This is a genomic window from Pseudarthrobacter sp. NPDC058119 (assembly GCF_042884655.1).
In the GTDB taxonomy this organism is placed as follows: domain Bacteria; phylum Actinomycetota; class Actinomycetes; order Actinomycetales; family Micrococcaceae; genus Arthrobacter.
In genome coordinates this window covers 1-47,100 of sequence record NZ_JBHVTN010000013.1, presented here as the reverse complement: position 1 = coordinate 47,100, position 47,100 = coordinate 1, and the positions used below count along the sequence as shown (strand labels likewise).

Below are 47,100 nucleotides of genomic sequence, written 5' to 3'. Positions count from 1 at the left end.
ACACTATTGAGTTCTCAAACAACAGACACACCCGGCACCACCCAAACCAACATTCAGGATCGCTCCGGAGCAACTTTTCAAACTTACCCGATCCCGCCCGGCTTTGCAAACCACGTTTCCGTGATTCAAAACCCTTCAGGATCAGCCCCCGCCCTCCAACAGCACGCACTAAAAGCGAACCATTTTCCAGGCCGTTCAAAAGGGGGTTTGGCCGCTATTTTTCCGCTTCAGCGGCGGCGACTCAGAAAACAATACACGCACACAACCCCCACCACAAATCGACCCAAACCCCACCCCCACCACGCCAAAAACCCCGGGAAACCGCGGCTGGATGGGCGCACGAGGCACAAATGCCGCCCTTCGCCGTCGTAATTCCCGAATGTGGGGTGCGGCACATCCTTAGCGCACCCTGTCGAAGTACGCGGCAATCCCCCGGAAGCAGCCCCGGGCCAGCCGCACACACCCCAACGCGTCGCTGTTCATCCTGAGTTTGAGGTGCGGTTGCTTGGGCCCCCTACCGTCACAGCGGACAGCGGCCTGACGTGCCGCCGCGCATTTTGGGGAAGGGCAACAATGACGAGCAACATCGACCTATCCGGCATTAGCAGGCGCACGGCCCTTGCGACCGCCGGAGCTCTCGGTGCTCTGGGAGCGGCAATGGCCGCAGGCACCGGAGCCACCGCGGCGCCGGGAGTAAAAGCACCCAAACCCGCCCTGAACTTCGGCCAGGACGGCAAGTTCAAGGTGGTTCAGTTCAACGACACCCAGGATGACGAGCAGACGGACCGCCGCACCATCGAGCTCATGAACGGCATCCTGGACGCCGAAAAGCCGGACTTCGTGGTGATCAACGGAGACGTGATCAACGGCGGCTGCGATACCGAGCTGGAGGTCAAACAGGCGCTCAACCAGGTTGTGCAACCGATGGAAAGTCGAAAGATTCCGTGGGCGGTGACCTTCGGCAACCACGATGAGGACTCCGTGGCCAGGACCGGCATGACCGAGGCAAAGATGCTGCAGTTCCTGCAGAGCTACAGCTTCAACGTCAACAGTAACTCCACAGACGGCGTGACCGGCACCTCGAACTCGCTCCTGCTGGTCCAGTCCTCCAAGTCGAAAGCTCCGACGTTCGGCCTATGGCTTATCGACACCGGCCGCTATGCCCCGGACAGCATCAACGGCCAGGACTTCGCCGGATACCCCGATTGGGACTGGGTCAGGATGGACCAGGTTACTTGGTACCGCAACCTCTCGATCGCCACGGAGCAAAAGTACGGCCGCAAGATCCCTTCGCTGATGTGGGGTCACATCGCGCTCCACGAGCACCGCAACATGTGGTTCGCGAGCCTCGACTCCCGCACCGATGCCGACCACCAGCGTGCTGTCCAGAAGCACGGCATCGTGGGAGAGCGGAACGAGGACGAGTGCCCGGGCCCCTTCAACTCAGGCTTGTTCAGCGCCTTCCTGGAACGCGGCGACGTTCGGGGCTATTTCGTGGGCCACGATCACGTGAATACCTACGCGGGCAACTACTACGGCGTGGAGCTCGGCTACGGTCCCGGTACGGGGTTCGGCGCATACGGGCTGCCCGGCCCCGACCGGAACAGGCTGCGGGGCGCCCGCGTCTTCGAGCTTGATGAGAACCATGCCGGCGTCTATAAGTCCAGCCGGCTGGTATTCGCCAAGGACATGGGCATCGACCTGACGGCCAATGACCAGCCGATCACTCCCCTGCCCCTGAACCCGGCTCAGCAGTAGGACGGCCACGCAGTTTGTGCGTGCCATGCGGGGAGTTGCCCGGGCACGCCCGGCCGCGGTCATGACTGCCGGCAACAACGGAGCCGCGGATACACCCTGAAAAGGATGTATCCGCGGCTCGTTGTCCAGCGGTGGCGCCGTGCGCTAACGCTCGCAGGCAACACCGTCGCCATCGCGGTCAAGAGAGGAACTGTATCCTGGCTGGCCTCTGTACAGCGGGGCGGCGCCGGCATTCTTCGCAGCGGTGCAGTTGGCGTAGTAGGCAGTTGCAGGTGCCGCAGGAGCAGGAGCTGGCGCCTGGACAAACTTCTGCGCCGCTTGCTGCTCTGCGGCCGCCTTGGCCGCTGCATCCCGGGCCGCCTGGTCGGCTGCAGCTTTTGCAGCAGCAGCCTGGTCGGCCGCGGCCTTGTCGGCCGCGGCTTTATCAGCAGCTGCCTTCGCGGCGGCCGCGGCTTCAGCGGCAGCCTTGTCGGCGGCGGCCTTCTCGGCGGCCGCCTTCTCCGCGGCAATTTTGTCGAGCGACTTCACGCCGAGGCGAACGGTGGAACCCTTGGCCGCTGTGGCGCCGCTGGCAGGATCCTGCGTCATCACCTGCCAGTTCTTCTCCAACATGATGCTCTTGCCGTCCACGATGTCCTTGGCCTCAACCTTGAAGCCGAGACCCTTCAGCTGGTCCGTGGCCTTGTCCAGGGTCAGGCCCACCACACCTGGAATGGCAATAGATGCCGCGGCGGTGCCGGTTGCGGTAGAGGTGGCAGCGGATGCGGGTTCGACGGCGGCCTGCTTGCCTCCGCAGCCGGTCAGCAACAGGCCGGCCAGGACGGCCAGCGCCAACGATTTCTTCAGCCGTCCGGTGATCGGGTGACCGTCGTACAGGTTGTTGATCATGATTCCCCCTAGGAATGCGATGTGGTGGTGATGCGGGTGGGCCAAGGCCCGAGGAAAGACGTGGCGGCTACTCGCAGGCGACGCCGTCGGAGTCACGGTCCAGCGCAGGCCGGTAACCGGCTTGCCCGGCGTAGAGCGGCGCGGCTCCTGCAGCCCTCGCCGCCGCGCAGTTGGCGTAGTAGGCAGCAGCAGGTCCCGGCGCGGCAGGAGCCTGGACCACGGGCGCTGGCGCAACAGGTACAGGAGCTACGGCAGCGGGTGCCGGGGCGGGTGATGCCGGAGCCGGCCCAGGTACAGGAGCTACGGCAGCGGGTGCCGGGGCAGGAGCGGGCGCCTGCTGGTTGGTCGGTGCCAGCTGCCCGGCGCAGTCGCCCAGGATCCGGGCGATCGCATCGTGCTCGGCCTGCGTGACCCACAGCCCGTATGTCGCCTTCACGGAAACCTGCCTGGCAACGTACTCACAGCGGAAGCCTTTGTTCGGCGGCAACCAAGTGGCCGCATCGCCGTCGCCCTTTTGCTGGTTGGTGGGCCCGTCCGTGGCCTGCAGGTTCAGCGGATCGTTGGCAAATGCCGTCCGTTGCTCCGCTGTCAGCTGCTGCGCGCCCTTCTGCCAGGCGTCGCTCAAGGCCACCACGTGGTCGATCTGGACGGCACTGCTGGTGGCCGATCCCCTGACAAAACTGATGGTTTTCCCCGTATAAGGATCGGCCAGGGTCCCCGACTGCACCTTGCACGGCACACTGTTCGTGTACGAAACGCCCGTGAGGTCGCGTTTGAGGATGTCATTGCGCGTATCGCAGCCGTTCCGGTCGACGTCCGCCCACGCCTGGCCGAACTGCGCACGGTCATAGCCCGTCTTTGGCGCCCGGCCCTTGATGGGGAGGGCTGCCAACACGTCCAGTGCCTTGCTTGCGTACGCTGGCTGCGCATTGGGCGCGGCCGCGGTGACACCGGCGGCAAGAACGCTCGGATCCTCCGGGTCCAGCGGCTCCCCGGTGTCCGTCGGCGTGGCAGTTGGTGCGGCCGACGGCGATGCCGTGGCCGTCGCCGTCGGGCCCGCTTTCGGCGGTGCCGCCTTCGCAGTGCTCTCCGAGGAGGCTGCCTCCAGGTCCGCGCCGGCAACGCGGGGCAGCGCGGCGGCGCCACCGATGAACAGCGCCAGGGCCGCGGCAATTGCGACGGCGCCGGCCTTGCGTTTGGCGGGCAGCCAGGCCCAGGAGCGCCGTCCGGTGAGGATGACGTACAGACCGGTAAGGGCAGCCGAAATGCCCAGGATTATCAGCGCTCCGCCAATGCCGCCGCTCAGCGCTGCGAACAGCATGAACAGCCCGGTAAGACCGGCCACAATGAAAGTGGAAAGGCGCGGTTTCCGTGGCGGCCTCGGCGCCGGCGCGGAAGGAACAAACCCCAGAAGGGTCTCGTAGTCGGACATTCATTTCCCCATGTACAGGGGGCCCAGAGAAGGATGCCCCCGCAATCCCGGGCCCGCTGCATAGCCCGATAAACTCGTCACCGCCGAGCCTATGCACCCTCAAGACCCGTTTACGCGACCTATAGTGATCCTCAGCCAACATTCAGGCAGTCTTGAGGGAACCTTGAGGAAACCCCGTCGCAATACGCCTTCCCGACTTAGTAAATGCGCGGCACTCGATGGCGGAAAACCGATCTGCACCCGCCGTTCCCCCGGCGTGATGCCCACGACTAGAGTGGCCTCCATGCAGATGCGCCTTGAGGTTGTACAGGTCCCGGTTTCCGACGTCGAAAGGGCAAAAGCGTTTTATACGGACAAGCTGGGATTCGTCCTTGACCATGATGTGGAACATATTCCAGGCATGCGCGTCGTCCAGCTGACGCCCCCTGGTTCTGCCACGTCGGTGGTCATCGGCACCGGAATGACCACGATGAGCCCGGGCAGCCTCGAGGGGCTGCAGCTGGTGGTTCCGGACATCGCCGAGGTCCGCAACGAGTTGGTGGGCCGCGGCGCGGAGATCAGCGAAATCCAGGACCTCGGTGGTGTGCTGTTCGCCTACTTCAGCGATCCGGACGGCAACCGCTGGGTCATGCAGGGCCAGACGCAGGACCAGGTGCGGGACGCCCACAAGCCGTAGGAAGGCCTGGCCAGACGTGAGCGGGCGTCCGCAGCGGGGAGCCGCTACCCGGACGCGGGCGCCTCATCACCCGGAGGGACCTCCCGTACGTCCTGGACCACCTCGTTGTGCCGCAGGAACCAGGGTTTGAAGGGTGGGTCGAAGCGCGCGAACCTGGGCGCACCCACAGGCGTCAGGCCAGCCAGGGTGAGCGCCGCCTGCAGCCCGTTGTTGCGCCGCTCAAAAGCCGACCCCGAACCGCTGCCCGAGAAGCCCAGCACCGCAGCGAGGGAACCGGGCACCGCCCGCACCATGACCCGGGGATCTGTGGGCACGGGAGCGTTTTCGGCAGTCACGCCGGCCGGCAGGACAAAAGCCACCGAGAATTCCGCCTGGCCGCCGGATCCGGGCAGCGGTCCACCCTGGAGTACCGGTGCGGTCATGGCGAGCTTCTGCCGTCCCGCTTCCTGGATCACCGGGGCGGTCATTGCCAGTTTCTCCCGGGCAGTGTTGTTGCCGCTGATGTAGTTGAAGAGGTACCGGAAGGCGGCGTTGCCTGCGCGGTCGAAATCAGCGGTCACCTTTACCTCGGCGACCACGCAATCGGGGTACCGGCGCAGTTCGAAGTGAGGGTAGCGCCGGACCAACTCAAAGGGCTGCTGTTCAGTCATGGTGCGGACAGCCTACGCCCGTCGGCCTGGAGCGGACAGGCTGGGGCTGGCCGCCACAGGCCCGGGCTACACCACCTGCTGCGTCCGGCGCTGCCGCAACTTGGCCCGCAGGACAGCGCTGCCGACCAGGACCGCGAACAGGAGGCCCAGAACGCCGAAGATGACGGTCAGGACAACCCCGGCTCCACGGAGCCAAACGCCGTCGCTCTCATAGCCGGGAACAATGGCCCGCCCGGGGTCATTTTCGGAATACACGACCGTAACGCTGCTGCCCACCACGGGATACTGATCGTGGTCCACGGCGGCGAAGGTCCGGTGGACGGCCCCGTCCGCGGCCGGGAATTCCACCTGCATCCTGCGGTCGGACGCCTTGGTGACATCGTCGAAGTGGACGATCGTGCCGGTGGCCTGCACACCCGAATGGGCGAGCTCTTCATCGGCATTGATCATGAAGCTGCCCACGCCGATCATGATGGGCCCCAGGCAGAGCACCAGGACGGTCACCGCCAGGTTCAGTTTCCCCTTCCACGTCAGCGGGGGTTTACGGTTTCCGTCAGTTCTGCGCCCAGTCACGGCTCCCATTGTGCCGGAGCTGTCAGCAAAACCACACCCGCATCCATTGCCCGTGGCAACCAAAGCGGGCATAATAGTTAGCAGAACTAATTAGCAGTGCTAATAAATGCCAGCAGGAGGCGCATACCCCTCTATGTCCCCTACCCAGACGACGCACCAGGCAACCGCAGACCCCACCGCTCCCGATACCCTCGCCATCGATCTCCGCACCGCCGTGATGCGCACCTCGCGCCGGCTCCGCGTCGAGGCCACCGGCGACGCCATCACCCCCGGCCAGTACACCGTCCTCGCCCTCCTGAACGGCAGCGGCCCCAGCACGCTGCGGGACCTGGCCAGGAGTGAGCATGTCCAGGCACCATCCATGACCAGGATCGTCAACGCGCTGGCGGACCAGGCATTCGTCACCAGGAGCGCCGATCCCGACGACGGCCGGCAGGTCCGCGTGGACATCACCGACGCCGGAAGGACCGTCCTGGCCGAGGCCCGGAGCCAGCGGACCGCCTGGCTGGCGCAGCGCGTGGCCGGACTCAGCGAGGAAGACCGGCTCACCCTCAGCCGCGCCGCCCGCATCATGCAGGAAATGAGCGGCAAATGAGTGCGATGTTCCGGGCCCTCGAAAACCCCAACTACCGCATTTGGGCCAGCGGCGCGATCGTCTCCAACATTGGCACCTGGATGCAGCGCGTGGCCCAGGACTGGCTGGTCCTGACCGTCCTGACCGACCACTCGGGTGCCGCCGTCGGCCTCACCACCGGCCTGCAGTTCCTCCCGATGCTGCTCTTCGGCCCCTACGGCGGGGTCCTGGCCGACCGCTACCGCAAGCGCATCATCCTCATGTGGACGCAGCTGGCCATGGGCTTCACCGGACTGGCTGTGGGCCTGCTGGTAGTTACCGGCACCGCCCAGCTGTGGCACGCCTACGTGGCTGCCTTCTGCCTGGGCGTGGCCAGCGCCGTGGACGCGCCCGCGCGCCAGGCCTTCGTGTCGGAGCTGGTGGGCCAGGAGAACATTTCCAACGCGGTGGCACTGAACTCCGCATCCTTCAACACCGCGCGGCTCACCGGCCCCGCGATCGCCGGGGTGCTCATCGCCTGGGTGGGTACCGGGCCGGTATTCCTGCTCAACGCCGCGAGCTTCGCCGCCGTCCTGGTCTCCCTGTTCCGGATCCGCACCACCCAGCCTGCGCCTGTGGCCAGGGGCGAGCGGAACAAGCACCAGGTGGTCGAAGGCATCCGTTATGTGCGGCGCAGGCCGGACCTGATGCTGATCATGGTCCTGGTGGGCATCCTGGGTGCGTTCGGCATGAACTTCCCGGTGATCAACTCGCTGATGGCCACCACCGAGTTCAAGATGGGCCCCAGTGAATTCGGGCTTCTCGGCTCCATCATGGCGGTGGGCACGCTGGCCGGCGCCCTCCTCGCGGCGCGCCGCTCCGGCCCGCGGCTGCGGTTCCTGCTGGGCGGGGCGCTGGGACTGGGCATCTTCACGGTCCTGGGCAGCATCGCCCCATCGTTCTGGGTCTACGCGGCAATCCTGATTCCCGTGGGCTTGGCTTCCATAACCTTCCTCAACAGCTGCAACACCAGCATCCAGCTCTCCGTAGAACCACAGTTCCGGGGCCGCGTACTTGCCCTCTACCTGGCCATCCTCCAGGGCGGCACCGCCATCGGTTCGCCGCTGGTGGGTTGGATCGGCAGCGAGTTCGGCGCGCGCTGGTCCGTCGCGGTGGGCGGCATCGTGGTCCTGCTCGCCGGTATCGCCGCCGTCATCGCGGTCACCAGGCGCAACCGGCTCACCCTGCGCGGCGCACTCCGGATGGCCCTGGGCAGGCGCGAGCCCGCAGTCTGAACTTCACTGTGGCGGGCTGGCCACGATGTCCACGGAAATCTCCACCGCCGGGACCGTTCCGCGGTTTTCCAGCCAGTGCAGCGTGTGCCGGTCCTCCGGCCAACCCACGCCCGGTCCGTAGTCGGTAGCCACCCCGTCCCGGTGGTCTGTGATGGTCCCCTGCAGGATGTAGACCGTGCCGGGCCGGCCCACGTGGTCATGGAGCGGGCCGAAGACTCCTCCGGGCTCGATGGTCACCATCCTCGTCCGCAGCTGCCGGCCCTCCAGGCCGTCAAGCTCCCCGGCAAGGTCAACCGTGGCCAGCAGTTGCACCGAGACGCCCCTCGTCTCCGGCACCTGTTCCGAGCCCATTGCCATCCCTTCGTTCCGTACCGCTGACGATCCATAGCGCTGACGACGGCGGCGCCGGCCGGCCGCTGCCACGCACCCGGGTGCGGGTGCTTCGGGCGGCACGTGCCGGCGTCGTCCTTTCTCTTGCGGGGCCTGCCTCCGCGGGCCCTGGCCGTCAGGACGGAATCGACGAGATGTTGAGAATGTTTCCCTCGCTGTCCAGGAACCAGGCCGCCTGGCCGTAGCCCTCCATCGATGCGATTCCGTTCTCGGTCTTGAGTCCGGGCATGTCGTAGTCTTCGAAAACGACGCCGCGGGCACGGAGCTCGTCCACGTCGCGCTGGACGTCATCTGTGGCCCAGCCGATTTGCGTGTTCTTGGCCGAACCCGCGTTGTCCGTCTGGTAAATCAGGAACGACGTCCCCTTGCCGCACCGGTAGACAAGGCCGCCATCGGCCATGGTCCGCTCGGGCTCAAACCCCAGCTTGTCCCGGTAAAATTCCTTGGCCCGGTCGATATCCTTGGCAGGCAGCACCGCCATGACTTCCATATCTTTGAGCATGACAAACAACTTTCCCTTGCTGTTGTGATGGCGTCGCTCTCCCCCGAAAACGGTCCGGCCGTCCCCCGCCGGGCCTCGTGGCCGTCCTTCCCGCCGACTGCCGGGGCGGCCACCCGAAACCCCAGCGGAGCGGTGGCAGCAGCCAGCGCCGCGGGGTCCCCGAAGTCTACGAGGCCATTATGGAACTGAATTTCCCGCGGGGAAATAGGGGATTTTTAAGCGGCCCCTTGTCTCCGGAACTATTTGCGGGCCGCCCGCAAGGCCTTGCGGACTGCCGCCCCCGTGGCCGTCACCAGGGGCACCAGGCAAACCAGGGCGGCGATGGTGTTGGGGCGGAAAACGGTCCTGCCGTTGACGGTCCGGTACACCCCGAGCGGCACCACAACCCCGCCGCCTCCCCCGCCGGACGCACCGTCCCCGGATTCCGTGCCGCCGCCAAAACCGAAGGACACCAGCGCCACGGGCACCATCTCCTCCCCGTTCAGGTTTACGGGGGCGCCGTACGCGCGGGCAACGCCCATGTTCTTAAAGCTCTCTGCGAGGGACACAAGAGTGTCGGCCATGGCATCACATTAGGCAGCCTGCAACGCATCCGGAAGGACCATAAGTCCTGCGGGGATTGTGCGGGCTGTGGTGGCCAGGCGCCCGTCCCGTCCCGTGGCGTGACAGCATGTGGTGCGCGCCGTCGTCGTGCGTAGGCCTATCCGCGGATCTCCGCCATGCGCAGCCGGACGATGTCCTCCACTACATCGTCCGGTACGGGGTGGCCCGCGGTGAAGCGGATGGTCCCCTTGGACAGGGAATACCCGTCCAGCCGGTCCGCGACCGCCGCGACGACCGCGCCGGAGAAGGGGAAGATGGAGAGGTGTTTGGCTGCCCGGACGGCCGCGAACAGCGGTTTGCCGTCCAGCTTCAGCGCGGGCATGCCGTAGCTCATCCCCTCCGTGGTGTCCGGAGCGATGGACCGGGCGAGCTCCACCACATGCTGCAGGCAGCTGCGGTCCGGTTCATCCAGCGCGGCCAGCGCATCGTCCACGGCGCCCACCCCGTGCTCAGCTCTTCCTGGCCAGAACAGTGGAAGCGAGCGCGGCCAGTCCACGCTCGTAGTCGGCGCCCACCATCTTGTCCATGTCCACGAACAGCGCGAACACGCGGCCCAGGCCCTTGTTCTCCCCGGTCATGGACCATGTCACCTCGGTGCCGCCCGGAGCCGGCGCGAACGTAAACGACGTGGGGTTCAGCGCTTTGAAGGGCTTGGTGAACTGGAGCCGGATCCGGATAAGGCGTGACGGCACGGACTCCACGATTTCCATGGTGCCGCTGCCGGCCTTCCGGTTGCCGCTCCATTCGTAGCCGGCCCCGGTGCCGGAAGCATTGCCGAAGTAGCGCCGGCTCATGCCCGGGTCGATGGTCTCCCATGGGGACCACGCAGTCCACTCATGGAAGTTGTTGACCAGCGGAAAGATTTCTTCTGCGGAAGCGGGTATGACGGCGCTGCGGCGGACTTCAAAAGTGGACATGGCCCCAGCATAGGGGCCGGGGCCGACGCGGATAAGGGTTGCGGCTAAGGAAGGACCACGTTGACCGGGTCCTTGCCCTCCAGCAGCAGCCCGATCTGCTTCCGGAGCAGCCTGACCATCCGGGGGAACATGGCCGAGCTGGCGCCGCCGACGTGCGGGGTGATGAGCACGCCGGGCGTGGTCCACAGCGGGTGGTCCACGGGCAGCGGCTCCGGGTCCGTCACGTCCAGGGCAGCCCGGAGCCGGCCGCTTGATGTCTCGGCGAGCAGGGCATCGGTGTCCGCCACGGGCCCGCGGGCCACATTGACCAGCAGGGCACCGTCCGGCATGGCCGCGAGGAACTTGGCGTCCACCAGCCGCTGGGTCTGCTCACCCAGCGGGACACTGACCACCACGATCTCATGCTGCGGCAACTGGTCGTAGAGCGAGTCGATTCCGTGGATGGTCCCGCGTTCGTCCTCGCGGGCGCGGCTGGCCATCCGGGTAACCTCGGTTTCGAACGGCAGGAGCCGGGCTTCGATCGCCTTGCCCACTCCGCCGTAGCCCACCAGCAGCACGCGCCGGTCAGCCAGGCTGGGCCGCGGGCTGTTGTCCCAGGTTCCAGTTTCCTGGTTGCGGACAAAGTCCGGGATGCCGCGCTGGGAGGCCACCATCATGCCCACGGCGAGCTCCGCCGTCGACGTCTCATGGACTCCGGCCGCATTCGCAAAGGGGACGCCTGGTGGCAGGACTGCGGAGACGCCGTCATACCCGATGGACTGGCTCTGCACCAGGCCGACGTCGACACCCTCCAGGGCTGTGAGCGCGGTGGCCTTGCCCATATAGGGCGGCACCAGAAGGTCCAGCCGGCCCGCCGGCGCGGGTCCGGTGAGGTCCCACAGCACAAACTCGACGCCGTCAATGGGCGTGAGTGCGTCCAGCAGGTTCTGGGCGGGCAGGCAGACGCGCAGCCGGGCGCTCATGCGGCGACCATCAGAATGTGCCGTTGGGCATGGCAGCAGGTGTTCATGGGGGTCTCCAGGGTTCCGGGCCCGGCGCAGCTGCAGCGGGCGTTGAAGTTCCACAACCAACCTATCCTCCGGTACCGCTCGCGGAGATTTTTTCGCGTCGCAACACGGTGCCGCCGGTGCCTTGTCACGTCCATGACAGGCCCTCCAATCCTGTAAATTTAAGGGAGGAATTGTCCGGCCAGCGAGCCGCTTTCCAACCCCACCCCTTGAATGGACGCACCCCCATGCCTTCCGCGATTTCCGCGCCGTCCCCTGCCCGTTTTCCTTATGCCGCAATGGTGGTCCTCGCGACCATTGCCTTCACGGCCATCACCACCGAACTCCTCCCGTCCGGGCTGCTGCCGCAGATCAGCACCGGCCTTGGCGTGTCCGAGCCGGTGGCCGGTTATCTTGCCGCTGCCTACGCCGCCGTCATTGTTGTCACGGTGGTTCCGGCGGCACGGCTTTTGGGGAAGATCCCGCGGCACGCACTGCTGGTTGCGTTGGTGCTGACCTTCGCGCTCAGCAACGCTCTGGTGGGACTGGCACCGGACTTCACCTCAGCGATGATCGCCCGGTTGGTGGGCGGCCTGGCGCACGGGCTGCTCTGGACCACTATGGCGCCGTTCGTGTCCCGAGTGGTGCCAGCTGACAAGGTGGGCAAGGCCCTGGCGATCGTCTTCAGCGGCAACAGCCTGGGCTTGGCCATTGGCGCACCGGTGGGGACTGCCCTGGGCGGATTCCTGGGTTGGCGCGCCGCGTTCCTGGTGCTCGCCGGGTTCGGCGTGGTCCTGACAGTCCTCGCGTTCTGGCTGCTCCCCCGCGTCCAGCGCATTTCCGACGCGGCCCGGCCGTCCCTGCGCAAAGCGATCGGCCAGCCGGGCGTGAAGTCGGTGGCCATTGCCTGGCCGCTGCTGGTCCTGGCGCACTTCGCCCTGTTCACCTACATTGCACCCTTCATCCGCGAGGCGAACCTTCCGGACTACGCCACGAGCCTCTCCCTCACCGTGCTGGGCGGTTCCGGCCTGCTGGGCATCTGGATCGCGGGCCTCACCGTGGATTCGCGGCCCCGCCGTTCGCTACTGATCACGACGGCGGCCATCGCGGCATCGATGTTCCTCCTGCCGCTCGCCGTGGGGAACCTGGTGGTGGCTCTGGTGCTGATGACCGTCTGGGGTGCGGGCCTGGGCGCCATCGGCATCTACAACCAGTCGGCGATCCTCCGGGCCGGCAGGGAGTACAGCGAGGCTGCCAACGGGCTCACGGTCCTGACCATCCAGCTCGGCATCACGATCGGCGCGCTCTACGGCTCGGCGGCCCTGGTGGTCGGCGGCCCGCTGCTGGTTCCGGCCGCAGCGGCAATCCCGGTGGTTGCGGCGTTCGTGATCACGCTCGCCGGCAAGAGGTACGCGTACCCGCCCGGCCCGCGGGAACGCATCTGGCTGGAGCCCCGGCCCGTCTCTGACAAGGTCAAGGACCCCGCCTGATCCTGCATCGATTGCTCCGTAGGTGCCGTTTTGAGCCGCCAAAACGACCGGTACGGAGCAATCGATGCAGCGGGGGACAGAACCTGGCGTTAACCTCTCCTCCAACTGCGTACACCTCGGCCGCAACCTGGCCGGCCTAGCGTTGGCGGGTCACCCGGCACCGCCGGAACCCGTCACCCCGGAGGAACCATCCCCATGCGCACAGTCCTGACCTCTGCGGCAACCGCCGCGCTGCTCGCCGCCGCCATCGCTTCACCGGGCGCCGCCTTCGCCGCCGAAACCCCTGAGGCCGGCACGCCGTCGTCGAACGCCGCCGGCACCGCCACCTCAGCCCTCAAGACGAACGAGCACAACGGTTCCTTCGACCTCCAGGCGCACCGTGGCGGCCGCGGCGAGTGGACCGAAGAGTCGCTGGCGGCGTTCGGCAACTCCCTGAAGCTCGGCGTCAGCACCCTGGAACTGGACACCCACCTCACCGAGGACGGGAAGATCATCGTCTGGCATGACGACACCATCCAGGCCAACAAGTGCATCGACACCGCCCCGGCCACCGCCGGCGACCCTGAGTTCCCGTACGTCGGCCGCAGGGTGGCGGAGCTGTCCCTGGCCCAGGTCAAGACCCTCAACTGCGGCTTCACCCAGCTGCCCGGCTTCCCGGAGCAGGACGTGATCGAAGGGAACCGCATCGCCGAGCTCAAGGACGTCTACCGGCTGGCGGAGCAGTACAACGCCAAAAAGGTCCGCTTCAACGTGGAGACCAAGGTGGAGGACGGCAAAGCCGGCGGCGACGGCATGGTGGCGCTGACCAAGGCCGTGGTGGCAGAAGTGCAGGCGTCAGGCGCCGCAGACCGCACGACCATCCAGTCCTTCGACTGGTCCTCGCTCAACCTCACCAAGGAACTGGCACCGGAGCTGACGCTTGTTGCGCTCTCCAGCGGTGATAAGTGGATGCAGGTGGGCCAGCCGGGTGCCGCACCCGAACTGGGCGGCATCGACATCGACACCTACGGCGGCTCCCTTGCCAAAGCTGCAGCTGCCCAGGGGTACAACGTCATCTCCCCCACGTTCAGCTCCGTCACCCCGCAGATGATCGACGAGGCACACCAGCTGGGCCTCGCCGTCGTCCCGTGGACCGTCAACAAGGCCACGGACATGGAGCGCCTGATGGACCAGGGCGTGGACGGCATCATCACCGACTACCCCACCCGCCTGCGCGCGGTCATGGATGAGCGCGGGATGAAGCTGCCCAAGGCCTACGCCCCGCAGGCGTAGTTCCGCGGAACGATGGCCCCGGAACAGGGCCCGACGGCGGCTGCCGGACTTCCGCTGGGGGAAGTCCGGCAGCCGCCGTCGACCGTCCAGGGCTCGGTGCTCAGTCGCGGTGCTTGGCCACCGTGAACAGGAACGTGGAATCTTCTTCGGCGTGGAGGCTGTGCAGGCCGGCCGGGACGATCAGCAGGTCGCCGGTCTTGCCCTGCCAGGACTCGCCGCCGGCCCTGAGGCTGACGCAGCCCTGGAGCACGAAGACCGTGGCGTCCCCGGGGTTCTGGTGCTCACTCAGTTGGGTTCCGGCCTTCATGGCCATGACCGTCTGCCGGAGGACCTTCTCGTGGCCGCCATAGACCGTGTCCGCCGCGCGCCCGTTGCTGGAGGTGACCGCCGCCTCGAGCTGCTGCCGGGCCAGCGCGTCGATTGATATCTTCTGCATGCGCCCTAGGCTACGCGCGTTCGCGGCCCGTGGGTGCGGCTTTCTTCCAGCAGGCGCGGGCTGGAAATCCCCCGGAGAGGGGATGGAGCAACGGTGAAGCCGGCCCTACTCTTCGAACATGAACACCGTGTCCCAGATCTTCGCGGTGGTGGCCGCGGTCATCTATATCTTCGTCTTTCCGGTGGAGAGCTTCCTCCTCCGGCGCAACAGGTGGGCGCAGAAATTCCTCAGTACGCCGCCGGAGAACGTCCCCGCGGTGATGATGTGGGCCATCCCCACCGGCTACAAGAACCTGGTCATCGCCTTGGGCGTCATCGCCGGAGTGGTTGCGGCCAACTCAGGCCAGCTGGTGGTGGGCTACACGCTGGTGGTCTACTGCTGCGCCAACATGGTCCTCACCGCACCCACCATGCTGCTCGCAGACCTCCAGGGGCACTACCCCCGGAAGTGGGACAGCGTGCCGGGGACCCTCGCGGCGACGGTCCCTGCCCTGGCGGCCCTGCTCCTGCTGCCCTTCGGCCCATAGCTTCTCCGGGGCACGGCGCGCAGGGGGCCGCCGCAGCCCGCAGGGGACACAACGGGGACACGCCCCCGGAGGTACTCGATTTCGGGGCCGCGGCAAAGGCTTGATAAACGTTAAAAGATGCTCGACGTCCTGAAACCCGCCCTGCCCTTCATCGCCATGGCCCTGGCCGTTGCGGCCGGACTCACCCTGTCCTGGCTGCTCCGCAAGATCGTCCTCAAGCTCAACCGCAAGCGGCCCGAGCTGCAGGCCACCTCCCGGGTGGCCCGCCAGCCGCTGCGGCTGGCACTGTGCCTGGTGGGTGTCCGGGCCGCGCTGGAACTTACGGCCGGGGGCGAAAGCTGGCACGCCGGCGTCGACCATCTCCTGCTGCTTGCCATGATCGGCGCGTTCGCGTGGCTTGCCGTCGCCGTCCTGCTGATCGTGGAGGCGGTGGTGCTGAACCGGCACAGCGTGGACGTGGCGGACAACCGGAGGGCGCGCCGGCTGCGCACCCAGATGATCCTGGCCCGCCGGATCGCCGTGGCGCTGGTGGTGGTGCTCGCCGTCGGCACTGCGATGCTGACCTTTCCCGCGATCCAGGCGCTGGGCGCCGGGCTGCTGGCATCCGCGGGCGTGATCTCCATCGTGGCGGGCCTTGCCGCGCAGACCTCGCTGGTGAACGTCTTCGCCGGCATGCAGCTCGCGTTCACCGATGCCATCCGCGTGGATGACGTGGTGGTGGTCCAGAAGGAGTGGGGCCGGATCGAGGAGATCACCCTCACCTATGTGGTGGTGCACCTGTGGGACGACCGCCGGCTGATCCTTCCGTCCACCTACTTCACCACCACTCCGTTCGAGAACTGGACCCGCCGCCAGTCCGAGGTCATGGGCACCGTGGAGTTCGACCTCGACTGGCGCGCCCCCGTGGAGGACATGCGCACCGAGCTGCGTCGCGTCCTGGCGGGAACCGGACTGTGGGATGGGCGCGTGGGCGTCCTGCAGATCACCGACGCCACCGGAGGCTTTGTCCGGGTCCGCATCCTGGTCAGCGCGGCGGACAGTGCAGCGCTCTTCGACCTGCGCTGCCTGGTCCGCGAAACCATGGTGACCTTCCTCCAGCAGAACCATCCGCAAGCCCTGCCGCACCAGCGCTGGGAGCAGGCAGCGGACGACGCCGGCACGGCTACCTGGCGCAAGGCACCGCTGCGGGGGCTGGGTGGGTCCGGAGCAGCAGGGGCTCACGCGCCGGCGGACCCGCACGAATCGCAGTTGTTCACCGGATCGGTGGAAGCCGTGGAGAGGTCAAGGGCGTTTACCGGCCCCGGCGACGAGGTGTTCGAGGAACGCGACCGGAACTTGGCATCCCACAACTAAAACCCTTGATAGGTGACCATATGGTCACCTATCATTGAACCCATGGACGACGTGTTCAAAGCACTCTCCGACCCCACCCGGCGGGACCTGCTCGACGAGCTGTTCCGCGAGGACGGCCAGACCCTGAGTGCGCTTGAGGCACGGTTCAGCATGAGCCGGTTCGGGATTGCCAAGCACCTCCGCGTCCTGGAGGACGCAGGCCTGGTGGTGGCCCGCCGTCGAGGGCGGGAAAAGCTGCATTTCCTCAATCCCGTCCCCATCCGCCTGGTCCACGACCGCTGGGTCAGCAAATACGCAGAACCATGGGCCGCTGCCCTCAGCGACCTCAAATCCAGATTGGAAAGTCCCATGGAAAAAATCTTCGAGATCTACATCAAGACCACGCCCGAACGGCTCTGGGAAGCCATCACGGACAGCGACATCCGCAGCAAGTACCAGTTCGGCAACACCATGGAGTCCGACTGGTCCCCCGGCGGGCGCTTCGAAATGGGCAATCCCAAGGCAGGCCAGATCCTCGGCGAAGGCGAAAACCTGGAAGTCGACCCGCCACGGAGGCTGGTGCAGACCATGCGGGCCCTCTGGGGCGAGGACGTCAAAGCCGAGGGCACCTCGAAGGTCACCTGGGAGATCGAACCGGTGGGCGATTCCTGCCACCTCACCGTCACGCACAGCGACCTGCGGGAGGGCGCCAACGAACAGCTCTACGGCGGCTGGCCGATGATCCTCTCCGGCCTGAAGACCTGGCTGGAAACCGGTGAAAAGCTCACCACGCCCGGCTCCCTGATGTACACCTGACGCGCCGCAGCCCCGCCGAGGCGGCTAGGCCTTTTGCTGCCGCCAGAAAACGGAAATCCCGAACGTCACCGCGCACAGCACCAGCATGGCCAGGACCATCCGCATCCAGCTGTCCTGGTGCACCCCGCCGGACGCGAACACCCCGATCATCACGGTCGCGGTGATGGCACCCACGTAGCGGCAGGTCTGGTAAATGCCGGCCGCGACGCCCCGGTCCTGCGGCCGGGTGGAGACGAACATGCCCTGGTTGGAGGCGATGCCCACGGTTCCGTACGGGATGCCCATCAGCGCTGTCAGGACCACCACGAAGGGAATGGCCAGGGTGCCGGTCAGCACCCACATGAGGGCCGCCACCACAGTCAAAAGGACGACGCCGGCGAGCAGCACCCGCCGGACACCGAACCGTCCCATCGCGGCAACTGCCCAGGGCGTGGCGATGACGGACATCCCGGCCAGGGGCAGCATCAGCAGGCCCACCACGCCGGGATCGTAGCCGCCGGCCTCCTGGAGCAGCTGCGGGAGGCCAAAGAAAACGAAGTAGTACACGCTGCTGAACACGGCGAAGGCCAGGTACACCAGCATGAGCGGCCGGTTCCGGCCCAGCAGCCGCAGGTCCAGGAAAGGCTTGGCGAAGCGCAGCTCGCGCCAGGCAAACAAGGCTGCGAGCACGGTTCCGCCGGCCAGCATGAGCCAGCGGTAGTCCGGCGCCACGTTCAGCGCCGCCATCATGACCAGCAACAACGCGCCGATGAACCCCGCGATGCCCGGGACATCCGAGTCACGCACCAGCTCTGCCACGCTGCCGCGCTCCCTGGCCTTGTCCGGCGGGGCCGCCCTCGCGACGATCAGCAGCGCCGCCAGGGACAGCGGGACGTTGACAAGGAACAACGACTCCCAGCCCACGAAACCCACCAGCAAACCACCCACCACGGGACCCACCGCGGCTGCGGACGTGTTGGCCATCTGCAGCCGCCCGAGGGGGCGCGCCGCGTCAACGTTGGCCTGGTGTGCCAGCGTGCCCACCATCACCACCGCACTCGGATACGCGGTGGCCGTGCCGAGGGCCATGACCGCACGCGCGACGCAAAGGAGCGCGAAGTTCGGGGCCAGCGGAGCCAGCGCACACGTGATGGCCACCAGTCCCATGCCCAGCAGGAACATCCGGCGCGGGCCGAACCGGTCGGCCAGTCTGCCCATGACCGGCTGGCCGGCGGCGGAGGCCAGATAGAAGGATGTGACCACCCAGGTGACGGCGGCGACGTCGAGCCCGAAGTCGGCGCGCAGTACCACCAGGGCCACGGCGATCATGGAGGAGTTCAGCGGGTTCAGTGCCGTGCCCAGGCTGAGGCCGGCGACGGCCAGGGCAGTCCGGGGTTTGTTGCTCACGGTAACAGTCTGGTCCACGGTGGGCGCCGGGGACGACTTGGCGGGCTGACGGCGTGGTGTGGTGTTGGCTACTTGGCCGTAAGTCCCACCGGGAAGAGCGCGTCCTCGACGGCCCGGGTGAGATCCCGGATCACCTCGGCCTGCCCGTCATCCGGCACCCCTTCCGGGTTCTCGGTGTAGATGACCAGCGCGAAGGTGGAGCCGCGGTAGCTCAGGAGCGCTGCATCGTGCAGCTCCCCGCCGACCTCCCCGTACTTGTGGTAAACGTCCACGCCGGAACGAGACCCCGCGGGAATGAGGTCCTCGTTGTTGGTGTGCTGCATGTAGCCCAGCAGCTGCTCCGTGTTGTCCTTGTCCAGGAGCTCGCCCGCATACAGCTTTTTGAGGATCAGGGCCATGTCTGCCGCGGTCAGCATGTTCTGTTCGGGGTCGTACGTGATCCCGATGGACGCCGCGTAGGCGATGAGCTGCGGATAGCCGACGGCATCCATCAGGAGCAGCCAGGAATCATTGTTGCTGTCGTTGACCATGGCCTTGAGCTGGAACGCAGCGTCGTAGTCGCCCATGGGATCGTCCAGGCTCGCCTGGCCGTTCTCCACCAGGTGGTAGTAGGCGGCTGCGGTCAGGATCTTGGCTGTGCTGGCCGCCGTGAATGTGTCCGCATCGCCAAAGGTCCTTTCGGCGCCGCCGGACACGTCGGCGAGCGCCAGCCCGATCCGGTATTGGTCCGCTTCGCCCAGGATGTTGTCCACGTTGTCCTGCAGCGACGGCGGGGCTGCCGCTACCGGTGAGGCGGGAACAGCGGGCTGGGTGGGAGTCACCGCGCCCGACGGCGGCTCGGACCGGGCCACGGCCAGGGTCACGGTGCCGATGATCACCAGCACCAGGGCGATAGCCAGGATAAGCAGCCTCTTGTGGCCCTGCCGCCTGTGGGCCGACGCCCTGCCCTGAGCCGGCGGCTTTCCCGGCACCGGCGGCGGAGCACCGCGGCCGGTTTTGGGCACCATGGGGTGCATGGACATACAAGGGCTCCTGGTCCGCTTCGGCAATCTCAAACAACGTCAGCGCGGGGGTGTGCCGCGCTGACAGATGCTGATTAAATCACCGGATTTTGGGAGCTACCTGAAGGCTTGCCGGACGTTCCGCCGGACCGTTCCGGCGACCCGCCAAACCGGTGCCGACGCGCAATTTCCGTGACGCGCCCGAATACCGGCCGCGCCAGGGAGTCTCCGCAGCGGGCAGGAATTTGCGGGTCGAAACCTAGCCCCGCGTGCGGGCCGCGATAGCGCTCTCCAGGAACTCCAGGTGCGCGGGCGTCACGGCCACCACGCTGGCCAGGTACTCGGGGTGCTTGGCCAGGAACTTCTTGATGAACGGGCACACCGGGACGATTCCAATGCCGTCTGCCACCGTACTGTCCAGAGCAGCCGTCGCCAGGCGGCCGGCCAGGCCCTGGCCGCCGTATTCCTCGTTGATGACTGTGTGGTAGAAAATCCGCTGCGGCGACTCCCCGCCGTCGTACTCCTTGTACGCCGCCTTGCCGATCACGTTGCCGGCATCAAGAATCTCGAAGCGGTCGCGCCCGGGGGTGTGGCGGACGGTGATGTCGCTCAAGGGAACTCCTTCAGTTGCGGATGGTGCTAACCGTGCAAAGCCTAACCTGCACGGGGCGGCACTTATTTCCGCAGCGGCGCTCCCTGGCGGCATCCCCGTCCGCCGCCGCCCTCAGCTCAGGTAGCCGTTCGGGTTCAGGACGTACTTGGTGGCTGCGCCGGCGTCGAACTCCGCGTAACCCTTCGGTGCATCCTCCAGCGGAATCGCCTTGGCGTTGACGTTCTTGGCGATGCTCACCCTGTCGTTCAGGATGGCCATCATCAACTGCCGGTTGTACTTCATCACCGGGCACTGGCCCGTGGTGAAGGAGAGGGACTTTGCCCAGCCCGTGCCCAGGCTCAGGCTCAGTGCGCCCTTCTTGGCGGCCTCGTCGATGCCGCCCGGATCACCGGTGACATACAGGCCCGGGATGCCCAGGGCGCCGCCGGCCGCGGTGATCTCCATCAGGGAGTTCAGCACGGTGGCCGGAGCCTCGGACGCGCCCTGCCCGTGGCCGCGTGCTTCAAAGCCCACGGCGTCCACGCCGCAGTCGACCTCCGGGACGCCCAGGATCTGTTCGATCTGCTCAGCCGGGCCGCCCTTGGTCAGGTCCACCGTCTCGCAGCCGAATGTGCGGGCCTGGGCGAGGCGGTCGGCGTTCATGTCGCCCACAATTACGACGGCGGCGCCCAGCAGGTGCGCGCTGGTGGCCGCTGCCAGGCCCACGGGACCGGCGCCCGCCACGTAGACCGTGGAGCCGACGCCCACACCGGCGGTCACCGCACCATGGAACCCCGTGGGAAAGATGTCCGAGAGCATGGTCAGGTCCATCATCTTTGCCAGGGCCTGGTCCTTGTCCGGGAACTTCAGTAGGTTCCAGTCGGCGTACGGGACCAGGACGTAGTTGGCCTGGCCTCCCACCCAGCCGCCCATGTCCACGTACCCGTAGGCGCTGCCGGGCCGGTCCGGGTTCACGTTCAGGCAAATGCCCGTCTTGCGCTCCTTGCAGTTCCGGCACCGGCCGCAGGCGATGTTGAACGGCACGGAACAGATGTCCCCCACCTTGATGAATTCGACGTCCCGGCCCACTTCCACCACTTCACCGGTGATTTCGTGGCCCAGCACCAGGTCCGGCGGGGCCGTGGTGCGGCCGCGCACCATGTGCTGGTCCGAGCCGCAGATGTTGGTGGCCACGGTTTTCAGGATCACCCCGTGGTTGACCGGGCGCCCCACGTTGGCCGGGTTGACGCCGGGCCCATCCTTGAGCTCGAACGTTGGGTAGTCAATGTCAATTACTTCCACCTTGCCGGCTTCTTTGTAGGCAACGGCTTTGTTCCCTGTCATCTATCGCTCCTATAGTCAGGCGTCCGGTGGGACGGCCGTGATCTGGGTAGGTGAGACATCCCGCATGGGGAACAGTCCTGGCCGGTTGGTGCATCCTGATGTTTGGCGTGGTCAGGTACCGGTTCCCGGGGTGGGGATTCGCCCAGTCTAGGCACGGCCCCCAGAGCGGTCTAGGGGTAGGGGCCCCTTGTTTACCGGGGGCTTGTAATGGGGAACTGTTATCCGCGGCGTACGCTGTACCCACCGGCCCCGCGCATGCAGGACGGCCGGTTCCCAGGCAAGTTCTACCGTTGAGGAGAACGGCATGAAAACGCGCACTATTGGACAACTGACAGTCTCGGCCCTGGGCCTTGGCTGCATGGGCATGAGCGAGTTCTACGGCAGCGGTGACGAACAGGAGTCGGTGGCAACGATCCACGAGTTCCTGGACGCAGGCGGATCGCTGCTGGACACGGCCGACATGTACGGCCCCTTCACTAACGAGAAACTTGTGGGCAGCGCCATCGCAGGACGCCGCGAAGACGTTGTGCTCGCCACAAAATTCGGCAATGAACGCCGCGAGGACGGTTCCTGGGTGGGCATCAACGGCCGGCCCGACTACGTCCGTTCTGCCTGCGACGCCAGCCTCCAGCGGCTGGGGGTGGACCACATCGACCTGTACTACCAGCACCGGGTGGACAAGACGGTTCCCATCGAGGACACATTGGGAGCCATGGCGGAACTGGTCCAGGCCGGCAAGGTCCGGCACCTGGGCCTCTCAGAAGCGTCCGCGGAAACCATCCGGCGGGCCCACGCCGTGCACCCCATCACCGCGCTTCAGACTGAGTATTCGCTGTGGGAGCGCGAGCCCGAGACCAAGGTGTTCCCCGTGCTCGCGGAGCTGGGCATCGGTTTCGTGCCGTACAGCCCCCTGGGCCGCGGCTTCCTCACCGGCCAGATCCGCAGCGTGGACGACTTCGCCGAGGACGATTTCCGCAGGCACTCCCCCCGTTTCCAGGGCGATAACTTCACCCGGAACCTCGAACTCGTGGACCGGGTCAAGGAGCTGGCGGACCGGAAACAGTGCACCCCCGGACAGCTGGCACTCGCATGGCTGCTGGCGCAGGGTGAGCACATCGTCCCGATCCCTGGCACCAAGAAACGCGAACGGCTGCGCGAGAACCTCGGCGCCGTGGATGTAGACCTGACCCGGGACGAACTTCAGCTGCTGGACGAGCTTGCGCCGGCGGGGTCCACTGCCGGCGCCCGCTACCCCAACATGTCCACTATCGACGCGTAGCCCCCGGGGACCACGCACGGACGGCCCTCCCCCGCATAATCGTTGCCGGCCAGCACCGCTTATGCGGGCCCGGGCCGTCCACGGCCCCGGCCCGGCAACGGTTTACGACGGCGGGCGGCGCTGGCGTAGGGTGGTCCCTACGGCTGAAGCAAGCGGCCGCTGATTTCTTCTGTGCGGAGCCCAGTTCCATGTCCGACGAACCTGCCCTTCGGGCCCTTGCTGCTTCATCTTTCAACCTGCCGGACCTTCGGGACGGGCAGCTGGCCGGCATGGCCGCGCTCGTGGACGGCCGTGATGTCCTGGCCGTCATGCCCACCGGCTACGGCAAGTCAGCGATCTACCAGGTCGCAGCCCTGGAGCTGCACAAGGCAACGGGACGTCCCGCCGTCGTGGTTTCACCGCTGATTGCCCTGCAGGAGGACCAATTGGAGGGCCTGTCCCAGTTCCTCGGACCGGACGCCGCCGTGGCCATCAACTCCTCGCACAGCGACGCCGACATCGAGAATGCCTGGCGCGCTGCCGAGGAGGGCTCGGCCGTGTTCCTGTTCCTCGCCCCGGAACAGCTGGCCAAACAGGCAACAGTGGACCGGATCAAAGCACTGGACATCACGCTGTTCGTCGTGGACGAGGCACACTGTGTATCCTCCTGGGGACACGACTTCCGGCCGGATTACCTGGCGCTGGGACATGTCCGGGAGCAGCTGGGGAACCCGCCCGTTGCGGCCCTGACCGCCACGGCTTCCCCTCCGGTCCGGGACGAGATCGTGGACCGGCTTGGCATGAAGACGCCCCTGGTGCTGGTGCATGGGTTCGACCGGTCAAATATCAGCCTGGACGTGGTCCGGCACCACGAAGACAAGGACAAGCGCAAAGCAGTGCTGCTGCAGGTGGCCGGCCTGGCGCGGAAAGGTCATGGGCTCCTGTACGCCGCCACCCGGAAGGACACAGAGAAATACGCCGCCAAGCTGGTTTCAGAGGGCTTGCGTGCCGAGGCGTACCACGCTGGCCGGTCTGCCAAGGACCGTGAACGCATCCACGAACTCTTCCTGGACGATGGGCTGGACGTGGTGGTGGCCACCACTGCGTTCGGCATGGGAATCGACAAGCCCAACGTGCGCTTCGTGGTGCACGCCGATATCCCGGAATCGCTGGACTCCTACTACCAGGAGATCGGCCGGGCAGGCAGGGACGGCCAACCGGCCTCCGCCGTGCTCCACTACAGGTCAGAGGATCTTGGCCTCCGTAGATTTTTCGGCACCCACTCCCCCGATCCCGAGTCGCTCCTTGCCGTGCTGAAGGTCCTCAAGGCGGCCCACGCGCCCACCCCCAAGTCCTCCCTTGCCGAGTTGACGGGGTTCAAGGCCCGGCGCATGACCTCCCTCGTGAACCAGCTGGAGGAAATCGATGCCGTCAGCACCGGAAAGCGCGGGGTCCGGCTCGCGTCCAAAGCCAAGCTGCCCGCGTTGGTGGCGGACGCCGTCGAGCTGGCCGAAGCCCGGCAGCGGGTGGACCATTCCCGGCTGACCATGATGCGCGCCTATGCCGAGACGGACGGCTGCCGGCGGCAGTTCCTGCTCGGCTACTTTGGCGAGGACCTGCCGGCCCCCTGCGGGAATTGTGATGGGTGCGCAGAAGCCCCCATCCAGGCGGAGGCGAAGAAGTCCGACGGCGGCGCGGCGGCTTCCGCTGCCGCCGAGCCTTTCCCGTTGCAGTCCGCGGTGGTCCACAAGGACTGGGGTCCGGGCCTGGTGATGCGGCACGAGGATGATGTCATCACGGTGCTCTTCGAGCAGGAAGGGTACAAGACGCTGTCCCGGGCAGCCGTCGTGGAGCACCAGCTGCTGAAACCCGCTTAGGTAGGCTGGAGGGACACTCCAACGAAAGGCCCGCCGCGTGGAAGTACCTGCTTATGCCTGGACCCTGACCATTGCGGCGATCGCCGGGCTGCTGGCCTTCGACTTTTTCTTCCACGTCCGCAAAGCCCACACTCCCTCCCTCAAGGAATCAGCAACCTGGTCCGCCATCTACGTGACCATCGCGGTGCTCTTTGGGCTGGTTGTGCTGCTGTTCGGCGGACCCGACATGGGCACCGAGTACTTCGCCGGCTACGTCACCGAGAAAGCGTTGTCAGTGGACAACCTTTTCGTGTTCCTGATCATCATGGCCAGCTTCAAAGTGCCGCGGGCGGACCAGCAAAAAGTACTGCTGTTCGGCATTGTCTTCTCCCTGATTGCCCGCACGGCCTTCATCTTCCTGGGCGCCGCGCTGATCAACAGCTTCGCTTGGGTGTTCTACATCTTCGGGCTCATCCTGCTGGTCACGGCCGGTAACCTGCTCAAACCGGACGACCACGACGACGACTCCGACGGGTTGGTGGTCCGGCTCGCCAAGAAACTGCTGCCTGCCTCGGAACACTACGACGGCGACAAGCTGTTCACGGTGGAAAACGGCAAGCGGGTCCTGACGCCGATGCTGCTGGTCATGGTGGCCATCGGCGGTACGGACATCCTGTTCGCTCTGGACTCCATCCCGGCAATTTTCGGGCTGACCCAGAATGTCTTCGTCGTCTTCACGGCGACCGCGTTCTCCCTGATGGGCCTGCGGCAGCTGTTCTTCCTGATCGACGGCCTGCTGGACCGGCTGATCTTCCTCTCCTACGGCCTTGCCGTCATCCTTGGGTTCATCGGCGTGAAGCTCATCCTGCACGCCCTGCACGAAAACACGCTGCCCTTCATCAACGACGGCGGGCACGTCAACGTGGTGGAGGTCAGCACGGGCCTGTCGCTCAGCGTGATCCTCGGGGTGCTGGTGGTAACCATCCTGGCTTCGGTCTTCAGCCCCAAGGGCAAGGCCAAGAATGCGGTTTCGGGAGCAAGGCGCCACGCCACCGAGTACGTGGACCTCAACTATGAAACGGACATGGCGGAGCGGGACAAGATCTTCACCAAGATGGTCCGCGAGGAAGACCAGATCCGGAAGCTTCCCGAGAAGTACAAGCGGCTGGTCCGCAACGAAACCGAGTTCCTGGACCTGATCCGGCAAGCCCATGACGAGCACGACAAGGCCCAGGTGCGGGCTGCCGCGAACGAAGGCTGAGGTTACCGGGTCAGTTGGGGACCTTGGAATGTGCCTGGTCTGAACCGTTCCGAGGCCTGCAGGAGTGATTGTCAGCCCCTGTTGCTACGTTTGATTCAAGGCCAGGGGAACGTTCCCCTCGGCCACGGACAGTTGGGGAGGCCCCGTGTTTTTGCTCGATGCCGGTGTGCACGCTGGAGACGGCACGCCGCCGGACCTGGTTTTCTCCGCCAGCGACCTGGTGGCCGCCAGCGAATGCGAGTACCGCACCCTCCGCATCCTGGACGAAAAACTGGGCCGCACCGCCAAGGCGGAGTTCCCCGCCGACGAGATGCAGAAGCGCGCCGGCGGGTTGGGCGACCAGCATGAGCAGACCGTGCTCGCCAGCCTGGTAGCCAGGTACGGCGAGTGGGACGCGAGCCGCGGCGCCGGCGTCTACTCCCTCGAACGCGGCCAGAACCTGCGCGGGGATTTGCTGGCAAAGCACGCGGAGACCGAACTCGCCCTCCGCTCCGGGGCAGATGTGGTCTTTCAGGCAACGTTTTTCGACGGCGAATTCCTGGGCTACGCCGACTTCCTGGTCAACGAAGCTGCAGGCACCGGCGCCCCGGGCCGCTACGAGGTCTGGGATACCAAACTTGCCCGTCACGCCAAGGTTGGGGCACTGCTGCAGCTGGCCGCCTACGGAGATCAGCTCCTGGGGATGGGGCTTGAGCCCTCCCCCGTCGTCACGCTGGTGCTTGGAACACGGGTGGGTGGGGACTGGCTGCGGAGCAGCCATTCGCTGCCGGACCTGCTGCCCGTTTTCCGGGAACGACGCCGGCGCTTCCGCTACCTGACAGCCAGCCACCGCGCCGGTGACGGCGCGGTGGAGTGGCAACAGCCCGGCGTCGTGCACTGCGGACGCTGCGACTACTGCGCGGAGCAGGTACAGCTTCACCGGGACCTCCTGATGGTGGCGGGCATGTCAGTGGTCCAGCGGCGGAAACTGCACGCGGCGGGCATCACCACCATCGATGAGCTGGCAGCGATGCCCGCCGGCGAGGCAAGGAACTCGGTGGCCAGGCTCCGTGCCCAGGCGCGGATGCAGCTCGGCCTGGACCGGACTGCAGGTTCCCGGACGTTCACGAAGGATGGACAACCGCATACGGTGTCGTTCAGCGTGCTCCAGGACAATGCCATCGGCTCGCTTCCTGCCCCCAGCGCCGGTGACATCTTCTTCGACTTCGAGGGCGATCCGCTGTGGCAGGATCCGGCCACGGGCGCGTGGGGCATCGAGTACCTCTTTGGCGTCGTCGAAGCTCCCGTACCGGGTGCCGCCGGCGATCCGGTGTTCCGGCCGTTTTGGGCGCACTCCCGCTCCGGGGAACGCCGCGCCTTCCTGGATTTCCTGGAGTACGTCGAGCAACGCCGCGCCGTGTACCCGGACATGCATGTCTACCACTACGCCGCCTACGAAAAGACTGCGCTGCGGAACCTGTCCCTGGCCCACCAGGCCGGCGAGGACACGGTGGACGACTGGCTGAGGCAGGGGCTGCTGGTGGACCTGTATGCCACCGTCCGGCACTCCATCCGCATCTCCGAGGCCTCGTACTCCATCAAGAAGCTCGAACCGCTGTACATGGGAGACAACTTTCGGTCCGGTGACGTCAAGGACGCCGGCGCCTCCGTGGTGGCCTATGCCGCCTACTGCGCTGCGCGGGACGCCGGCCGGCAGGAGGAAGCCGCCACCATCCTGGCGTCCATCTCCGACTACAACCAATACGACTGCCTCTCCACCCTCCGGCTCCGTGACTGGCTGCTTGACATCGCACCGCAGGCGCCGGAAGACGGAACCGACGGCGGTGCTGCCCACACCAACGGGCCGGCCACGGCAGTGCTGGCCGGTGGAGGAGAGTCCGATGACGGCGGCGCGCCGGGCTCCGACGAAGCCCCGGAAGGGACGCAGTTGCGCGAGTACTTGGCCGGCCTTCCCGATGACCGGCCCTGGACCGATGATGAGCGGGCCCTCGCCATGGTGGCAGCTGCCACCGGATACTACCGGCGGGAGCGCAAGCAGTTTTGGTGGCAACACTTCGACCGGGTCGAGGCGCCACTGGACACCTGGGCCGACCAACGCAACGTGTTCGTTGTGTCCTCCGCGGAAGTGGTCTCGGACTGGGCGCTGGCCAAGCCCCGGGAACGCATGCGCACGCGCGTCCTGAAGCTCCGGGGCACCATGGCAGAGGGCTCCGACTTCCGCCCCGGCACCAGCTGGTGCCGGCTGTACGACGCCCCCGGGCCTGATGGGATGGCCGATCCGCAGGCCGCGCCCGGAACCAGGGCCTTCACATTCGGGACCAGGATCAGTGATCTTGAGGAGGCGCCGGACGGCCCGGAGCACCTTGTCACCATTGTGGAGCGGGAAACGGGAAAGGTGGGCGCCTACCCGCACCTGCCCGTGGCCCTGACCGAGGACCAGCCCGTGGCCACCGCCAGCATTGAAGCAGCCATCGCGGAGATCGCCCGGACGGTCGGTGCTTCTGCCCCGTCCATTCCAGCCCAGCCGGGCCTGGACATCCTGCGCAAGCTGCCACCGCGTTTCCGTTCCAGGCCGGTTCCCGCGGAGGTCCTGCATGGCGGGGACGGCGCTGCCGACTATGCCGGGGCCATTACCGAGTCCTTACAGGACCTGGACCACTCCTACCTGGCCGTCCAAGGCCCACCGGGGACAGGAAAGACCTTCGTCGGCGCCCACGTGATCGGCCGGCTCGTCGCCCGGGGATGGAAGGTCGGGGTGGTGGCGCAGTCGCACAACGTGGTGGAGAACCTGCTCTGCCGGGCCATTGAAACCGGCGGAGTGGATCCGCGGGCGGTGGCCAAGAAACTGGCTGCACCGCACCACGTCCCGTGGGGCCTTACAGCGGACGGCGACGTGGGCCGCCTGCTGGCGTCGCCGGGCGGCTGCCTGGTTGGCGGCACGGCGTGGACCATGACGGGTAAGGAAGTTCCGGCTGGGTCGCTGGATCTGCTGGTCGTTGATGAGGCCGGCCAGTTCTCCCTCGCCAACACCCTGGCGGTCTCCGTGGCAGCTAAAAGGCTGCTCCTGCTGGGCGATCCCCAGCAGCTTCCGCAGGTTACCCAGGGCACGCACCCCGAACCTGTGGATGAGTCAGCGCTGGGCTGGCTGGCCGCCGGACACGCCACGCTGCCTTCGAGCCTGGGGTATTTCCTGGCAGACACCTGGCGGATGCATCCGGACCTGTGCCGGGCGGTATCGGACCTCAGCTACGAAGGAAAGCTGCACTCTGCTCCTGCTGCATCGCTTCGCGAGCTCGAGGGGCTGCCGCCTGGGGTGGAAACGGTCTTCGTGGATCACAGCGGCAACGCCACTGCATCGCGGGAAGAAGCAGAGGAAGTGGTGCGGCAGGCGCGCCGCCATCTGGGCCTGAAGTGGACGCCGGACCCGGACTCGGGGTCCCGCCCCCTGGAGCAGGCGGACCTGCTGGTGGTTGCTGCGTACAACGCCCAGGTGCATCTGATCCGCAAGCATTTGGCCGAGGCCGGGCTGCCGGAGGTGCGGGTGGGCACGGTGGACAAGTTCCAGGGCCAGGAAGCTCCCGTTGTGCTGGTTTCCATGGCGTGTCCGGCAGTGGCTGAGGCTCCGCGCGGTGCGGAGTTCCTGCTGAACCGGAACCGCATCAACGTGGCAGTGTCGCGCGGACAATGGCGTGCCGTGATTGTCCGCTCCCCAGAGCTCACCAGCTATATGCCGCACAAGCCAGCGGCGCTGGAGGAACTCGGTGCCTTCATTGGGCTCAGCCCGCGGGAGTAGCCGAACCGCCCGCGGCGCCAGTCAGTGGGCCCGGAATCCGTTGAAAGTTCCCTGGGCAGCAGAGAAGTCGGATTCGACCCGCTCCACCCGGCCCGGGGTCCTGTCCGATGTGAGCCAGTCCAGCAGTTTCCTGACCTGCGGTTCGGCTCCCTCGGCAATCACCGAGACCGAACCGTCGTCGAGGTTGCCCACCTCGCCGGACAATCCAAGTTCCTCCGCCGTGCCCATGGTCCAGTAGCGGAAGCCCACACCCTGGACCACCCCGAACACCCGGGCATCCAGCCTGACAGTGTCCTGGGCAGAACCGCCCCGCGCTGGGTCGTGCGCCGAACCTGCGTGCCTGCCCATGGTGCTCCTTCCCCAAACCTTGCTGCCCCGATCGGGTCGCAGTGACCGCCGCCGTGATGTCCAGGGGCTGATAACTGCGACCCGCGTGGGCTGCGTAAGGGCTAGTTGATGGTGATGTCGCGGGTGGCGTGGTTGTAACGGATGGTCACGGTGCCGCCGGCGTGGTGCAGCTCGTGGTTGGGGCCGTCGAATGTGCCGAAAGCGCCGTAGTTCTCGGTCCAAGAGCGGTTCAGGGCAATCTTGAACGTGTAGTAGCCGGCCGGCAGTTCGGCGCTCTTCTTCCACAGCTGGTCCAGGAAATCGAACTCCATCTGCGCTTCGTCGTACTGCGGTGCCCAGTTCTCCGGTGCACCCAGGATGGTGTTGAAGTCGCCGGCCAAGGCCACGGCCTCGGGCTGCGGCAGCGTTTCGACGTCAGGGCCTTCGAGCGGCTCGGCAGCAGCAGTTCCGGCTTTGTCCTTGGCGGGAGCCTTCTTGCGGACGGCTGCCACCACGGGTTCAACGGCGTCCTCGAGTGCCTTGGCTGCCTTGCCCACCACGGAGGCCGCCTTCTTGGCGGGGGCCTTGCGGGTGGTCTTCTTCGGGGCCTCCGTCTTGGCCGGAACCTCCAGCGTTGCGGCAGCGGCGGAGACGGGCCGGACGAAGCCTGCGGGAGCCGTGGGAACCGGGGTGTCGGCAGGGACAGGAGTGCCGGCCTCGAGCGCGGCCGCGAAGGAGCCCGCGTCAGGGAAGGCGGCCGTGGCGCGCATGCCGTCTTCCGTGATGGTCCAGCCCGAGCGGCCCTTGATCAGCCAACCGGCCTTGACCAGCTTGGCGGTGGCCGACGTGAGGGTCTTGTGGCCGCGCGGGATCCCGCCGCTGAGGAGTTCGGACTCATGGTCGTTGAACGGTACCCGGGCGGTTGCCTCTGCCAGGACCTGGCCCGCGTTCAGTGCATCGCCTGACCACACGCCTTCGGTCAGGACATCCAGGACGGTCTTGAGTCGAAGGTAGGTGTTTTCTGCGGTGGACTTGGCCATGATTCCCCTTATATAAAAGCGATCGGTCTTAGGCATCTTGCCAACTGCCCATTAAATCGCGCGACTTTAATTGGTTAACTCTGCGTGTCGTGACCGACTATGAAGCGGATGGTGCCGCAAGTGAGGCGGAGGTCTCGGGTAAGGGCTGTCTGCATAACCCTGAAGCGCTGATTTGGGTTCTGCCTTGCACTCCCCAGACACGCCTGCGGCACCTAGTTTACCGGGCGGAATGACCGCCTGTGGCGCCCGGCACGGCAGCGGTCAGTCGGCTACTTCCCTGCCATTCAATTCCGCTACCAACTCCGCTTTCCGCTCCTCCGTCGCGAAGGACGAATGGATGGAGTTCGCCGCCAGCCGCGCCTTGTCGAAATCGGACAGCTCGAACACCGCAGTGAGCTGGGCAAAGTTGTCATCCACGTAGCCCCCAAAGTAGGCGGGATCGTCTGAATTGACCGAGACGTTCAGCCCTGCGGCCAGCATGGCGGGCAACGGATGGTGGGCGAGGGTGTCAACGGCACGGAGCCTGACGTTGGACAGGGGGCACACGGTCAGCGGAATGCGCGCGTCCACCAGGCGCTCCACCAGGTCCGGATCGTCCATGCAGCGGATGCCGTGGTCGATCCGCTCCACACCCAGGATGTCCAGGGCTTCGTAAATGTACGACGCCGGTCCCTCCTCGCCGGCGTGGGCCGTCAGCCGCAGGCCTGCTTCACGCGCTTTTGCGTACAGCCGCTCGAACTTGGAGGGCGGGTTTCCCACCTCGGCCGAATCCAGCCCAATGGCGCCGATCGGTGCGTCCATGGCCAGCAGCCGGTCCAGGACTTCCAGCGCCGAGTCCTCCGGCAGGTCACGCAGGAATGCGGCGATCAGGATAGTGGAGATGCCGAACTCCTCCTCCGAGGTTGCCAGCACCGAGGCGACACCGCTGACGCACGCCTCCAAGGAAATTCCGCGGGAGAGGTGTGCCTGCGGGTCCATCATGATCTCCGCGTGCCGGACGCCTGCGGCGGCAGCCCGTTCAAGGTAGGCCCGGGTCATGTCTGCAAAGTCCTGCTCGGTGCGCAGCACGGCCATGTTGGCGTAGTAGAGGTCCAGGAAGGACTGCAGGTCGGTGAACTCATACTTCTCGCGGAGCTCGTCCAGGCCCGAGTAGGGCAGTTCAATGCCGTTGCGCTCAGCCAGGGCAAAGATGAGTTCGGGCTGCAGCGTGCCTTCGATGTGCAGGTGCAGTTCGGCCACGGGAAGGGGCTTGGCAGGCACCGCGGGTTCCGCGGGGTCCGTCTCGGTTTCGGGCATGGCGCTGCCGCCGGAAAAGTTGTCCATCGGGACAGAATAATGCCCCTACGGGTTTCGCGCCTGTCCGCACCCCCGGCGGTGCCTCGTCCGCGCTCCCGAGGCAACAGCGCCGGGATCCCCACCTCTGCCCGGTCCGCACCCAACCGACCGGCGGAATCTCGATTTGATAACGCCCAAACGATGTCCTAGCGTGAAAGACATGCCCGTTCAGCGGGCGAATTGAATGCCCGGTGCTGCCTTCACCAGAACTGCCCAGCGGCAGACACCGACAGTGACCTCTATTCGTCAGGGGTGGGCAGTGGCGCGACGATCTCCGGGGACGGAACCAGCGCCGGTGGCCTTCAGGAGCATCACCATCATGAAAAACACCATATTCCGTACTGCCGCACGCCGCGGAGTCACCCTGGCCGCCGTCTCCGCGGCAGGTTTGGCGCTTTCCGCCACGGCGGCCAACGCAGCTACCCCCACGTCCACGTGGGACGCACTCGCGCAGTGCGAGAGCGGTGGCAACTGGTCCACCAACACGGGGAACGGCTTCTCCGGTGGCCTGCAGTTCACCTCCAGCACCTGGTCCGCGTATGGCGGCACCGGCTCCCCCGAAAACGCAAGCCGCGAACAGCAGATCGCTGTAGCTGAGCGGGTCCAGGCTTCCCAGGGCTGGGGTGCCTGGCCGTCCTGCTCGTCACAGTTGGGACTGAGCGGCGGCGGCGGAGCACCGGTCCAGAGTGCCCCCGTACAGAGCGCGCCGGTGCAGAGCACCCAGGTCCAGAGCGCGCCGGTCAAGCAGGCACCCGCGCCGCGGCACGCAACCTCGGTTCCGCTCAGCGGCGAGACCTACACCCTGCAGGCCGGGGACACCCTGAGCATCGTCGCCCAGAAGCTGGGCATCCAGGGCGGCTGGCAGCACCTTGCCGACGCCAACCTGGACACCATCTCGGATCCGAACGTCGTGTTCGAGGGACAGGTCATCCAGCTCCCCGCGTAGCACCAGCGGCTTTGGCCGCTCCGCCTCTTCAAGGCGACACAGGCAGGTCGGCGATAGACAAATTCCGTTGACCAAAGTACGACGCCGGCACACCCCCACGAGGGATGTGCCGGCGTCGTACTTTAATCGGTCAGCCCCTGCCGCCTGGGCGGCAGGGGCAGGACGGTCAGCTGGCGGGGAGCTCGCGGACGATCCGAACCTTCCAGGCTGACTCGTCGCTGGTGTCCAGCAAGGCGACAGTGCCATGCGCAAGATTCAGTGCCACCCGCTTCACGGCCAGCAGCTCCAGGTAGAGGTGCTCGTTCATGCGGCTGGGGGTGTCGATCATGTACTTCACCGCGTCGCGCAGCTGACGGTAGTTGGCGCTGCGTTCGCGGTGCATGTGCAGTTCCAGGGCGGACCGCTGCTTGAGCCGCGGCTCGTGCCGGTTGAGCAGCGTCACGGCTGCGTGCACTGCGACCACGAGGGTCAGCGAGACGCCATAGATCCACCAGCCGCTGGAGAGCAGGAAGAGCGGCAGGTTTCCGATGGCCACGAGGGCGATGACCACCCTGAGGGCGGCGATACGGCGGACAGTCCTGGCTACGGCGGCCATGCCGTCGCGGAACCGGTGCTGGTCCTTGCGTGCGGCGACGGGATCGATGGTGAACTCGTCGAGGACCAGGATTCCCTGGGCTTCCGGGCCCAGCATCTGTCCGTAGCGGGGCAGTGCGGCGCGGGCGTGGTCGATTGCTTGGTCAGGTGTAGATGTCATGAGAGAGCTTCCAAAACGCGGGGGTGGTTGCGGTGATCTTAGTGGGTCAAGCTGGAAGCCGTATGCAGCTGTCCATTATTTGGACGCGCCGCCGTGCCCCGAGTGGTCCTGCGCACTGTAATTGGAACATCCGCCGCATGCCGTCAGACTGAATAGATGCAAACCTTCCTCCCGTACCCTGACTTCCGCGAAAGCGCCAAAGCCCTGGACACCGCACGGCTGGGCAAGCAACGGGTCGAAGCCCTGCAATCCCTCCGCGCCCTGGTGATTCCCGGGTACGGCTGGCAGACCCACCCTGCCATCCGGATGTGGATGGGCCACGTGCCCGCCCTCACCATGTACGGACTGGCCATGGTGGACGAGTGGCTCGTACGGGGCCACCCGGACAACACGCGGGCCAACATCGCGGAATTCGCGCCACAGGCCGGCCACCCCGACTACGCCGCCAAAATTGTGATGCCGCCATGGCTCGGGGACCCGGATTTCCACCTGAGCCACCGCTCAAAGCTGGTGCACAAGGAACCCAAGTTCTATGCCTCCGTCTTCCCGGATGCGATTCCCGAAATGGACTACCTCTGGCCCGAACCCCGGCACGAATTCCTGCCGCAGGAACCGGAAGGGGACCTGCTGTGGATCCTTCGCGAGCCGCATGAGGACGTCGACCCCCAGTCCCTTTCCACGGTGGCGCTTCCGCCCGTAAACCGGAGCGCCGCTGCCGCAGCCGCGATGGCCGCCGGAGACGACGGCTACACGCCCGTCTACGTCGAGGACGGATCCCGGCGGCCGTCGCGCGCGCCGAAGAAAGCGCCGCCGAGGCCCCAGGTGAAGAAGCCCACACGCAAACGCCAGGCGCAGGAGGAGGCGTTCCGCACTCTTCCGGGCAAGACTCCGGTTGCCGTTCCCTTCGAGAGTGGAGCCAAATTCGCCGTGGGACAGGTGGTGGGGCGTCCCATCACCCTGGCCGACGGCCGCTTCGGCAGGAACTTCGAAGTCACCGAGATCATTGACCGCTCGGCGTTCGCCTATCCTGCGCTGCTGCAGGATCCCCGCGTGTTCTTCCCGGTGGAGGCACCGTAGGAGATGACGGTTCTCTTGGCGGGGTGCGGGGACCTGGGCACCGAGGCAGGGCTGCGGTTTGCTGCCCTGGGTCACCGGGTGGTGGGCTGGCGCCGCTCCCCCGCGAAACTGCCGGCGGCCATCGAAGGCGCCGCGGCTGACCTGGGATCGACGGACCTCCCGCCGGTCCCCGCGGACACCACCGCCGTCGTCGTCGCTGTTGCTGCGGACTCCCCCACGGAGGAGGCATACCGCGCCGCGTATGTACGCGGAATGGCAAACGTCCTCAATGCGCTGGACCGGGACCAAGTGGCGCCGGAGCGGATCGTCTTTGTTTCCTCCACTGCCGTTTACGGGGATGCCGGTGGCGGCTGGGTGGACGAGAACATCGCACCGGAGCCTGGCGGATTTTCCGGCCGGGTGTTGTTGGAAGCCGAAGGCCTCCTGCGCGCCAGGTTGTCAGGGACCCGCACAGCCGGCATCTCGCTCAGGCTGGGAGGCATTTACGGGCCCGGCCGGACGCGCCTGATCGATCAGGTGAAGACGGGGTCCGCCGTGATCCCCGAGGACGTGCGCTACACCAACCGGATCCACCGCGACGACGCCGCAGCCGCCATCGTGCACCTCGCCACAATGGAGGCAGAGCCTGCGTCTGCATATGTCGGGGTGGACGACGAGCCGGCCGACCTCGGGGCGGTGCTGCGCTTCCTGGCGTCCGAACTGGGCCTTCCTTCTCCGCCTGTTGGCGACGCCGGCCCAGCCCGTGGGGGCAACAAGCGGTGCCGCAATGACTTGCTCCGCAGCACTGGATTCACCTTCGCGTTTCCGACGTTCCGCGAAGGGTACAGGGACGTTATGGCAGGGAACGGCGTCCGCCACCCGTGACCGCCGTTCCGAAGTGACCGCCAAGCGGGCCCGGTTGGGCCGTGGACCGTTTGGCAGGGACTGAGGCGGGGCATGGAGTTTCGGCAGGTTATTGAGACGGTTGGGCAGCTGGTCGACTTCGCAGGAGTCGCAGTCATGGTCATCGGAGCGGTGGTTTCCCTCCCCCTGGCGCTGCGGGGCCATCAGCCGCGGCAGCTTCCGGCGGGCGCGGAGAAGCTGAGTCTCTACCGTTCATACCGCCAGTTGCTGGGAAGATCCATCCTGCTGGGCCTTGAACTACTCGTTGCGGCCGACATCATCCGGACCGTTGCCGTCACGCCAACGTTCGCCAGTGTCGGCGTGCTGGCCATCATCGTGCTGATCAGGACGTTCCTCAGCTTCTCCCTGGAGCTGGAAATCACCGGGCGCTGGCCGTGGCAAAAGGACCCATCGGCTGGCCGTACCGGTTCCACGGCTTCGGCGGCCTAAGCACTACTTGTCCTGTGTTTTCCACATAGGGGTTCTTGGGTCTCTTCATGGTCAGTGGCGGCTGGCAGAGTGTGGTTATGGAGGCCATTGGGGAGCATCTTGGTACGGCGTGCGGAGGGAAAGCGTACGACGCCGGCAGTTGGCTGCTGCGCCCGGCCCACCTTCATGCCGTCCCCGGCGCCCAGCCTTCACAGCCCTCATCACCTGCGACCAAGGCTGCACCTTCCCCAACTGCACCATCCCCGCACCCTGGTGCGAAGCCCACCACATCACCTACTGGTCACACGGCGGGCCCACCACCACCAACAACGGCGTCCTGCTCTGCAGCCACCACCACCACCACCTCATCCACAAAGAACAATGGACCATCACCACCACCCCCGGCACACCCGCATACATCCCCCCACCCCACCTCGACCCCACCCAAACACCCCAACAAAACCACTACTTCAAACCACCCCCACCACCCGAGCCACCACGCGAAAAGTGTCCAAAGACAGTCCGTTAGGCTTCACCCATGACCGAAAACAGCAGCGCAAAAGCCTCCCAACTTCTCCGCCTCCACCAGGCCCCTGAGATCCTCCAGGTGATCAACGTGTGGGATGCCATCACTGCCAAAGTCATCACGGATATCCCGGGAACCACTGCCCTGGCAACGGCAAGCCACTCCATCGCTGCAACACTTGGCTACGAGGATGGTGAGAACATTCCCGTTGACGAGATGATCAGCTTTGTGGGCCGCATCGCCGCAGCCACCCGCCTGCCCGTCAGCGCTGACCTTGAGTCCGGCTACGGGAACCCTGGGGAGACAACCCGCAAGGCCATCGGAGTCGGAATCGTTGGCGCCAATATCGAGGACCAGATGCGCCCGCTCGAGGACGCAGTGAACCAGATGGCAGCCGTTGCGCACGCCGGCGCTGCCGAAGGAATCGACTTTGTCCTGAACGCACGGACGGACGCCTTCCTCAAGGGCAAGGACCGGGACCCCGAAGACGTTCTTGCGGATGCCATCGCGCGCGGCAAGGCCTTCCTGGACGTCGGTGCCACCATGGTCTTCGTCCCCGGCCTTTTGGACGAGCCCACGGTTACTGCCCTGGTGGAAGGCATCGGCTGGAACAAGGTCTCGGTCATCAACGTTCCTGGGTCCCTGCCGCCGGCGAAACTGCAGGAACTGGGCGTGGCCCGCATCTCGTACGGTCCATGGACCCAGCGGGTGACGCTGACTGCCCTGGCTGACACGGCGGTCAAACTTCTCGCCGGTGGCCAGCTTCCCGAAGACACACGCCCGCTGAACTAGTCCTGTCTGGCTGTTAATCAGAAACCTCGTCAAGTGGACCAAGCGAAGGATTGGATGGCCTTGACCGGAAACCTCAGCGCCCCGGCTATGTGGCCGCTGCCACCGGCGCTTCCCAAACCGGTGTTTTCCGACCAGCGGTGGCTTGATGCAGTCTTCCTCCACTGGCGTATTCCGACGGCAACCGCTGCCCCCTTCATGCCCGAAGGCGTTGAGCCCGATGTGTTCGATGGCAGTTCCTGGGTGGGCCTGATCGGCTTCCGCATGGAACAGGCGGGACTCGGAACCGGCCCCGGCATCCCGTACCTGGGAAGCTTCAACGAGGTGAACGTCCGGCTGTACTCCCGCGAACGGGATGGGACGCGCGGCGTGGTTTTCCTGAGCCTGGACGCCGACAGGCTACCGGTGGTCATGGCTACACGGGCCGCCGGAATCCCGTACGTGTGGTCGCGGATCCGGCAATGGCCGCCGTTTCCGGGCGGCAACGCACGGCAGCATGCCACCGGAGCGGCGGCCATACCTCGGAGCACCGATAAAGCCACGGTCGGCTACTCGGTGCGCCGGTTCGGCGCCGCCGGCGCACGCAGCCACTTCGGGGTCATCCCCGACCTGCACACCGCGGCCGCCGACCCCTTATCAATCTTCCTGACGGCCAGGTACGGAATGCACGGGCGCTTTCACGGCAGGAGCATCTACGTCCCCAACACCCACCACGAATGGCCGCTCTTTGGCGCCAAGGTTCATCGGCTCAGTGACGGACTGGTGGGGGCGGCCGGCATCAGTGTCAACGGGCCGCCGGAGTCCGTCCTCTACTCCCCCGGCGTCCGGACACGGTTCGGCCGCCCCCGAGTCCTGGAAACTAACGGCTAGAGACCCCGCATCCGGGACCGCCCAACGGCCCTGGACTACTTGCCCAGGCCGGCCTTCCGAAGTGCCTCGGCCATGGCCGTGTTGGCAGGCTGGGGTTTGGGGCTTGACCGGACGTTTCCGCCGGACATGCCTGATCCCTGCTTGGCCGGCTGTTGGCGGTCCGGGTGCCCGGCACGCTCGGTCTTTCGGCTCCCGGCATCGCGCCGGCCTGAACCTGCACCGCCGCCGGGTGGTTCGTCGTCGAGCCTTAACGTGAGCGAAATCCGTTTCCGCTCCGGGTCCGCCTCCAGTACTTTCACCCGGACCACCTGGCCGGACTTCACCACCTCGCGCGGATCGGACACGAAGCGGTTGGACAGGGCGGAGACGTGGACAAGGCCGTCCTGGTGGACTCCAACGTCAACGAACGCCCCAAACGCCGCAACGTTGGTGACCGTTCCTTCGAGGATCATGCCCGGCACAAGGTCCGAGATCTTCTCGATGCCTTCCGAGAACGTGGCGGCGGCAAAGGCGGGACGGGGGTCGCGCCCGGGTTTGTCCAGTTCCGCGAGGATGTCCTGGACGGTGGGGAGGCCGAACGTACCGTCCACGAACTTCTGCGGGTCCAGGGTGGAGGCCGGGGCGGAACCGGCGGCCACGAGGATCTTCCTCGCCACCGTATACGATTCGGGGTGCACACTCGATGCGTCCAGCGGCTCTGCTCCCCCGGTGATCCTCAGGAAGCCTGCACACTGTTCGAACGCCTTGGCCCCCAGCCGCGGCACTTTCTTGAGGTCGGTCCGCTTGGTGAAGGGTCCGTGCTCGTTGCGGTAGGCCACGATGTTCTCACTCAGCAGGGGGCCGACGCCGGCAACGCGGCTCAGCAGTGCCGGCGATGCCGTGTTGACGTCGACACCCACGGCATTCACGCAGTCCTCCACCACGGCATCCAGGCTCCGGTCGAGCTTCGACGCCGTCACGTCGTGCTGATACTGGCCAACGCCGATGGACTTGGGATCGATTTTGACGAGTTCAGCGAGCGGGTCCTGCAGCCGGCGGGCGATGGAAACTGCGCCGCGCAGCGATACATCCATTCCGGGGAGCTCTGCGGCGGCGAGCGCCGAGGCAGAGTAAACGGATGCACCGGCCTCGGACACCACAATTTTCTGGGGTTTCCGGTCCACCTTGGGAAGCAGCTTGATCAGCTCGGCAGCCAGTTTGTCCGTCTCGCGTGAGGCGGTTCCGTTGCCGATGGCCACGAGTTCGACGGCGTGCTGCCGCGCCAATCGCACCAAGGTTGCTAGGGCTTCGTCCCATTTCCGCGCCGGGGCGTGCGGGTAGACCGTATCAGTGGCAACCACCTTCCCGGTGCCGTCCACCACGGCGACCTTCACACCGGTCCGGAGCCCTGGGTCGAGGCCCAACGTGGCACGGTTTCCGGCTGGGGCGGCCAGCAGGACGTCCCTGAGGTTGGCGGCGAAGACCCGGACGGCCTCGTCTTCCGCTGCGGCGAACAACCTGGCGCGGAGGTCGGAGGTGAGGCGGGCCAGCACGCGTGAACGCCAGGCCACCTGGGCCGTCTGCATCAGCCAGGCGTCGGCGGGGCGGCCACGGTCGGCGACCCCGAGGAACCTGGCCACGGCCGACTCGTAGCGGGCGCGGGCGGCGGTGAGGGCGGCGTCGTCCGTTTGGTCCGCTTCGGCGAGGTCCAGCTCTAGGACGCCGTCTTTCTCGCCGCGCAATAGTGCAAGCACCCGGTGGGACGGCATCCGGTCCGGTGCCTGCGCGAACTCGAAGTAATCCGCGAACTTCTGGCCTTCGGCTTCTTTGCCTTTCTTGACGCGGGAGACCATCCGCCCCTGGGTCCACATCCTGTCCCGCAGGTTGGCTGCGAGGTCAGGATCTTGGGCTACGCGCTCCACCAAGATGGCCCGGGCACCTGCGAGCGCGGCGGCAGGGTCACCAATGGCGTGGTCGCCGTTCAGGTATTTGCCGGCCTCACGCTCCGGGTCGAGGTCCGGCCTCTTCAGCAGCGTGTCCGCGAGGGGCTCCAGGCCAGCCTCGCGGGCAATCTGGGCCTTGGTCCGGCGCTTGGATTTGAACGGCAGGTAGATGTCCTCGAGCCGCGACTTGGTGTCCGCTGCCAGGACCGCTTTGCGCAGTTCCGGTGTCAGCTGGCCCTGCGCCTCTATCGCGTCGAGGACTGCGCGACGGCGGTCCGCCAGTTCGCGGAGGTAGCGGAGCCGTTCGTCGAGGTCGCGGAGTTGGGTATCGTCCAGGGTGCCGGTGGCTTCCTTGCGGTACCGGGCGACGAAGGGAACCGTCGCACCGCCGTCGAGCAATCCGACCGCGGCCTTGACCTGCCAGTCCTTGACCCCCAGTTCGGCGGCGATCTGGGCGAAGATCGCGTCCTCCTCCGATGCGCGGGAGGGAGCGGACGTGGCGGTGGGTGCAGGCAGTTGGGTCACCCCAACATCTTGCCTTACCGGCCTGCCCGGCTCCACCGGGCACAGCGGGCAGGAGGATGCGGCCGGGAACGTGAGGGTATTCCGCTGGGCCCGGCAAAGTGCTGTAGTGGAAATGCCGTTACTGGCGCCGATGCTCGAGGAAGAGGCCATCATGCGGGAACTGCTTGTGGTGTTTCAGGACGGGTTCGACGAGGCCAACATCACCGTGACCGTCAACGGCAAGGAGGTGCGCCGGGACCTTGGGGTCTCCACCAATCCGTTGCTGGGCATCGCGTCAGAGGTCTCTGTGGAGCTCCCGGCGAAGGGTGCGCAGGTGGGAGTCGAAGTCACCAATAGGGGGCTGAAGGCCATCACCAAGGTCAGTGGGAAACCAAAGAGCGTGCTGGTATCCATCGAGGACGGACGCCTACTGATGAAGGAAGGCACGGGCCGGGAGGCTGTCCTGTAGCCACTTTGCCGGGCTGCGAAACAGGCTCTGGCAGGAGTCCATTCGTTGGAGTATCATCTGATCACCGCCGGCTTCCAGTGGACACCGGCGGGCCACACAAGTCTTCAGCCGGAGGTCGTCGGATGGCCTCCGGCGCCGCTGCCCGGGACCAGCACCCCTGACAGCCAACGACGGCGGCACCCACGTGGGTGCCGCCGTCGTCGTCTTGTTTGGGTTGGCCGGTGCGCCGCTTAGCCCTGGTACATCGGGTAGTCCGTGTAACCGATGGCACCGTCTGCATAGAACGTGGAGGCGTCAGGTTCGTTGAGCGGCAGGCTTTCCTTCCAACGCCGGGCCAGGTCCGGGTTGGCGATTGCCGGGCGTCCCACGACGACGGCGTCGGCGTGTCCATCGGCCACCAGGTTTACGGCTTCTTCCCGGGTGGTGATCACACCGAAGCCGGTGTTGACCAGGAAGGTGCCGCCGAAGCGGGTACGGAGGTCCTGGACCAGTTCGCCGGTGGGTTCGTGGTGCAGGATGCTCAGGTAGGCCAGGTTGAGCGGTGCGATGCTGTCCACGAGGACCTCGTAGGTGGCGCGCACGTCCGCAGCGTCGGTTTCGGCGATGCCCTGCACGTTGTGCTCGGGGGAAATGCGCAGGCCCACCCGGTTCGCGCCGAGGGCTGCCACGACGGCATTGATGGTCTCGATGACGAAGCGGGCCCGGTTCTCCGGCGATCCGCCATAGCTGTCCGTCCGGACGTTGGAGTTCGGGGCCAGGAACTCGTGCAGAAGGTAACCGTTGGCGGCATGCAGTTCCACGCCGTCGAATCCTGCCTCGATCGCGTTCAGCGATGCGTTGACGAATTCCTGGATGACCAGAGGGAGTTCGTCTGTGGTGAGGGCGTGCGGCACGGGATAAGGCTGCTTGCCGGCCGGTGTCCGGACCACGCCGTCAATGGCTACTGCACTGGGGGCGACGATGGGGAGTCCACCGGTGATATCTGGGTGGGAAACCCGGCCGCCGTGCATGATCTGGGCGAACATCCGGCCGCCTTCGGCGTGGACGGCGTCGGTAACCTTTTTCCACCCGGCAACCTGCTCCTCGGTGACGATGCCCGGCTGGCCCGGGTACGCCTGGCCGACGGGCGCGGGGTACGTGCCTTCGCTGACGATCAGGCCCAAGGAGGCCCGCTGGCGGTAGTGCTCGGCGAGGAGCGGGCCGGGGATGCCTTTCTCACCCGCGCGAAGGCGGGTCAGGGGCGCCATCACCAAGCGGTTGGGAAGTTCCAGTTCGCCGAGGGTGAGCGGGGAAAACAGCATGCGCGGTTCCTTTCGAAGGCTAAAGACGTACTGTCCATGCCAACTGTGGGGCGCGTGCAACTATTCCGCGCAACTCGACGGTGGGACCCGAATCACAGGTTTGCCTCGGTGCCCGCGCTATCTCCCCACGCCCGGGCAGCCTTGGCCCTGCGGATTGGCGTTGCAGTCGTCGGCATAGTTGCGGGTGAGGGACCGCCACACGCTGATCGTTTGCGGCGGCGCGTTGAACTGGCCTTGGCCGGGGATTGGCAGCGGCGGGCCGGAGTTTACCGAGTAGGTGCCCTGGAACGAGGTGGTCAGGACAACGTGGAAATCACCTGTGGACACGTATGCGTGGCTGGTCCGGGTCTTCTCGCCCCACCTGTCCTGCGGAAGGGGCCCACCCATGGACGGTTGGGGGCCGAAGACAGTTCCATCGCCATAGTTCCAGGTGTACTGGACCGGCGTGGCGATTACGTGCACCTTCTGGCCGAACATGGTGAGGTCGAACTGCTGTTCAGTGGCTTCCGCGTAGAAGTTCGTCTCGGCGCCGCGCAGCGTGTTGGGGCTCGGCTGGGCCACAACCGCACCCGCGCTGACAGGCAGGTTCTGGAACTGCCGCTGGATGTCGGCAGCGATCCTGGGCAGGAGGTCTTCGGGCTTCGGATCGTAGAGGCAGGTGGGGCCGGAGTGGTGCGCCCATACGGCTCCCGGCACACCCCGCGGCCGCGACAGCCACATCACCGGAATGCCCTTAGCGCCGTCCTCCCGGTCCTTGCAGTCGAGCTGGCGCGCAAGGCAAGGCGTATCGAAGTCGCCGCCGCCGAGGTGGCACTGGAGTTCATACTTGTACTCGTTGGGGTCGGTGTTTGGGACGTTAGGAATAGCCGGGACGAATTCTTTACGTTCGGAATCCCAGATATGGCCGCCCATCGTCAGGCCCGGTTTCCAAGCACCACCAAATTCTGGGTCGTCAGCACCCTCCGCATACGCTGGGAAAGCAGTGATCAAACTACTCATTGCCGCTACAAGGAGGAGTGAAAGCAGTCGCAACGGGGACACGACTAGCCAACGATGTTTCCGAGCTCAACCACTGTCCATTTACCTTCACTGAAGGAAAGGACGAGTAGATTGCCCTGGTCGGGCGCCTGCGGGTCTGTCCGAGCCGCGGTTCCGTCGGCCCTCATGTACGACAAAGGGTCCTGGTGAACCTGAGCCGCAACTTGATACGTGCCGTCCGGGCTTTTCGCGAACGTCGTATTTGCGACGGGCGTTGATACTTTTCCTCCCACCAACCAGCGCCCCTCTGAATGCCAATCCTGGGTCACCTTAATAACCTTCTGGCACGCTTCACAGGGGTTTGGGGCGATACTCTCGAATGGGGCCGTGTCACCCGTTTCGTACGCGTAGCTCAGAACGGAGAACCAATGCTTAGTGAAGGCTTCTGCGCCTTCCTTCGTCTCCGTCTTAGCCACCTCAGGCAGCACAGGAACCGGGACGTTTTGGGCGGGGCCGGAGGCGTCGGCTGGTTTGTAGACGGCACTGGGTGTGGGCGTGGGGGTTGGAGAGGCGATTTGCGTCGATGACTCCGTTGCTGCCGGAGAGGTAGGACCGGGATCGGCAGGTGCTCCCCCAGCACACCCGGCCAGTGCTACCGCGCAGGCGAGGAGGAACGCTCCAACACCGGAACGCGCTGCAAAAGACGAAACAAAGTTCTGTGATGTCATGGGCCGCTAATCCCCCAGTAGTTTCAAGACGGCTTGCTCCGAACAGTGCCTTAAGGGTAGCCCACGTCACAACTTACCGATCAGACTTATCCACAGGCGCCGGTCCCCCAAGGCATTGCTACCGCCAGGAATCCGACAAACGAAGTCACGAAAGAAAGCCGGTGCACCGAAGTGCACCGGCTTCCTCGATAAACATCGCTACTTCTGTGCCGGCAGCACCAACTCCCCTGTCTTGTCCGTGGACAAGGCGAGCGAAGAAACATACTGCGGGCCGCCGTCGGACGCGTCCTGCGCGGACCGCACCATGTCCGGGCGCTCGAACTCCAAGCCGGTCACGTGGCACAGGAGCTTTGCGTCGCTCGGGTTCCCGTCGGCGTCGAACATCGGCAGGTCGATGCCGTCGTCAAGGCGCCGCAGGTAGAACCGGCCGCGTGTCAGAACGGCAAGGACCGGCGGCAGCACCAGCGCCAGGCCCACCGCGAAGATCGGCGAGTACGGCTGGATGGCGGCACCAAAAGCCCCGAAGAACACTGCGATGGAGACACCCGCTGACGCCAGCATGGACACGAAGCCGACGGGGTTCACGGCGTACAGCATGCCGCGGCGGAACTCGGGCACCTTGGGGGAAATCTTGAGCAGGTACTTGTTGATCGCAATATCGGACGCCACGGTGACAACCCACGCCATGGCGCAGTTGGCGTAGAAACCCAAGATGGTGTTGAGGAAGTCGAACATGTTCGCCTCCATCAGGACCAGCGCGATCAGCAGGTTGACCACCACGAAAACCATCCGGCCCGGGTAGGTCTTGGTGATCCGGGTAAAGGAGTTGGTCCAGGCCAGGGATCCGGAGTACGCGTTGGTGACGTTGATCTTTATCTGCGAAATGACCACCAGCACCACGGCCAGCGTCATGGCCAACCAGGCCGGCATCATTTCCTGGTACACACCAAGGAACTGGTGCACGGGCTCATTGGCGGTGGCGGAGGCGGCAGGATCCAGCGTGGCAATCAGGTAGATGGCGATGAACAGTCCCACGATCTGTTTGATGGCCCCGAAAATTACCCAGCCCGGCCCGGCCAGGATCACCGCGCGCCACCAGGCGGCCCGGTTGGCGTCGGTGCGCGGTGGCATGAAACGGAGGTAGTCGATCTGCTCGGCAATCTGCGCCATCAGGGACAGGCACACGCCGGCGGCGAGCATCACGGACGCAAGGTTCGGGCCGCCGTCGCCGGTCGCCCCGGTATAGGCGAAGAAGCTGTCGATGCTCTCCGGGTGCGAGACCAGAAGGTATCCCACGGGCACCACCATCAGGAGCAGCCACAGCGGGGTGGTCCACACTTGCAGCTTGGCCAGCGTGTTCATGCCGTAGATCACCAGGGGAATAATGAGCACAGTGGACGCGGCGTATCCCAGCCACTGCGGAATGCCGAGCCCCAGCTCCAGCCCCTGCGCCATGATGGAGCCCTCCAGCGCGAAGAAGATGAACGTGAAGGTGGCAAAGATGACGTTGGTGACCACCGAGCCGTAATAGCCGAAGCCGGAACCGCGGGTGATCAGGTCCAGGTCGATGTTGTAGCGCGCGGCGTAGTAGGCCAGGGGAAAACCCGTGGCGAAAATGACCACGGCCGCCACCAGGATTCCCAGGATCGCGTTGACCGTCCCGTAGGAGATGCCGATGTTCGCCCCGATGGAGAAGTCGGCCAGGTAGGCGATGCCGCCCAGTGCGCTGGTGGCCACCACGCCTGCGCTCCACTTGCGGTAGGACCGCGGCGCGAACCGCAGCGTATAGTCCTCGAGGCTTTCCTTGGTGGCGTTCAGTGCGGCAGTGTTGCCTGCCGTGGGGATCGCCGGAGAGCGTCCGACGACGGCGGCACCAGCAGGTGCCGCCGGTTCCAACAGTTGGGTTGTTTCTGTGTCGTTGCCCATTGGGTGCGTCGCTTTCGTTTGCAGTCAGCCATCATGGCCCTGCGTGCGACGCTATCCAGCCGGAAATACAACCCGGTCACAGCCCTGTTTCCGGACTGTTAAGCCTTGACTGTCCTGTCAAAAAGACTGGGAATGGGGGCACAAAGACTCTGGCGCATTTCTACCCCACGTAGAAGAATGGCCGCATGATGTTTGAACACGCGGACGGCAATCCTGTCCTTGAACTCGATGATGAGCAGTCGTGGCGGCTTCTGGCGGCAACGCAGCACGGCCGGCTGGTGGTCTCGGTGGCCGGGGAACCGGACATTTTCCCGGTCAACTACGTAACCTCCAACCGGAAGCTTTACCTGCGAACGGCGCCCGGAAACAAACTGGCGCAACTGACCATCAACGCCAAGGTCCTGTTCGAAACCGACGGCATCCTGTCGCAGGAGGCCTGGTCCGTAGTCCTGCGGGGGACGGCGCGGGTCCTCAGTAATTCCGACGAACTCACCGCCATCGAGGAACTCGGGCTGAAAACTTGGGTGCCCACGCTCAAGGACTTCTACGTGGAGATCGACCCCAAGTCCGTCAGCGGCCGCCACTTCGTTTTCGGCGAACAGCCGGAACGGGAGATCTAGGTGTACTGCCCAGGGACGTTGGTTCGGTGAATGTGATGACTCGCTGGAGTCGTTGAGCCAAAGGTGAGGACCTCCGGTTGCACAGTGGAGT

General features: G+C 65.9%; 45 protein-coding genes and 1 pseudogene. 22 read left to right on the top strand and 24 right to left on the bottom strand.

What is annotated here, in order from left to right:
• The first annotated feature begins 657 nt into the window (after positions 1-657).
• Positions 658-1,758, top strand: a complete 1,101-nt coding sequence (locus ACFVTD_RS20600; protein ID WP_387566898.1) for a metallophosphoesterase family protein — start codon at positions 658-660, stop codon at positions 1,756-1,758.
• Positions 1,759-1,902: 144 nt separating this feature from the next.
• On the opposite strand, the gene ACFVTD_RS20595 is transcribed toward ACFVTD_RS20600, so the two are convergent.
• Complete coding sequence (locus ACFVTD_RS20595) at positions 1,903-2,646, bottom strand: excalibur calcium-binding domain-containing protein (protein WP_387566895.1); 744 nt, start codon at positions 2,644-2,646, stop codon at positions 1,903-1,905.
• A 67-nt stretch (positions 2,647-2,713) separates the two neighbouring features.
• Complete coding sequence (locus ACFVTD_RS20590) at positions 2,714-4,078, bottom strand: DUF1524 domain-containing protein (protein WP_387566892.1); 1,365 nt, start codon at positions 4,076-4,078, stop codon at positions 2,714-2,716.
• 283 nt (positions 4,079-4,361) lie between these two features.
• Here ACFVTD_RS20590 and ACFVTD_RS20585 point away from each other — a divergent pair, with 283 nt between their 5' ends.
• On the top strand, positions 4,362-4,754 hold the full coding sequence (locus tag ACFVTD_RS20585; protein ID WP_387566889.1) for a VOC family protein: 393 nt from the start codon (positions 4,362-4,364) through the stop codon (positions 4,752-4,754).
• Positions 4,755-4,798: 44 nt separating this feature from the next.
• Here the strand turns inward: ACFVTD_RS20585 and ACFVTD_RS20580 are convergent, their stop codons facing one another.
• Both ACFVTD_RS20580 and ACFVTD_RS20575 read right to left on the bottom strand, forming a co-directional pair.
• Positions 4,799-5,404, bottom strand: a complete 606-nt coding sequence (locus tag ACFVTD_RS20580; protein ID WP_387566886.1) for an SOUL family heme-binding protein — start codon at positions 5,402-5,404, stop codon at positions 4,799-4,801.
• 66 nt (positions 5,405-5,470) lie between these two features.
• Positions 5,471-5,977 (bottom strand): DUF3592 domain-containing protein, encoded by a 507-nt coding sequence (locus ACFVTD_RS20575; RefSeq protein WP_387566883.1) that lies wholly within the window; start codon positions 5,975-5,977, stop codon positions 5,471-5,473.
• A gap of 133 nt (positions 5,978-6,110) precedes the next feature.
• Here ACFVTD_RS20575 and ACFVTD_RS20570 point away from each other — a divergent pair, with 133 nt between their 5' ends.
• Positions 6,111-6,572, top strand: coding sequence for a MarR family winged helix-turn-helix transcriptional regulator (locus ACFVTD_RS20570; protein WP_387566880.1), 462 nt, complete (start codon positions 6,111-6,113; stop codon positions 6,570-6,572).
• A complete protein-coding gene (locus ACFVTD_RS20565) occupies positions 6,569-7,825 on the top strand; it encodes an MFS transporter (RefSeq protein ID WP_387566878.1) in 1,257 nt (418 codons plus the stop codon). The genes ACFVTD_RS20570 and ACFVTD_RS20565 overlap by 4 nt, the downstream gene beginning before the upstream one ends.
• Positions 7,826-7,828: 3 nt before the next feature.
• Here the strand turns inward: ACFVTD_RS20565 and ACFVTD_RS20560 are convergent, their stop codons facing one another.
• The 6 genes from ACFVTD_RS20560 to ACFVTD_RS20535 form a co-directional block, all read right to left on the bottom strand.
• Positions 7,829-8,176 (bottom strand): cupin domain-containing protein, encoded by a 348-nt coding sequence (locus tag ACFVTD_RS20560; protein ID WP_387566875.1) that lies wholly within the window; start codon positions 8,174-8,176, stop codon positions 7,829-7,831.
• A 154-nt stretch (positions 8,177-8,330) separates the two neighbouring features.
• Positions 8,331-8,717: a VOC family protein gene (locus ACFVTD_RS20555; RefSeq protein WP_387566872.1), complete on the bottom strand. Its 387-nt coding sequence runs from the start codon at positions 8,715-8,717 to the stop codon at positions 8,331-8,333.
• 239 nt (positions 8,718-8,956) lie between these two features.
• Entirely contained in the window at positions 8,957-9,280 is a 324-nt protein-coding gene (locus ACFVTD_RS20550) for a hypothetical protein (RefSeq protein ID WP_387566869.1), read from the bottom strand.
• A gap of 137 nt (positions 9,281-9,417) precedes the next feature.
• Positions 9,418-9,762, bottom strand: a complete 345-nt coding sequence (locus ACFVTD_RS20545) for an iron chaperone (protein WP_387566866.1) — start codon at positions 9,760-9,762, stop codon at positions 9,418-9,420.
• 7 nt (positions 9,763-9,769) lie between these two features.
• Positions 9,770-10,237, bottom strand: a complete 468-nt coding sequence (locus ACFVTD_RS20540; protein ID WP_387566862.1) for an SRPBCC family protein — start codon at positions 10,235-10,237, stop codon at positions 9,770-9,772.
• Positions 10,238-10,281: 44 nt separating this feature from the next.
• Positions 10,282-11,199, bottom strand: coding sequence for a 2-hydroxyacid dehydrogenase (locus ACFVTD_RS20535; RefSeq protein WP_387566859.1), 918 nt, complete (start codon positions 11,197-11,199; stop codon positions 10,282-10,284).
• A 272-nt stretch (positions 11,200-11,471) separates the two neighbouring features.
• Here ACFVTD_RS20535 and ACFVTD_RS20530 point away from each other — a divergent pair, with 272 nt between their 5' ends.
• Entirely contained in the window at positions 11,472-12,713 is a 1,242-nt protein-coding gene (locus ACFVTD_RS20530) for an MFS transporter (protein ID WP_387566856.1), read from the top strand.
• 195 nt (positions 12,714-12,908) lie between these two features.
• Positions 12,909-13,985, top strand: coding sequence for a glycerophosphodiester phosphodiesterase family protein (locus ACFVTD_RS20525; RefSeq protein ID WP_387566853.1), 1,077 nt, complete (start codon positions 12,909-12,911; stop codon positions 13,983-13,985).
• Between the two features lie 100 nt (positions 13,986-14,085).
• Here the strand turns inward: ACFVTD_RS20525 and ACFVTD_RS20520 are convergent, their stop codons facing one another.
• Positions 14,086-14,421 carry a cupin domain-containing protein gene (locus tag ACFVTD_RS20520; protein WP_387566850.1) on the bottom strand — a complete coding sequence of 112 codons (336 nt, stop codon included), beginning with the start codon at positions 14,419-14,421 and terminating at the stop codon, positions 14,086-14,088.
• 118 nt (positions 14,422-14,539) lie between these two features.
• On the opposite strand from ACFVTD_RS20520, the gene ACFVTD_RS20515 reads away from it, so the two are divergent.
• The 3 genes from ACFVTD_RS20515 to ACFVTD_RS20505 all read left to right on the top strand — a co-directional run bounded on the left by ACFVTD_RS20515 (position 14,540) and on the right by ACFVTD_RS20505 (position 17,095).
• Positions 14,540-14,947 carry a DUF1304 family protein gene (locus ACFVTD_RS20515; protein WP_387566847.1) on the top strand — a complete coding sequence of 136 codons (408 nt, stop codon included), beginning with the start codon at positions 14,540-14,542 and terminating at the stop codon, positions 14,945-14,947.
• Between the two features lie 117 nt (positions 14,948-15,064).
• Positions 15,065-16,300: a mechanosensitive ion channel family protein gene (locus tag ACFVTD_RS20510; protein ID WP_387566844.1), complete on the top strand. Its 1,236-nt coding sequence runs from the start codon at positions 15,065-15,067 to the stop codon at positions 16,298-16,300.
• 42 nt (positions 16,301-16,342) lie between these two features.
• A complete protein-coding gene (locus ACFVTD_RS20505; protein WP_387566841.1) occupies positions 16,343-17,095 on the top strand; it encodes an ArsR/SmtB family transcription factor in 753 nt (250 codons plus the stop codon).
• Between the two features lie 24 nt (positions 17,096-17,119).
• On the opposite strand, the gene ACFVTD_RS20500 is transcribed toward ACFVTD_RS20505, so the two are convergent.
• From ACFVTD_RS20500 to fdhA, 4 genes are all read right to left on the bottom strand, one after another.
• Positions 17,120-18,481 (bottom strand): MFS transporter, encoded by a 1,362-nt coding sequence (locus tag ACFVTD_RS20500; protein ID WP_387566838.1) that lies wholly within the window; start codon positions 18,479-18,481, stop codon positions 17,120-17,122.
• 68 nt (positions 18,482-18,549) lie between these two features.
• The gene (locus tag ACFVTD_RS20495) at positions 18,550-19,503 is read right to left on the bottom strand and encodes a serine hydrolase (RefSeq protein ID WP_387566835.1); all 954 of its coding nucleotides are present in this window, start codon (positions 19,501-19,503) and stop codon (positions 18,550-18,552) included.
• A gap of 238 nt (positions 19,504-19,741) precedes the next feature.
• Complete coding sequence (locus tag ACFVTD_RS20490) at positions 19,742-20,095, bottom strand: GNAT family N-acetyltransferase (RefSeq protein ID WP_387566832.1); 354 nt, start codon at positions 20,093-20,095, stop codon at positions 19,742-19,744.
• Between the two features lie 111 nt (positions 20,096-20,206).
• Entirely contained in the window at positions 20,207-21,418 is a 1,212-nt protein-coding gene (gene fdhA, locus ACFVTD_RS20485) for a formaldehyde dehydrogenase, glutathione-independent (protein ID WP_387566829.1), read from the bottom strand.
• 304 nt (positions 21,419-21,722) lie between these two features.
• On the opposite strand from fdhA, the gene ACFVTD_RS20480 reads away from it, so the two are divergent.
• The 4 genes from ACFVTD_RS20480 (at position 21,723) to ACFVTD_RS20465 (ending at position 29,586) form a co-directional block, all read left to right on the top strand.
• On the top strand, positions 21,723-22,697 hold the full coding sequence (locus ACFVTD_RS20480) for an aldo/keto reductase (protein WP_387566827.1): 975 nt from the start codon (positions 21,723-21,725) through the stop codon (positions 22,695-22,697).
• A 188-nt stretch (positions 22,698-22,885) separates the two neighbouring features.
• A complete protein-coding gene (locus ACFVTD_RS20475) occupies positions 22,886-24,553 on the top strand; it encodes a RecQ family ATP-dependent DNA helicase (protein ID WP_387566824.1) in 1,668 nt (555 codons plus the stop codon).
• A gap of 37 nt (positions 24,554-24,590) precedes the next feature.
• Complete coding sequence (locus ACFVTD_RS20470; protein WP_387566821.1) at positions 24,591-25,793, top strand: TerC family protein; 1,203 nt, start codon at positions 24,591-24,593, stop codon at positions 25,791-25,793.
• A 145-nt stretch (positions 25,794-25,938) separates the two neighbouring features.
• Entirely contained in the window at positions 25,939-29,586 is a 3,648-nt protein-coding gene (locus ACFVTD_RS20465) for a TM0106 family RecB-like putative nuclease (RefSeq protein WP_387566818.1), read from the top strand.
• Positions 29,587-29,607: 21 nt separating this feature from the next.
• On the opposite strand, the gene ACFVTD_RS20460 is transcribed toward ACFVTD_RS20465, so the two are convergent.
• From ACFVTD_RS20460 to ACFVTD_RS20450, 3 genes are all read right to left on the bottom strand, one after another.
• Entirely contained in the window at positions 29,608-29,934 is a 327-nt protein-coding gene (locus tag ACFVTD_RS20460) for an acylphosphatase (protein WP_387566815.1), read from the bottom strand.
• 101 nt (positions 29,935-30,035) lie between these two features.
• Positions 30,036-30,953, bottom strand: coding sequence for a glycosidase (locus ACFVTD_RS20455; protein WP_387566812.1), 918 nt, complete (start codon positions 30,951-30,953; stop codon positions 30,036-30,038).
• A 261-nt stretch (positions 30,954-31,214) separates the two neighbouring features.
• Complete coding sequence (locus ACFVTD_RS20450) at positions 31,215-32,276, bottom strand: adenosine deaminase (RefSeq protein WP_387566809.1); 1,062 nt, start codon at positions 32,274-32,276, stop codon at positions 31,215-31,217.
• A 331-nt stretch (positions 32,277-32,607) separates the two neighbouring features.
• Between ACFVTD_RS20450 and ACFVTD_RS20445 the strand changes: the two genes are divergently transcribed.
• Positions 32,608-33,234, top strand: coding sequence for a transglycosylase family protein (locus ACFVTD_RS20445; protein WP_387566806.1), 627 nt, complete (start codon positions 32,608-32,610; stop codon positions 33,232-33,234).
• Positions 33,235-33,400: 166 nt separating this feature from the next.
• Here ACFVTD_RS20445 and ACFVTD_RS20440 read toward each other — a convergent pair whose 3' ends face one another.
• Entirely contained in the window at positions 33,401-33,988 is a 588-nt protein-coding gene (locus ACFVTD_RS20440) for a hypothetical protein (protein ID WP_387566803.1), read from the bottom strand.
• Positions 33,989-34,144: 156 nt separating this feature from the next.
• Here ACFVTD_RS20440 and ACFVTD_RS20435 point away from each other — a divergent pair, with 156 nt between their 5' ends.
• The 6 genes and pseudogenes from ACFVTD_RS20435 to ACFVTD_RS20410 all read left to right on the top strand — a co-directional run bounded on the left by ACFVTD_RS20435 (position 34,145) and on the right by ACFVTD_RS20410 (position 38,561).
• Positions 34,145-35,065, top strand: coding sequence for an MSMEG_6728 family protein (locus ACFVTD_RS20435; RefSeq protein ID WP_387566800.1), 921 nt, complete (start codon positions 34,145-34,147; stop codon positions 35,063-35,065).
• Positions 35,066-35,068: 3 nt separating this feature from the next.
• A complete protein-coding gene (locus tag ACFVTD_RS20430) occupies positions 35,069-35,929 on the top strand; it encodes an NAD-dependent epimerase/dehydratase family protein (RefSeq protein ID WP_387566797.1) in 861 nt (286 codons plus the stop codon).
• Between the two features lie 72 nt (positions 35,930-36,001).
• Complete coding sequence (locus tag ACFVTD_RS20425) at positions 36,002-36,397, top strand: DUF1622 domain-containing protein (protein WP_387566794.1); 396 nt, start codon at positions 36,002-36,004, stop codon at positions 36,395-36,397.
• A 193-nt stretch (positions 36,398-36,590) separates the two neighbouring features.
• Positions 36,591-36,905, top strand: a pseudogene (locus ACFVTD_RS20420) (HNH endonuclease signature motif containing protein); the annotation flags it as partial.
• A gap of 9 nt (positions 36,906-36,914) precedes the next feature.
• Positions 36,915-37,694: an isocitrate lyase/phosphoenolpyruvate mutase family protein gene (locus tag ACFVTD_RS20415; RefSeq protein WP_387566791.1), complete on the top strand. Its 780-nt coding sequence runs from the start codon at positions 36,915-36,917 to the stop codon at positions 37,692-37,694.
• Between the two features lie 54 nt (positions 37,695-37,748).
• Positions 37,749-38,561 carry a YqjF family protein gene (locus ACFVTD_RS20410; protein WP_387566788.1) on the top strand — a complete coding sequence of 271 codons (813 nt, stop codon included), beginning with the start codon at positions 37,749-37,751 and terminating at the stop codon, positions 38,559-38,561.
• Positions 38,562-38,596: 35 nt separating this feature from the next.
• Here the strand turns inward: ACFVTD_RS20410 and ACFVTD_RS20405 are convergent, their stop codons facing one another.
• Complete coding sequence (locus ACFVTD_RS20405) at positions 38,597-40,999, bottom strand: Tex family protein (protein ID WP_387566904.1); 2,403 nt, start codon at positions 40,997-40,999, stop codon at positions 38,597-38,599.
• A gap of 139 nt (positions 41,000-41,138) precedes the next feature.
• On the opposite strand from ACFVTD_RS20405, the gene ACFVTD_RS20400 reads away from it, so the two are divergent.
• Entirely contained in the window at positions 41,139-41,456 is a 318-nt protein-coding gene (locus ACFVTD_RS20400) for a hypothetical protein (protein ID WP_387566901.1), read from the top strand.
• Positions 41,457-41,686: 230 nt separating this feature from the next.
• Here the strand turns inward: ACFVTD_RS20400 and ACFVTD_RS20395 are convergent, their stop codons facing one another.
• From ACFVTD_RS20395 to ACFVTD_RS20380, 4 genes are all read right to left on the bottom strand, one after another.
• The gene (locus ACFVTD_RS20395; RefSeq protein ID WP_387566785.1) at positions 41,687-42,757 is read right to left on the bottom strand and encodes an alkene reductase; all 1,071 of its coding nucleotides are present in this window, start codon (positions 42,755-42,757) and stop codon (positions 41,687-41,689) included.
• A 117-nt stretch (positions 42,758-42,874) separates the two neighbouring features.
• Entirely contained in the window at positions 42,875-43,669 is a 795-nt protein-coding gene (locus ACFVTD_RS20390; RefSeq protein WP_387566782.1) for a PKD domain-containing protein, read from the bottom strand.
• 131 nt (positions 43,670-43,800) lie between these two features.
• On the bottom strand, positions 43,801-44,463 hold the full coding sequence (locus ACFVTD_RS20385) for a DUF6318 family protein (protein WP_387566780.1): 663 nt from the start codon (positions 44,461-44,463) through the stop codon (positions 43,801-43,803).
• Between the two features lie 198 nt (positions 44,464-44,661).
• On the bottom strand, positions 44,662-46,389 hold the full coding sequence (locus ACFVTD_RS20380; RefSeq protein ID WP_387566777.1) for a purine-cytosine permease family protein: 1,728 nt from the start codon (positions 46,387-46,389) through the stop codon (positions 44,662-44,664).
• A 185-nt stretch (positions 46,390-46,574) separates the two neighbouring features.
• Between ACFVTD_RS20380 and ACFVTD_RS20375 the strand changes: the two genes are divergently transcribed.
• A complete protein-coding gene (locus ACFVTD_RS20375; protein ID WP_387566774.1) occupies positions 46,575-47,009 on the top strand; it encodes a pyridoxamine 5'-phosphate oxidase family protein in 435 nt (144 codons plus the stop codon).
• Positions 47,010-47,100 lie beyond the last annotated feature (91 nt).

Coding starts and splice junctions, on each gene's coding strand:
- ACFVTD_RS20600 (WP_387566898.1), top strand. CDS start 658: ATGGCCGCAGGCACCGGAGCCACCGCGGCGCCGGGAGTAAAAGCACCC.
- ACFVTD_RS20595 (WP_387566895.1), bottom strand. CDS start 2,646: ATGATCAACAACCTGTACGACGGTCACCCGATCACCGGACGGCTGAAG.
- ACFVTD_RS20590 (WP_387566892.1), bottom strand. CDS start 4,078: ATGTCCGACTACGAGACCCTTCTGGGGTTTGTTCCTTCCGCGCCGGCG.
- ACFVTD_RS20585 (WP_387566889.1), top strand. CDS start 4,362: ATGCAGATGCGCCTTGAGGTTGTACAGGTCCCGGTTTCCGACGTCGAA.
- ACFVTD_RS20580 (WP_387566886.1), bottom strand. CDS start 5,404: ATGACTGAACAGCAGCCCTTTGAGTTGGTCCGGCGCTACCCTCACTTC.
- ACFVTD_RS20570 (WP_387566880.1), top strand. CDS start 6,111: ATGTCCCCTACCCAGACGACGCACCAGGCAACCGCAGACCCCACCGCT.
- ACFVTD_RS20565 (WP_387566878.1), top strand. CDS start 6,569: ATGAGTGCGATGTTCCGGGCCCTCGAAAACCCCAACTACCGCATTTGG.
- ACFVTD_RS20560 (WP_387566875.1), bottom strand. CDS start 8,176: ATGGGCTCGGAACAGGTGCCGGAGACGAGGGGCGTCTCGGTGCAACTG.
- ACFVTD_RS20555 (WP_387566872.1), bottom strand. CDS start 8,717: ATGCTCAAAGATATGGAAGTCATGGCGGTGCTGCCTGCCAAGGATATC.
- ACFVTD_RS20550 (WP_387566869.1), bottom strand. CDS start 9,280: ATGGCCGACACTCTTGTGTCCCTCGCAGAGAGCTTTAAGAACATGGGC.
- ACFVTD_RS20540 (WP_387566862.1), bottom strand. CDS start 10,237: ATGTCCACTTTTGAAGTCCGCCGCAGCGCCGTCATACCCGCTTCCGCA.
- ACFVTD_RS20535 (WP_387566859.1), bottom strand. CDS start 11,199: ATGAGCGCCCGGCTGCGCGTCTGCCTGCCCGCCCAGAACCTGCTGGAC.
- ACFVTD_RS20530 (WP_387566856.1), top strand. CDS start 11,472: ATGCCTTCCGCGATTTCCGCGCCGTCCCCTGCCCGTTTTCCTTATGCC.
- ACFVTD_RS20525 (WP_387566853.1), top strand. CDS start 12,909: ATGCGCACAGTCCTGACCTCTGCGGCAACCGCCGCGCTGCTCGCCGCC.
- ACFVTD_RS20520 (WP_387566850.1), bottom strand. CDS start 14,421: ATGCAGAAGATATCAATCGACGCGCTGGCCCGGCAGCAGCTCGAGGCG.
- ACFVTD_RS20515 (WP_387566847.1), top strand. CDS start 14,540: ATGAACACCGTGTCCCAGATCTTCGCGGTGGTGGCCGCGGTCATCTAT.
- ACFVTD_RS20510 (WP_387566844.1), top strand. CDS start 15,065: ATGCTCGACGTCCTGAAACCCGCCCTGCCCTTCATCGCCATGGCCCTG.
- ACFVTD_RS20505 (WP_387566841.1), top strand. CDS start 16,343: ATGGACGACGTGTTCAAAGCACTCTCCGACCCCACCCGGCGGGACCTG.
- ACFVTD_RS20495 (WP_387566835.1), bottom strand. CDS start 19,503: ATGTCCATGCACCCCATGGTGCCCAAAACCGGCCGCGGTGCTCCGCCG.
- fdhA (WP_387566829.1), bottom strand. CDS start 21,418: ATGACAGGGAACAAAGCCGTTGCCTACAAAGAAGCCGGCAAGGTGGAA.
- ACFVTD_RS20480 (WP_387566827.1), top strand. CDS start 21,723: ATGAAAACGCGCACTATTGGACAACTGACAGTCTCGGCCCTGGGCCTT.
- ACFVTD_RS20475 (WP_387566824.1), top strand. CDS start 22,886: ATGTCCGACGAACCTGCCCTTCGGGCCCTTGCTGCTTCATCTTTCAAC.
- ACFVTD_RS20460 (WP_387566815.1), bottom strand. CDS start 29,934: ATGGGCAGGCACGCAGGTTCGGCGCACGACCCAGCGCGGGGCGGTTCT.
- ACFVTD_RS20455 (WP_387566812.1), bottom strand. CDS start 30,953: ATGGCCAAGTCCACCGCAGAAAACACCTACCTTCGACTCAAGACCGTC.
- ACFVTD_RS20450 (WP_387566809.1), bottom strand. CDS start 32,276: ATGGACAACTTTTCCGGCGGCAGCGCCATGCCCGAAACCGAGACGGAC.
- ACFVTD_RS20445 (WP_387566806.1), top strand. CDS start 32,608: ATGAAAAACACCATATTCCGTACTGCCGCACGCCGCGGAGTCACCCTG.
- ACFVTD_RS20440 (WP_387566803.1), bottom strand. CDS start 33,988: ATGACATCTACACCTGACCAAGCAATCGACCACGCCCGCGCCGCACTG.
- ACFVTD_RS20435 (WP_387566800.1), top strand. CDS start 34,145: ATGCAAACCTTCCTCCCGTACCCTGACTTCCGCGAAAGCGCCAAAGCC.
- ACFVTD_RS20430 (WP_387566797.1), top strand. CDS start 35,069: ATGACGGTTCTCTTGGCGGGGTGCGGGGACCTGGGCACCGAGGCAGGG.
- ACFVTD_RS20425 (WP_387566794.1), top strand. CDS start 36,002: ATGGAGTTTCGGCAGGTTATTGAGACGGTTGGGCAGCTGGTCGACTTC.
- ACFVTD_RS20415 (WP_387566791.1), top strand. CDS start 36,915: ATGACCGAAAACAGCAGCGCAAAAGCCTCCCAACTTCTCCGCCTCCAC.
- ACFVTD_RS20410 (WP_387566788.1), top strand. CDS start 37,749: ATGGCCTTGACCGGAAACCTCAGCGCCCCGGCTATGTGGCCGCTGCCA.
- ACFVTD_RS20400 (WP_387566901.1), top strand. CDS start 41,139: ATGCTCGAGGAAGAGGCCATCATGCGGGAACTGCTTGTGGTGTTTCAG.
- ACFVTD_RS20395 (WP_387566785.1), bottom strand. CDS start 42,757: ATGCTGTTTTCCCCGCTCACCCTCGGCGAACTGGAACTTCCCAACCGC.
- ACFVTD_RS20390 (WP_387566782.1), bottom strand. CDS start 43,669: ATGGGCGGCCATATCTGGGATTCCGAACGTAAAGAATTCGTCCCGGCT.
- ACFVTD_RS20385 (WP_387566780.1), bottom strand. CDS start 44,463: ATGACATCACAGAACTTTGTTTCGTCTTTTGCAGCGCGTTCCGGTGTT.
- ACFVTD_RS20380 (WP_387566777.1), bottom strand. CDS start 46,389: ATGGGCAACGACACAGAAACAACCCAACTGTTGGAACCGGCGGCACCT.
- ACFVTD_RS20375 (WP_387566774.1), top strand. CDS start 46,575: ATGATGTTTGAACACGCGGACGGCAATCCTGTCCTTGAACTCGATGAT.